The following is a 56,999-nucleotide window of genomic DNA, read 5'->3' as shown; positions in this document are numbered from 1 at the left end:
GCATCGCGAGAGCAGGTTCGAGGCGGCCTCTCACCTCGGCCCCTGTGCTCATCTCGACCCGGTAGCCCCAGCCGGCCAGCAGCTCGGCCCTCTCCAGGAGGTTCGCCTCCGCCGCGGGATCGTCGGTCCAGCGCAGGTGGCCGCCGGGATACCACCACGAGTCCGGCCCGATGGTCCCGGCGAGCTCACGGTGCGCCGCCATGCCCGCGACGTTGAGGTCGAAGTAGGACCTGCGCACGGTCTTGTTGCTGGCGTTGACCCACGAGAAGGACCAGTCGGTGACGCCTTCGCCCGGCCGCTGCGCGTCGATGAGGACCACGTCGGCGCCGTGCCGGGACAGGTTCCAGCCCACGCAGGCTCCGAGAACGCCCACTCCGATGACAGCGACACGTCCAGACCGCTTCTTGGACCCGATCCTCACGAACGCCCCCTTCCCTTCTTCCCGCCGGCCCAATCACCGGCCCTCGACGTCGAGTTCGGCCCAGACGATCTTGCCGCTCGGGGGGTACGGCTCGACACCCCAGCGGTCGGCAAGGGCGGCGACCAGGAGGAGGCCGCGGCCCGACTCGCTGTCCGGGGGAGCTTCGAAGTCCATTGAGAGGCACGGGAGTTGCTCGCCGCGTGCGTCGGTGACGGCGATGTGGAGTGTGCCGGTCGTCGCCACGAGTGCGAGGGCGAGCTTGAAGTCGCGGCCGTCCACGCGGCCGTGCAGGGCCGCGTTGGCAGCCAGTTCGGCGACGATCTGCTCGGCTCGTTCGGTCACGCCGGGTGGCACCGGCCAGGCGCGGAGGTGTTCGGCCGCGAGGAGCCGGGCGAGGCGGGCGCCGCGACGGGTGGAGGACAGGCGCTGCGCGAACGTGTGTGCGGTGGCGGGGAGTTGGGGAGTGGTGGCGTTCATGGGGCCACCGTGGCGGGCGTGCGGGTGCGTGTGCCAGAAGCGCGGCCCGTACGCTGCGTCAGCGTACGGGCACGTTGTGTGGACAGTACGTCGATCTTGCCGTCACTGTGGGTGCTGTTGAGCGCGGGGACGCAGCGCAGTACGTACGCACCTGGAGGTGGCCGCGTATGACGGACAGCACGGACAGTACTGACGTGACGGCTGGGGAGTGGGAGCGTGAGCCGGATCCCTCCGACAGTCTGCGGACCTTCGGGGCCGTCGTCCAGGCCCTCCGCGAGCACGCGGGGTTCAGCCGGGTCGAGTTCGGGGCGCGCGTGCAGTTCTCCAAACACACCGTGGAGTCCGTGGAGTTGGGGCGCCGCATGCCCGACGAGTCGTTCGTCGAGCGGGCGGAGGAAGCGCTCGGGAACACGGGTGCGCTGCGGAAGGCGGCGGCCCATCTGACGCGGGGCGAGCCGGGGCTCGCGGCCTGGTTCCGGCGGTGGGCCCGGCTGGAGAAGGTGGCGGTCAGCCTGTGTACGTACGAGTGCAGGCTGGTGCCGGGGCTGCTGCAGTCGGAGGAGTATGCGCGGGCGGTGTTCGACAACAGCATTCCTCCGTTGTCGGACGGGCAGTTGGAGGCCCAGGTCGCCGCGAGGCTGGAGCGGCAGAGGATGCTCGGCGAGCGGCCGAACGTACCGTTCAGCTTCATCGTCGAGGAGCACCTGCTGCGCCGAGGGCTCGGTGGGCGCGAGGTGACTCGGGGACTGCTCGACCACGTGCTGGAACTGACCGCCCCACGCAATGTGACGCTCCAAGTCATGCCGCTGGACGCCGAGTTCCATGCCTGCCTGGATGGTCCGGTGCGGCTTCTGGAGACGCCGGAGCGGCGGCGGCTCGCGTACTCCGAAGGGCAGCAGAACGGCCGTCTCATCACCGACGCGAAAGAGGTGAGCCTCCTCTATCAGTGCTATGACACACTGCGCTCGCAGGCCCTGAACCCCAAAGATTCGAGGGGTCTGCTGGAGCGACTGCGAGGAGAGCTATGAGCACGACGGAACTCGCCTGGTTCAAGTCCACCTACAGCGGCACCCAGGGCGACGACTGCGTGGAGGTCGCCGTCACCGAACAGGCCGTCCACGTACGGGACTCCAAGGATGTGACACGCCCTCACTTCGCTGTCGGGCGCGAAGGATGGTCGGGGTTCGTGGGGTTCGTGGCCGAGGGCTGAGCGGACGGCGTCCCGGCGGCGGCGCTGTCGCGCGCGCCGCCGGGATACCGGTGTGATGGGGAACGTGCGGCGTCAGGCGGAGTGCCAGCGGTTGCGGCCGTCGGAGCCGGGGCCGCAGACCATGGGGGTTCCCTTCGTGGTGACGCCGGTCGCTCCCTGCGGAGAGCAGAACGAGCCGGGGTGCACGGTGCCGACGCTGCTGCCGCCGGAGGAAGAGCCGCCGGACGAGGACGACGAGCCGCCGGTCGAACTGCCGCCCCCGGTCGTGCTGTTGCTGTCGCCGCTGTCGTAGTCGGGATCGTTGGCCGGGATCTTGTACGTCGTGTCCTTCGACGCCGGGCACTTCTTGACGAGGTCGGCGTCGGTCCACCGGCCCAGGTCGAGCTCGATCGTGGTGCTGGAAGCGACCTCTGCTTCCTTGCCCGGGGACTGGAAGCACACCCGCCACTCGTCGCCGTCCTCGGCGGCCTCCTTGGCGGTGGGAGCATCCAGGTCGAGGTAGACGTCGTCGAGCGTGACGAGGTCGAGGTCGATGCCGGCCCGCTTCAGATCCTTGACGGCCGTGTTGTAGGTGGCTCCCACGACCTTGGGCATCGTCGGCCACGGGAGCGGGCCGCCGTCCTTCTCGGGGCACGGCTCGCCCGTCTTGACGGCCGCGAAGTCGATGGTCTTCGCGGCTCCGTCGGCCTTCTGGAAACACACCGTCCATCCGGAGCGCAGGACGATCGTGCGATCGTCCTCGGCCGCGTCATGGCGAGCCGTGGTGAATCCGGCGGACCGCGCCTGCTTCTCCGACTCGTCCAGCGGCTTGCCGGAGTAGTCGGCGGCCTTGAGGGGCTTGGCGGCGGTCGGGGACGCGGCGACCTTGGCGCTCACATGGCCCTTGTCCTCCGCCCCCGCCTTGGCGTCGGACTTGTCCTTGCCGCTGTCGTCGAGCTGTCCGCCGAGGCCCGCGCCGATCGTCAGGAGCACGAAGGCCCCCACCATCGCGCCGATCTTGGCGAACCGGCGCCACGGCGACAGCATCCACACCGCCACCATGGCGGCGATCATCACGAAGAAACCGAGGGCGAAGCTGAACGCCCCGAGCACGGCGACCAGGGCGAGGAGGCCGAGCACGGCCGGCGTGGTTCTCCACCAGGGTCGGGACGGGGCGGGGGTGGTGTAGGGGTTCACGTGGCGCTCTTGCTCCTCAGTGGGCGTGGGTACATAGAGCGGACAGCGAACGGGTGAAGAAGGTTGCACGATTCTGTGGCGAAAATGTGTGTGACCGAAGCGAAGCGGTACGGGTGCTACCGCTGTGCCGGGTCTGCCCGGGCGGGCGCGCGGCCCCTCGCGTCCCCCGTTCGGAGCCCCCTGAGGGATCGAATTCAAGCCGGGTTACCATATGAGCGCCGCCTAGCTCGAAAGATAAATCTGTGACTGTCAATGACGACTCGTTCACCGACTGGAAGACCCGCGAGGAGATCGCGGAGTCGATGATCCCGATCATCGGGAAGCTGCACCGGGAGGGGGACGTCACGGTCCTGCTGCACAGCCGCTCCCTGGTGAACAAGTCCGTGGTCAGCATCCTCAAGACCCACCGATTCGCCCGGCAGATCGACGGTGAGGAGCTCTCGGTCGTCGAGACACTGCCGTTCCTCAACGCTCTCACCACCCTCGACCTCGGCCCGTCCCAGGTCGACATCGGCATGCTCGCCGCGACCTACAAGGCCGACGACCACGGCCTCTCGGTCGAGGAGTTCACGGCCAGGGCCGTTGCCGGTGCCACGGGTGCCAACAAGATCGAGCGGCGTGAGCCGCGCGACGTGGTCCTCTACGGCTTCGGCCGCATCGGCCGCCTCGTCGCGCGCCTGCTCATCGAGAAGACCGGCTCCGGCAACGGCCTGCGGCTGCGCGCCATCGTCGTCCGCCAGGGCGGCGACCAGGACATCGTGAAGCGCGCCTCGCTGCTGCGCCGCGACTCCATCCACGGCCAGTTCCAGGGCACGATCACCGTCGACGAGGCGAACAGCACGATCGTCGCCAACGGCAACGAGATCAAGGTGATCTACGCGAACGACCCCTCCGAGGTCGACTACACCGCGTACGGCATCAACGACGCCATCCTCATCGACAACACCGGCAAGTGGCGTGACCGCGAGGGTCTTTCGCAGCACCTGCGCCCCGGCATCGACAAGGTCGTGCTGACCGCGCCCGGCAAGGGCGACGTCCCCAACATCGTGCACGGTGTCAACCACGACACCATCAAGCCGGACGAGCAGATCCTGTCCTGCGCGTCCTGCACGACCAACGCGATCGTCCCGCCGCTGAAGGCGATGGCGGACGAGTACGGCGTCCTGCGCGGTCACGTGGAGACGGTGCACTCGTTCACCAACGACCAGAACCTGCTGGACAATTACCACAGCGCCGACCGCCGCGGCCGCTCGGCACCGCTCAACATGGTCATGACGGAGACCGGTGCCGCCTCCGCCGTCGCCAAGGCGCTGCCCGACCTCAAGGCGCCCATCAGCGGCAGCTCGATCCGCGTCCCGGTGCCGGACGTCTCCATCGCGATCCTCAGCCTGCGCCTCGGGCGCGAGACCACCCGCGAGGAGGTCCTCGACCACCTGCGCGAGGTGTCGCTGACCTCGCCGCTGAAGCGTCAGATCGACTTCACCACCGCCCCCGACGCGGTGTCGAGCGACTTCATCGGCTCGCGCCACGCCTCGATCGTCGACGCCGGAGCCACCAAGGTCGACGGCGACAACGCGATCCTCTACCTCTGGTACGACAACGAGTTCGGCTACTCCTGCCAGGTCGTCCGCGTCGTCCAGCACGTCTCCGGGGTGGAGTACCCGACGTACCCGGCGCCGGCGGTCTGATCCCACCGGCCCGTTCCCGGCCTGTTCCGCCGCCCGAGCACCGGCAGCGGGACAGGCCGTACGATTTCGTCGCCGAAGCCCCAGGTGGACCGTGATCGCACAGAAGTAGAGCAATCAATGTCCGTCCTGGACGATCACGGCTAGGGTGAGCCAAATGAAGGCTCTCGTGCTCTCCGGTGGCGCCGGTACGCGCTTGAGGCCGATTACGCATACCTCGGCCAAACAGCTCGTACCCGTGGCGAACAAAGCTGTGCTGTTCTACGGACTCGAATCGATCGCGGCGGCGGGAATCACCGAAGTCGGTGTGATCGTCGGTGACACCGCCGCCGAGATCCAGGAGGCGGTCGGCGACGGATCGAAGTTCGGTCTGGAGGTCACCTACATCCCCCAGGAGCGGCCCCTCGGGCTGGCCCACGCCGTGCTGATCGCCCAGGACTACCTGGGTGACGACGACTTCGTGATGTACCTCGGTGACAACTTCATCATCGGCGGCATAACCTCCATCGTCGACGACTTCCGCCGGCACCGGCCGGATGCGCAGATCCTGCTCACGCACGTCCCCGACCCCCGCGCCTTCGGTGTCGCCGAGCTCGACCCGTCCGGCCAGGTGGTCGGCCTGGAGGAGAAGCCGGAGCACCCCAAGAGCGACCTCGCCCTCGTCGGGGTCTACCTGTTCACGCCGGTCATCCATGACGCCGTACGCGCCATCGAGCCCTCCTGGCGCGGCGAGCTGGAGATCACGCACGCCATCCAGCACCTGATCGACACCCGCGCCGACGTCCGCTCCACGCTCATCAAGGGCTACTGGAAGGACACGGGCAACGTCACCGACATGCTCGAGGTCAACCGCACGGTCCTGGAGACCCTGGAGCCCCGCATCGACGGCGAGGTCGACGAGGCGTCCGAGACCATAGGACGGGTGGTGATCGAGGAGGGCGCCAAGATCACGGACTCGCGGATCGTCGGACCCGTCGTCATCGGCGCCGGGACCGTCGTCAGCCACTCCTACGTCGGGCCCTTCACCTCCATCGCGGAGAACTGCCGGATCACGGACAGTGAGCTGGAGTTCTCCATCGTGCTGCGGGAATCCTCGATCGACGGGGTGGGCAGGATCGAGTCCTCGCTGATCGGCCGGCATGTCGAGGTGACCCCGGCGCCCGGTGTTCCCAGTGCCCACCGACTCGTTCTCGGAGACCACAGCGAGGTGCGCATCCGTTCATGAATCTTCTCGTCACCGGCGCAGCCGGGTTCATCGGCTCCACATACGTCCGCTCGTTGCTCGCCTCGGACGCGCCCGACGCGCCGCGTATCACCGTGCTCGACAAGCTCACCTACGCGGGCACCCTGGACAACCTGCCCGTCGACCACCCCCGCCTGGAGTTCGTCCGCGGCGACATCCGCGACGCCGAACTGGTCGACAAACTCATGGCCGAGGCGGACCAGGTGGTCCACTTCGCGGCCGAGTCCCATGTGGACCGGTCCATCGAGGGCGCGAGCGACTTCGTCCAGACGAACGTCGTGGGCACGCAGACACTGCTGGACGCGGCCCTGCGCTACCGGGTGGGCCCCTTCGTGCACATCTCCACCGACGAGGTCTACGGCTCCATCGAGTCCGGCTCCTGGCCGGAGGAGCACCCGCTGCAGCCCAACTCCCCGTACTCCGCGTCCAAGGCCTCCTCCGACCTGCTCGCCCTCGCCTACCACCGCACCCACGGCCTGGACGTGCGGGTCACCCGCTGCTCCAACAACTACGGCCCGCACCAGTTCCCCGAGAAGGTCATCCCGCTCTTCATCAGCAACCTCCTCGACGGAAAGAAGGTCCCGCTCTACGGCGAGGGCCTGAACGTCCGTGACTGGCTGCACGTCGAGGACCACTGCCAGGGCGTCGACCTGGTGCGCACCGCGGGCCGCCCCGGCGAGGTGTACAACATCGGCGGCGGTACCGAGCTGAGCAACAGGGAACTCACCGGCCTGCTCCTCGACTCCTGCGGGGCGGACTGGGACCGCGTCGAGCACGTCGAGGACCGCAAGGGCCACGACCTGCGCTACTCCGTCGACTGGAGCAAGATCCGCGACGAGCTCGGCTACCGCCCGCGCCACGACTTCACGGCCGGCCTCGCCGAGACCGTCGCCTGGTACCGGGACAACCGGGCCTGGTGGGAGCCGCTGAAGCGGCGCGTCGACCAGGAGAACGGTGGCGCCGCGCGGCAGGGCAAGGAGCGCGCATGAGGTGGCTCGTCACCGGAGCGGGCGGCATGCTCGGCCGGGACGTCGTCGAGGAGCTGGCCGGGCGTGGCGAGGACGTCGTGGGCCTTGACCGCACCGCGCTCGACATCACCCGTTCGGAGGAACTCGACCGGGCATTCACCGAGCACCGTCCCGACCTCGTCGTGAACTGCGCCGCGTACACCGCCGTCGACGACGCCGAGAGCGACGAGGAGCGGGCGCTGCTGATCAACGGCGAGGGGCCGCGGCTCGTCGCCCGCGCCTGTGCCGTACACGGCGCGCGCCTGGTGCATGTCTCCACCGACTACGTCTTCGCGGGCGACGCCCGCAGCACCCCGTACCCGGAGGACCATCCGCCGGCCCCGCGCACGGCGTACGGCCGCACCAAACTGGCGGGGGAGCGGGCCGTGCTCGCGGAACTCCCCGGTGCGAGCGCCGTCGTGCGCACCGCCTGGCTGTACGGCGTCCACGGCGGGAACTTCGTCCGCACGATGATCGACCTCGAAGCCCGCCGTGACACCCTCGACGTCGTCGACGACCAGCGCGGGCAGCCGACCTGGAGCGCCGACGTCGCCACCCGTGTCGCCGACCTCGGTGCGAGGCTCGGCCGGGACGAGGGCGCGCACGGTGTCTTCCATGCCACCAGCTCCGGCGAGGCGACCTGGTGCGAGCTGGCCCGGGAGGTGTTCCGGCTCCTCGACGCGGACCCGGGACGCGTGCACCCCACCACCAGCGGGGCCTTCCCTCGCCCCGCGCCCCGACCCGCGTACAGCGTCCTCGGGCACGACAGGTGGTCGGAGATCGGTCTGCGGCCGCTGCGTGACTGGCGTACCGCCCTGCAGGAGGCAATGCCCCATATCCGCAAGGCGATTGCTTCGTGAAATCCGCGCCCGTTCGTTCGCCCTCTCCCGGCTGATCTCACGTGATCTGCCGGGAGACGGACGGATCGGGTGTCGGCCGTGGAGTTCGCTGTCCACGGACCCGACTTCGTCACTACGATGCTGCGCATGGCAGGTGAACGCGGCATGACGGTTTTCGTCAAGGGCCCGACGGGACGGCCCACTTGGGCGCACGAGGCCTTCCCGTTCGCCCGGCGCAGGCCCCGGCTGCCTGCGGCCTGCCGACCGTAAGTCGCTATGAAAGGAACCGTGCCCGCGATGTCGATGCGAGCAACCGTGAAGTCCGTGTTGGGCGAGAAGAACATGCGGGTACTGCGCCGGCTGAAAAGGCGCCTCTCCGGCAAGCCGGTCCAGGTGGCCAAGCCGACCGGACTCGATGCGATCTCCAACGATCTCAATAAACTTGCCGTGCATTTCAAGACGGACAAGTGGGGAACGCACCGATACACCCAGCACTACCAGCGCCATCTCCAGCACTTGAAGAACGACTCGTTCAACCTCCTGGAAATCGGGATCGGCGGATACAACCGGCCCGGCCAGGGTGGGGCATCGCTGCGTATGTGGAAGCAGTTCTTCCCGAAGGCGCAGATCTTCGGAATGGACATCCAGGACAAGTCATTCGTCGACGAGGAACGCGTCACGACGTTCATCGGCGACCAGTCCGACCCCTCGTCCCTGAACGCTGTCGCCGACAAGATCGGCGACCTCGACGTCATCATCGACGACGGCAGCCACCGCAGCCCGCACGTGCTCACGACGTTTGCCACGCTCTTCCCCCGGCTCAAGGACGGTGGCATCTACGCCGTGGAGGACACGCAGTCGTCGTACTGGCCCGAATGGATGGGCAGCGAGGACCGTGAGTCCCCGAACACCAGCATGGGAATGCTGAAGCGGCTGACGGACGGCCTGAATTACGAGGAATTCGTGGACGAGAACTACCAGCCGAGCTACACGGACCTCAACATCGTGGCCGTGCACTTTTACCACAACCTGGTGATTATCGAAAAGGGCCGGAACGCCGAAGGCACCAACAAGCGGAGCGCGTTGAAGAAGCGATACGCCAAGTCCTGACCCAGGATGCCGTGGTGGGGCGCGGGATGCCGCTCTCAGCGGTCGGACGCCGCCCGGCCGGTACCCGGTCGGACGGCGCCCCTTCCGTGCGGTGTCAGTCGCCGAGCCGTCCGGAGCGCAGCTTCTCGTAGTAGGCGGAGCACTCGTCGTACGAGGGCAGCAGTCCGGACCGCTCCGCCTCGGCCAGCGTCGGCGCCTGCGCGTCCTTCTCCGACAGCACCGGTTCGATGCCCTCCGGCCAGGCGATCGCCAGCTCCGGGTCGAGCGGGTGCACCCCGTGCTCGCGGCCCGGCGCGTAGCCCGTCGAGCACAGGTACGCCACGGTCGCGTCGTCGGTGAGCGCCATGAACGCGTGCCCGAGCCCCTCCGCGAGGAACACGGCGTGCCGGGTGTCGTCGTCCAGCCGCACCGCCTCCCAGCGCCCGAAGGTGGGCGAGCCGACGCGGATGTCGACCACCACGTCGAGGACCGCGCCGCGCACGCACGTCACGTACTTGGCCTGCCCGGGCGGCACGTCGGAGAAGTGCACCCCGCGCAGGACGCCCCGGCGGGAGACCGAGCAGTTGGCCTGGGCCAGCGACAGGTCGTAGCCGGTGGCCTCACGGAACTCCTCGCCGCGGTACCACTCGTGGAAGGTGCCCCGGTCGTCCGGGAACACCTTGGGCTCCAGTACCCAGGCGCCTTCGATGTCCAGTGATCGCACGCTGTCATGCCTTCCTTCGCAGTCGTGCCTTGAGTGTGGGGGCCACCTTCCCGAGCGCCGCGCCGACCATGCGCCGCAGGGTCCGGCGCGTCTTGCGGGCCAGCAGCCGTACGACACCGGGGCGGGGCGGCAGCACCAGGTGCACGCCGTCCGGCTCGCCTCGCAGGGCGACCGGCAGGGTGAGGAAGCGCGGCTCGCCGGCGTCCGGCGTGAGGCTCAGCGCGGGCCGCCAGGTGGTGCCCTTGAGCACGTCCATGGGCAGGGCTGCCTCCAGGAGTGCCCCGGGCCCGTCGGCGGCGGACAGCGTGCCGGTCGCCTCCACGGAGGTCCCGGACGCGGGGGCGGTCAGCCGCACCAGCGCCTTGGTGTCACCGGGGACGTACAGCGGCAGCGAAGCGCTGAAGCGGTCGCCGTGAGCCGTGATCTCCGCGGCTCCCAGGGTGCCGAGGCCGAGGCGCTTGCCCGCCCGGTCGACGTCCAGGGAGAAGTTGCCGTGCGCGGTCCAGTACGGCAGGACCACGCGGCCCGCGACGACTCCGGCGTGCCCGAGGGTGCGGCCCGGCCGCGAGCCAGGGCCCAGCCGGCATTCCTTGGTCCAGCCGCCGAGCTTCACGCGGACGTAGGCGTCCCAGAGGCCGCCGCCGAGCGGTGCGCCGCCCGACGCGACGGCCGGGTCGACGGTGGCGGTGGCGTGCAGCACCAGCCTTACGCGCCCTTCGGGCCCGTCCTGCGTCTTGACCGTCTCGTGGGTGATCTCCACCGGCTGGAAGAACTGGGCGGAGCTGGAGCGCTCGCGCATCACCAGGTCGGCGGTGGCCTTGCCGAAGCGGGCGACGGCGTCCGCACCGACCAGGGCGATGGCTTGAGCGACGTCCTCCGGCGGGCCGTCCAAGGCGGTGGGAGCACCGGAGGCGGGGAACGTCATCGGCGCCCCGCCGGAGGTGTACTCGGCGGTGAAGCCGACCCGGAGCGCGCCGTCGGCCCACTCCACGGTGCCCGGCACGGCCTTGGGTACGACGGCGGTCTCCCACTCGGCGTAGGCCACGACGTCGTCGAACCGGTCGGCGGCGATCAGGGCGGCGACGATCCGCTGCGTCGCCTGGAGCCCGGCCGTGACGCCGGGGCCGAAGCGCTCGACGACGACCCCGCGGATCTCGTCGAACAGCTCCTTGCGGTAGTCCTCGGGCAGGGCGAGCAGGCGGCGGCCGCGCATGCGCTGGACCATCTCCTCGCGCAGCCAGCGCCGGTAGAGGCGGTCGCGGACCGGGCCCGGTTCGGTGTAGCGCTCGACGACGTCGAGGGCCTCGCGGAGGTTCTTGAAGTAGCCCACGGGGTCGAAGCGCTGGAAGCCCGCGTTCGAGGCGTCGTCCCGCTTGAGGTGGTAGTAGCAGACGTAGTCGCTGAGCACGGAGACGTTGTCCGCGCGCAGGTACGCCTCGGTGACGAAGACGTGATCCTCCAGGCGCCGCCGGCCCTCGGGGAAGCGCAGGCCGATGCGGTCGAGGAAGGCGCGGCGGAGCATCTTGTGCGGGGTGAGGCTGTCGATCAGTGGCGTGTTCGCGACGGTGGCGCGCGGATGGTTGCGCCGGAAGAGCTCCACCGGAACCGGGCGGCCCTTGCCGGCCATCTTGCCCACGACGACGTCGGCGCCGTTGGCCACGCCGTAGTCGTACATCCGTTCAAGGGCTTCGTCGCCGAGGTAGTCGTCGTTGTCGACGAACATGACGAACTCACCCGTGCTGGCGGCGATGCCCACGTTGCGGGGCTTGCCCGACCAGCCGGAGTTCTCCTGGTGGATGACCCGGAAGTGGGAGTGCTCGGCGGCGAGTGCGTCCAGCCGGGCCGGCGTCCCGTCGGTCGAGCCGTCGTCCACGAAGACCGCCTCGAACTCGTCAGGAGGCAGTGACTGCCGCAGCAGCGAGTCGACGCAGTCCTCGATGTACGGACCCGGGTTGTAGACGGGAACAATCACGCTGACCTTGACCGGCATCCGGTTCCAAGACCCCCTTGAGTCGCTATCCGTTTCCGTAGTGGCACGGCGCGTATGTCCCGATACTAACTACGCCCGGGGCACAGGCGCTTGGTCAGCCCGCCGTGCGTACTCCGTCGAGGGCAACGGCCAGGACGCGGTCGCGCTGGGCGTCGGTGGGGAAGTTCGTCGCGGTGATGCCGGCGACCATCCGCAGGAGATCGTCGAACTCCATGTCCGCGCGCGCCCGGCCGGCCTGCTGCGCCCGCTCGAACAGCGGGCCACCCGCCTGGTACATCGAGTCCCGGCAGGCCTGGAAGATCTCCGACTCGTCGCTCAGCGCGTCGCGTACGGCCCGCTTGGTCACCATGTAGTCGGTGAAGCGGCGCAGCCAGGTGGTCAGTGCCTCCCACGGCTCCTTTACGGCGACCTCCTGCGCGAACCGGCACAGCGCGTTCACCTCGTCCGCGTACACGCTTTCGAAGAGGTGGCGGCGGGTCGGAAAATTCCGGTAAAGGGTGCCGATGCCGACTCCCGCGCGGCGGGCGACGTCCTCCAAGGACGCCTCTGATCCGTTCTCCGCGAACGCCTCGCGCGCCGCGGCCAGCAGGGCGTCGTAGTTGCGGGCGGCGTCCTTCCGGTGCGGGCGCTGGGACGCGACGATCTCACTGACGGGGAACGGCTGAGCCGTCACTGCTGCCTCCCGGGGCCGGAACGAGGTTGAAGTGGAGGTATGCCTCCGCTACAGTGGAGGGGTACCTCCACTTTACCAGTCGGGAGTGCGTCCCTCCGTGGATGCGTGCGGCCGCACGCATCGTCGACGCGCCCGTACCCCCGCTTCGAGCCCACCGGGCCGGGTGCCCTGCGGCCGTCCGTGCCGCCCGCTCCGCCCAGCCCGTACGACCGCGGCCCGCACGACCACGGCCGCACCCCGTTCGTATCCGGAGAGGCTTTTCCATGCCCCGCACCTCCACCCGCCTCACCTTCGCGGTCCTCGCGACCGGTGCAGGCGTGTTCTCCATGCTCCAGTCGCTGATCGCGCCCGCCCTGCCCACCGTGCAGCACGCGCTGCACACCTCGCAGTCCACCGCGACCTGGGTGATGACGGCCTACCTGCTGTCCGCCTCCGTCTTCACGCCCATCCTCGGCCGGGTCGGCGACCTGATCGGCAAGAAGCGCACGCTCGTCGCCGTACTGGTGACCGTGATGCTCGGCTGCCTGCTCGCCGCGCTCGCACCGACCATCGGCGTACTGATCGTCGCCCGCGTCGTCCAGGGCATCGGCGGCGCCCTCTTCCCGCTGTCCTTCGGCATCATCCGCGACGAGTTCTCCCCGTCCCGGGTGAGCCACAGCATCAGCAACCTGTCCGCCGTGATCGCCGCCGGAGGCGGTGTGGGAATCGTCGCGGCCGGCCCCATCGTGTCCGCGCTGGACTACCGATGGCTGTTCTGGCTCCCCGTGGGCGTCGTCGCAGCGACCACGCTGATCGCCCTGCGCTACGTCCCCGAGTCGCCCAACAGGGCCCAGGGGCACGTCAATTGGTCCGGCGCCGTCCTGCTGTCCGCCTGGCTGGTCGCACTGCTGCTGCCGCTCAGCCAGGCGAGCCGCTGGGGCTGGGGCTCCGGACGGGTGATCGGCCTGTTCGCCGCTGCCGTGGCGCTCTTCGCGCTGTGGCTGCTCGCCGAGGCCCGCTCCCGCACCCCGCTGATCGACCTGCGCATCATGCGGCTGCCCGCCGTGTGGACCACCAACACCGCCGCGCTGCTCTTCGGCGCCGGCATGTACGCGATCTGGTCCTTCCTCCCGGGCTTCGTACAGACGCCCAGCGCCGCCGGGTACGGCTTCGGCGCCAGCGTCACCGCGTCGGGGCTGCTCATGCTGCCGATGCTCGTCGCGATGTTCTTCTCGGGTGTCCTCAGCGGCCGCCTGGAGCCCGTCCTCGGCGCCAAGAAGCTGCTCACCAGCGGTGCCGCGCTCGGCGCGTTCGCCTGCGGCTTCCTGGCCGTGTGGCACGACGAGCAGTGGCAAGTGGCCTTCGCCGCAGGCGTGTTCGGCCTCGGCATCGGACTGGCCTTCGCCTCGATGGCCAACCTGATCGTGGGCAGTGTCCCGCCCGAGCAGACCGGGGCCGCCACCGGGATGAACGCCAACATCCGTACCATCGGCGGGTCCATCGGAGCCGCGGTGACCAGCGTCCTGGTGACCGGCCGGCTCCAGCCCTCCGGCCTGCCCCACGCCTCCGGCTACACCCACGGGTTCGCCCTGATGGCGGTGCTCTGCCTCGCCGCGGCGCTGGCGTCCCTGCTCGTACCGGCGCGCCGCTCGGGACGTATCACCGGTGCACCGCAGGCTTTTGACGACACATCACATGCGGCGCAGGCGAAGCCCGCGGCCTCGGCCGCGCAGAGCTGAGTGTGCCGCCGTGCGGGCCGCTGCATCTGTTGACGCAGCGCGGTCCACTGGCTAGCTTGCGGCGAGTTCTTGTCAGGGGGGACACATGAACCGATCGAGCTGGACCGCGGCGGGACTGGCCTGCGCCGGAGTGCTGTTGCTGGGGGCCTGCGGTGACGGCGACAGCGGGGACAAGGCCGCCGGGACGGCGACGCCGACGCCGACGCCGACGCCGTCCTCCACGGTGAAGGACTTCGGGTGTCTGGCCGGCAAGCAGCTCAAGGGCTCGGTGACCTTCAAGGACACCGAGGGCAACGATGTCGACGGCTACGAGACGGGCACCGGCAGCACCGCGGTCGTCCTGTCGCACATGCGGGGCACCGACGTCTGCTCCTGGGTCCCGGCCGCCGACGAACTCGCCGGTGACGGCTACCGCGTGCTCGCCGTCGACAGCAGCGGATCCGAGGTGCCGGAGATCGAGGGCGCCACCGCACGGCTGCGGGCCCACGGCGCGAAGAAGGTCATTCTGATGGGGGCCAGCAAGGGAGGCACCTCCTCGCTGGTCGCGGCCTCGACGATCAAGCCCAAGGTCGCGGCGGTCGTGTCGATCTCGGGTCCGGGTCTCTACAACAGCATGGACGCCACCGAGGCCGTACCGAAGCTGACCATGCCCGTCCTCTTCGTGGCGGCGAACGGCGACGGCCAGTTCGCCGACGACGCCAAGGAGATGGACAAACTGGCGAAGAAGTCCCGGGGCGAGAAGCTGGAGATGGTCTCCGGTGCCGCCCATGGCAACGACATCCTCAATTCGCAGCCGACTGTCTGGGCGGACGTCAAGGCGTTCCTCGCGAAGTACCGCTGACAGCCGTCGGCCCCTCTTGGCCCATCGGGATGAACAACGCCGGGTGCCCGGACGCGGATCATCCCAAAATCGGATCGGCCCGCCGACGATGATCGCCGGCGGGCCATGCCGGTCTCCGCCCTCGCGCCCTCACGTACCGAGGTGGAGATGTCGTTCCGTACGGCCAGCCCGCGCAGACCGGTGAACGACGGACCCCGCGCCAAGCGCCGACCGTCCGTCTCCGTGGCCGCGCTGCTGACGGGCTGTCTGCTGCTCGGCACGGGCGGCACGCTGCCGCTGCTCACGGCGGCCCCCGCCCGCGCGGCGGACGAGACGACCGTCTCCGTCGACTCCCTGCGCACCGGCTGGGACGCGAACGAACCCGGTCTCGCGCCCGCGCAGGTGTCGAGCTCCGACTTCGGGCAGCAGTTCTCCACCGCCGTCGACGGTCAGGTGTACGCGCAGCCGCTCGTCGCCGACGGGACCGTCGTCGCGGCCACCGAGAACGCCAAGGCGTACGGCCTCGATCCGGCGACCGGAAAGATCAACTGGACGAGGAACCTCGGCGCGCCCTGGCCGGCCTCGGCGATCGGCTGCGGCGACCTGGTGCCGAACTTCGGCGTGACCTCGACCCCCGTGTACGACCCGGCCACCAAGACCGTCTACCTCACCGCGAAGATCAACGACGGAGTGGATGCGAAGCACCCCAACTGGTACATCCACGCGCTCGACGCGGCCACCGGCGTCGAACGCAGCGGCTGGCCGGTGAAGGTGCAGGGCGCCCCGGTCAACGACCCCGGCCGCCCGTTCAACGCGTTCACCGCCGCCCAGCGCCCCGGCCTGCTGCTGATGGGCGGATCGGTCTACGCCGCCTTCGCCTCGCACTGCGACATCGGCCCCTACGTCGGCTATGTGCTCGGCGTCAGCACCTCGACCCGCAAGACCACCCTGTGGGCCACCGAGAACTCCTCCGCCAACGGCATGGCCGGCGTATGGATGAGCGGCGGCGGCCTGGTCTCCGACGGACCGGGCCGGATGTTCCTGTCCACGGGCAACGGCATCTCCCCGGCGCCCGGCCCCGGTGCGCAGCCCCCGGGGCAGCTCGCCGAGTCGGTGGTCCGCCTCGGCGTCAACAGCGACGGCACGATGTCCGCCCAGGACTTCTTCAGCCCCGCCAACGCCCCGACCCTCGACCAGAACGACACCGACCTCGGCTCCGGCGGACCGGTGGCCCTGCCCGGCCCGGTCTTCGGCACGGCCCAGCACCCGCGGCTGCTGGCCCAGATCGGCAAGGACGGCCGCCTCTTCCTCCTCGACCGCGACCACCTCGGCGGCCGCGGCCAGGGGCCCGGCGGCACCGACGGGGTGCTCGGCACCTTCGGACCGACCGAGGGCGTCTGGGGCCACCCCGCCGCGTACGGCGCGGAGGGCGGCTACGTCTACACGATCGGCAGCCGGGGCCCGCTGCGGGCCTTCGCATACGGCGTGAGCGGCTCGGGTCAGCCGTCCCTGACCAACACCGGTACCAGCACCGGGACCTTCGGCTACACCTCGGGCTCGCCCGTGGTCACCTCCACCGGCAGCACACCGGGCTCCGCCCTCGTCTGGGCGGTCTACGCGGACGGATCCAACGGCGCGGGCGCCCAGCTCCGCGCCTACGACGCCGTACCGGTCAAGGGAATCCTGAACCTGCGGTTCTCCGCCCCGATCGGCACCGCGTCCAAGTTCGCCGTGCCCGCGACCGACGGCGGACGCGTCTACGTCGGCACCCGGGACGGCCACATCCTCGCCTTCGGGCGCCCGTCCACCACCGCGCTCGGCGGCAGCCCGGTGGACCTCGGCAAGGTCGCCGTGGGCGGCACCGGGCAGGCCACCGCGACGGTGACGGCCACCAAGGACGTGACGATCACCGCGGTGAGCGCGCCCGCGGACAGCGCGTTCTCGGCGGCGCCCACGGGTCTGCCGGTCACGCTGCACGCGGGGGACACCTACGCGGTACCCGTGTCGTACGCGCCGACCGCGCCGGGGGCGGACAGCTCGGTCCTGACCTTCACCACCGACGCGGGCTCGGTCGGCCTCGGCCTCACTGGCTACGGAACCCGCCCCGGCCTCACTCCCTTCCCCTCCGCACTGGCCTTCGGCACGGTCGCCACCGGCACCGTGAAGACGCTGGGCGTCAGCTTCACCAACACCGGCACCGAGGCCGAGACGATCTCGGCGAGCAGTCCGCCGAACGCGCCCTTCGCCGCCGTGGGAACGCCCGCCGACGGCACGGTCGTCGAACCCCAGCAGTCCGTCACTGTTCAGGTGAGGTACGCGCCGACGGCCGCGGGCGACCACACCGGGACCCTCTCGGTCACCGGGCAGAACGGCACCGCGTCCGTGAGCATGACCGGCACGGCGGTGGTCGGCGAGGCGAGGCTGACGGTCACGCCGACGTCCACCGGCTTCGGGAGCGTGGCGGTCGGGAAGTCCCTCACCAAGACGTTCGACATCAGCAACACCGGCAACATCCCGCTCACCGTCACCAAGGCGGCACCGCCTGCGGCCCCCTTCCATGTGACCAACCCGCTCAGCGAGGGCCAGGTGATCGGCCCCGAGGACGTGGTGCACCAATCCGTCACCTTCTCCCCGACCGCCGTCGGTACGGCCACCGGCACCTACCAGCTCACCTCCGACGACGGCAGGGGCCCGCAGAACGAGACGCTCACCGGTACGGGCACCGCACCCGGCCGCGTCACCGCCCCCGCACCCGGAGCGGGCGGCTGGAAGCTCAACGGCTCCGCCCAACTCTCGGGCAACGACCTTCAGTTGACCCAGACGAGCGCCTCCCAGGCGGGCTCGGGAGTCTTCCCCGTCCCGGTGGCCACCGACGGTCTCAAGGCGGCGTTCACCACCGTCATCGGCGGCGGCAGCGGAGCCGACGGCCTCACCTTCGCCCTGCTGGACCCGGCCAAGGCCACGCCGAGCGCGCTCGGCGTCAACGGGGGCGGCCTCGGCTGGTCGGGCACGCCGGGCGTGGCGGTCACCTTCGACACCTTCCGCAACGGAACCGACCCGTCGTCGAACTTCGTCGGCATCGCCACCTCGGGAAGCGGCTCCACCCTCTCGTACGCGGCGACCACCACCGCCGTACCGCCGCTGCGCTCGGGCCCGCACGCCGTCGCCGTCTCCGTCTCCGGGAAGACCGTCACCGTCTCCATGGACGGCACACGCCTGCTCAGCACATCGGTGGCCGCACTGCCGCCGACGGCCCTGCTCGCCTTCACCGGCGCCAACGGCGGCAGGACCGACATCCACACCGTCCGCGACACCGTCATCACCGCGACGTCGTACGCGGTGGCGCCACCCGGACCCAACGGCTGGACCTACAACGGCTCCGCCGCCCTGTCCGGCACCGGCCTGTCGCTCACCAAGGCCGTCACGAACACCAGGGGGTCCGCCGTCCAGGGCACCGCTGTCCCCTCGGCCCGTCTGAAGGCCACGTTCACCGCCGCGATCGGCGGCGGCACCGGCGCCGACGGCCTGGCCCTGCTCCTGCTCGACGCCTCCAAGGCCACCCCCAAGTCACTCGGTTCGGGCGGCGGCGGCCTCGGCTACTCGGGTCTGCCCGGCCTCGCCGTCACGCTGGACACCCACCGCAACACCGGCGACCCGTCGTCGAACTTCGTCGCCGTCGCCACCGGCGGCACCGGCGCGAGCCTGCGCTACGCCGCCACCTCGACCGCCGTCCCCGCCCTGCGCACCGGCACCCACACCGTCGACGTGACCGCGACGACCACCGGGCACCTGCTGGTCGCCATCGACGGCACCCAGGTCATCGACACGGCGGTCACCCTGCCCCCGAACCTGCTGGTCGGCTTCGGCGGAGCCACCGGGGGCGCGACGGACAACCACACCGTGAGCGCCGTGAAGATCACTTACTGAGGTCCGCCGGACGGACCAGACGGAGGAGAACACCATGATCAAGCGTCGGCTGTCCGCATTCCTGCTGACGGTCGTCGCCGCGTCCGGCAGCGGACCCGCGGCGACGGCGGCTCCCGCACCCCCACCGCCGACCGTCATGGTCGCCGACACCGACACCATGGGCCGCGTCCTCACCGACCCGGACGGCCACACCCTCTACCGCTACGACGCGGAGACCAACGCGACCGTGGCCTGCCTCGGCTACTGCACGATCACCCGCAAGCCGCTCCTCGTCCCACTCGGCACGGAGCTGCGACTGCCGGACGGCATCGCCGGCACCCTGGGCGAAGTCACCCGCCCGGACGGCGGCGACCAGGTCACCTACGACGGCTCCCCGCTGTACCGGTTCACGGGGGACCGGGGGACGGCCGACACCAGCGGCGTGGACCTGGAGTGGCATGTGATCAGTCCCCGCACGGCAGGCACCGGGCAACTGCCCTGACGGGTGTTCAGCGGGCGTTCGCCATATGCCTGATCTGCTCCCTCGGCCTGTCCTCGGAGGGCACCGGCTGCTCGCTGCCGCGTACCGTCCACAGCCACCGCACGTCCCGGCCGAACGACCACGCGAGCGAACCCAGCGCCAGGGTCACCGCCCCGAGCGTCACCGCGTACGGGAAGAGCCCGGACGCCGCCACCAGCAGCAGGATCCCCTGGAACGCGGCCACCGTCTTGCGGGCCATGCTCGGCGGCAACTCGCCGTTCAGCCACGGCAGCACACGGGCCGCGGCCACGAAGGCATAGCGCATCAGGCCGATGGCGAGGACCCAGGGGCCCAGCGACATCGAGACGTAGACGCTGAGGACCAGGATCAGGAAGGCGTCGACCTCCATGTCGAAGCGCGCGCCGAGGGCCGAGGCGGTGCCGGTGCGGCGGGCCACCTTGCCGTCGACGCCGTCGAGGATGAGGGCGACGGCGGTCAGACCGACGAAGAGCGTGATGGGCGGTGAGCTCTCGAAGGAGTCCGCCACCAGGGCGGTGACGGCCCCGACGAGGATCGAGCGGCCGAGGGTGACACGGTTGGCGGGGCCGAAGGCGCGCGGCTGCGAGCGGCGCAGGGCGCGGTTCAGGACCGCCCAGGTGGCCAGGGCGAAGGCCACGCCCGTGAGCCAGCCCGCGGGTCCCATCCCGATCGCCGTGCCCAGCAGGGCGAGGAGCAGAAGCTGCGCGCCCGCGCCCGCTGCCGTTTCCTGGTGGAAGAGCCGCGCGTCGTACGTGTTGTGCAGGGCCACCGAACATCCTCCGGCCGTATGACAAATTCGATCATCGCCGCGTACCGTGTGCGCGGCTCGTCAAAGCTTCATAGCTCCGTACGTGCAGAAATCCCCGATCGTTCAGGAGGACGCCCATGGAGCGCACCGCCCGAGCCTTCTGGCTCCGGTCGCCCGGCCACGGTGAGATCCGGGACGTCGTGATTCCGCGGCCCGCCGACGGAGAGGTGCTCGTGCGCGCGCTCTGCTCCGGGGTGAGCCGCGGCACGGAGACCCTGGTCTTCCGCGGCGGCGTACCGGAGAGCCAGCATGCTGTGATGCGTGCACCGTTCCAGGACGGCGATTTCCCGGCGCCCGTGAAATACGGCTATCTCAGCGTCGGCCGAGTGGAGGAAGGACCCGCCGAACTCGTCGGACGGACCGTCTTCTGCCTCTACCCGCATCAGACGCGTTACGTCGTCCCGGTCAGCGCCGTGACCGTGGTGCCCGACAGCGTGCCCGCCGCGCGTGCCGTGCTCGCCGGGACAGTGGAGACCGCCGTCAATGCCCTGTGGGACGCGGCGCCGCTCATCGGCGACCGCATCGCCGTGGTGGGGGGCGGAATGGTCGGATGCTCCGTCGCCGCCCTGCTCGGGCGGTTCCCCGGGGTGCGCGTCCAGCTCGTCGACGCGGACCCCTCGCGACGCGACATCGCGCGGGCGCTCGGCATCGACTTCGCCCTGCCCGAGGAGGCCCTCGGCGACTGCGACCTCGTCGTGCACGCCAGCGCCACCGAGGCCGGGCTCGCCCGGTCGCTGGAGCTGCTGCGCCCCGAGGGCACCGTCCTGGAACTGAGCTGGTACGGCGACCGGCGCGTCAGCCTGCCGCTCGGCGAGGCCTTCCACTCCCGGCGCCTGGTCGTCCGCAGCAGCCAGGTGGGCGCCGTCTCCCCGGCCCGGCGCGACAGCCGCACCTACGCCGACCGGCTCGCCCTCGCCCTCGAACTGCTCGCCGAACCCGCGTTCGACGCACTGGTCACCGGCGAGTGCCGCTTCGAGGAGCTCCCGGAGGCGATGGCGCGGCTCACCGCGGGCGAGATACCCGGCTTGTGTCACCGCGTGCTGTACGCCCCCGCCTGACCTCCCGCACCACCCTGCCTGACCTCCGAAATTAGGAGAACCGGCAGCTGAACAAGGAGAAGCTGGGAGCCGTACTACACGACACGGCATGCCCCGGCAGGGGATCTGACGTACCGCACCTGGAGGGTCGTCCGTTGTTCAGCATCACTGTCCGCGATCACCTGATGATCGCCCACAGCTTCCGCGGAGAGGTCTTCGGGCCCGCGCAACGCCTGCACGGGGCCACGTTTCTCGTGGACGCCACCTTCCGGCGCGCCGAGCTGGACGACGACAACATCGTCGTCGACATCGGACTGGCCACGCAGGAACTCGGCGCCGTGGTGAGCGACCTGAACTACCGCAACCTCGACGACGAGCCGGTCTTCAAGGGCACGAACACCTCCACGGAGTTCCTGGCCAAGGTCATCGCCGACCGGCTCGCCGACCGCGTCCACGAAGGCAGGCTCGGCGAGGGCGCCCGCGGGCTCACGGGCATCACGGTCACCCTGCACGAGTCGCACATCGCCTGGGCGAGTTACGAGCGTGCGCTGTGACCGACATGACGCACCTGACCCGTAGGGGCGTCGAGCAGCCGTCCCTGTCGTACGTGCCCATTCAGCACGCCGCCCTCAAGAACGCGGACATCATCCCCATGTCCCTGCGCACCGTCCACTTCGTGATGCCCGCCGGCGTCGACGACCTCGCCGCCCCGAGCGGCGGCAACGCCTACGACCGGCGGCTCTGCCTGGACCTGCCCGGCTTCGGCTGGCAGGTCCGCAGGCTCCCCGTCGCGGGCGAATGGCCCCGGCCCGGCGCCGCCGCCCGTACGGAACTCGCCCGTACGCTGCGGGATCTGCCCGACGGCACGGTCGTCCTGCTGGACGGGCTCGTCGCCTGCGGCGTCCCCGAGGTCATCGTCCCCGAGGCCGAACGGCTCAGCCTGGCCGTGCTGGTGCACCTCCCGCTCGGCGACGAGAGAGGGCTCGCGCCCGCCGTCGCGGCCGAGTTGGACGCCCTGGAACGCACGACCCTGCGCGCAGTGCCGGCGGTCGTCGCCACCAGCGACTGGGCGGTCCGCAGACTCGTGGCGCACCACGGGCTCGCTCCGGAGCGGGTCCATGTCGCCGCCCCCGGCGCCGACATCGCGCCGCTCGCTCCCGGCACCGACGGTGTCTCGCGGCTGTTGTGCGTGGCCGCGGTGACCCCGCGCAAGGGGCAGCACCGGCTGGTCGAGGCCCTGGCCGCCGTCACCGACCTGCCCTGGAGCTGCGTCTGCGTCGGCGCACTGACCCAGGATCCGGCGTACGTCGCCGAACTGCGGGCCCTGATCGAGAAGTTCGGCCTCGGCGACCGGCTGCACCTCGTCGGAGCGCAGGCCGGTGCCGCACTCGACGCGAGCTACGCCGCGGCCGACCTGATGGTCCTCACCTCGTACGCCGAGACATACGGCATGGCGGTGACCGAGGCCCTCGCGCGCGGCATCCCCGTCCTCGCCACCGACGTCGGCGGTCTGCCCGAAGCGGTCGGGCGCGCTCCCGACGGCGGGGTGCCCGGCATCCTCGTGCCGCCGGAGGACCCGGCCGCGCTTGCCGCGGAACTGCGCGGCTGGTTCGGTGAGGCCGACGTACGGCGCCGCCTGAAGGCCGCCGCGCGTGGCCGCCGGGCCGCCCTCGACGGCTGGGCGACCACGGCCCGCAGCCTGGCCGGCGTGCTGGCCCGGCTGTCCCAGAAGCCCCGGAGGGCGGCATGACCACGAGGACGACCGCACAAGGTGCCCTGGACGACACGTCCTCGGCCGCGAACCCGCAGCCCGGCCCGGACGAGTCCGACGTGCCCCGCTTCGCACCCCAGTGGCTCGAACTGCGCGAGGGCGCCGACGCCTCGGCGCGGGCGTCCGCGCTGCTCGACCCGCTCCGGATCCGGCTGGCGAACCGGCCGGGGCGGCCCACCGAGTCGGTGATCCACGACCTCGGCTGTGGAACCGGGTCGATGGGGCGCTGGCTCGCCGCCCGGCTCGACGGAGCGCAGCACTGGATTCTGCACGACCGCGACCCCTACCTGCTCCACTTCGCCAGCGCCGGGGCGCCCCGGGTGGCCGCCGACGGCAGCCGGGTGACGGTCACGACGCACCGTGGCGACATAGGGCGGCTCACCGCGGACGTCCTGGACGGGGCCGCGCTCGTGACCGCGTCCGCCTTGCTGGACGTGCTCACCGCCGAGGAGATCGAGCAGCTCGCGGCCGCCTGCGCGGGCGCCGGCTGCCCGGCCCTGCTGACCCTCTCGGTGGTGGGCCGGGTCGAGCTCAGCCCGGCCCATCCGCTGGACGCCGAGATCGGCGAGGCGTTCAACACCCACCAGCGGCGCGGTGAACTGCTCGGCCCCGACGCGATCACGGAGGCCTGCGCGGCCTTCGCCCGGCACGGGGCGACGGTCCAGGTGCATCCGAGTCCCTGGCGGCTGGGCCCCGACGACGCCGACCTCACGGCGGAGTGGCTGCGCGGCTGGGTCGGCGCGGCCGTCGAGCAGCGGCCGGAGCTGTCGGCCCGGGCCGACGCCTATCTACGGGACCGGCTGGCGGCGGCCGCCGCGGGCACACTGCGCGTGGTGGTGCACCACAGCGACGTACTGGCACTGCCGCGGCCGAAGGGCGGTGCCAGGTGAGCGCGCCGGCGGGCGGCGCCGCCCTGAGCGTCTCCGCGGCCGATGCCGGTGTGCATGTGCGGCCGCCGGCCGCCGCCCCGCGCGAGAAGGCCGCGAAGGCACGGGCGCCCCGCTCCCGCGTCGGCGCGAGCGCCCTGCGCACCCACCTCGGCACGGCCGCCGGCGCCCTCATCCTCGGCGTACTGCTGTGGCGGCTCGGCACCGGCGTCTTCCTGGACGGGCTGCGGCGCATCGACGGGCCGACGCTGCTGGCCGCCCTCGGGCTGGGCCTGCTCACCACCGCCCTGAGCGCCTGGCGCTGGCGCGTGGTGGCCCGCGCACTGGGCCTGCGGCTGCCGCTCGGCGCGGCCGTCGCCGACTACTACCGGGCGCTCTTCCTCAACGCGGCACTGCCCGGCGGCGTCCTCGGCGATGTGCACCGGGCGGTACGGCACGGACAGAGCGCCGGCGACATCGGACGCGGCGTCCGGGCGGTGGTCCTGGAACGGACCGCCGGACAGGTGGTGCTGGTCGCAGTTGGCGTAACGGTCCTGCTGACGCAGCCGTCCCCGGTCCTCTCCGAGACCCGCCGCCTGTCCGGACTGCTCGCCCTCGCCGTGCTCGGCGGACTCGCGGTCGTGGCCGCCGTCCGGATGGGCCGGGCACGCGGCACCTCCCGGCGGGGCCGGGCCGTGCGCGCAGCGCTCACCGAAGCACGGCAGGCGCTGCTCTCCCGGGCCGGCTGGCCCGCCGTGCTCCTCTCGTCCACCCTGGTGCTGGCCGGACACCTCGCGATGTTCCTGCTCGCCGCCCGCGTCGCCGAATCCACCGCGTCGGCCCTGCAGTTGCTGCCTCTCGCCCTGCTCGCCCTGCTGGCGATGGGGCTGCCGCTGAACATCGGCGGCTGGGGCCCCCGGGAAGGCGTCACCGCTTGGGCCTTCGGCGCGGCGGGCCTCGGCGCGACCACGGGCCTGACGGTGGCCGTCGTCTACGGGGTGCTCAGTTTCGTGGCGAGCCTGCCGGGCGTCTTCGTGCTTGTCGCACGCTGGTACGCGGGGGTTCGCAACCCGCGCCCCGCCGTGGAGGAGAGCAAGGAGACGGACGCGTCGGACGACGTACACCCGCACGCTGCCCGTGAACCGCACGAGTCGCGCGAGCCGGCGGGCGCTGCGCACGCCCACCGGGCCGGCACCCCCGGCCCCACCCGCACCCACACGCCCCCCGCTCCCTACCCCCGTTCACCCCCGGCGGGGCGCACCTCTCGTCGTCACTCGGCGCGGCGGCGCGGGGGCTCCCCGGGCAGTTCCGTGTCCGAGGTGACCAAAGAGAAGTACGCGCCGAAGGATTCGGTCAGTCCCGCCAGCAGTTCCTTGCCCTTGGTGGCGGAGGCGAGTGACGGGCGGCCGATGACTCCCGATTCCGTATAGGCCGACATGCCGAGCGTGAGCAGATGCCTGCGGTCGTCCGCGATGAAATCGGAGGTCTCGTATCCGGGCCGGACGAATTCCGGATGGGCGTGCAACAGAATGGAGGTCTCGATTTCTCCCGCGTGCATATCACTGAGCAACGAGGTCTGTACACCGGCCCGTTCACGCGCGGCCTCCCAGTCCTCCGGAGCCGGGAAAAGCGCCATACGCGTCCCGGTGCCGAAGGATTCCTGAACGACATTGCCGAGTACGTAGTTCCCGCCGTGGCCGTTGACCAGAACGAGGGTGTCGACGCCGGAGCGGCGGAGCGACTCGGCGACGTCCCGTACCACCGCATGGAGGGTGACGGAGGAGATGCTGACCGTACCGGGCCAGGCGGCGTGCTCGTGCGAGCAGGCGAGCGTCACCGGCGGAAGGAGATGCACCGGATACGCGGCGGCGACCTCCCGCGCGATGGCGCAGGCGACAAGCGTGTCGGTCGCGAGCGGCAGATACGGACCGTGCTGTTCGAAGCTGCCCACGGGAAGCACGGCGACCTCGCGGGCGACACCTGACGCCCGCTCTCGTACGTCCTGTGTGGTGTCCGTCGGCAACAGACCGGATACCGTCGGGTGCGTTCCCGAACTACTCATGTTTTCACGGCCTTTCGACTCTGCTTAGGAACCAGATCATGACAGAAAACTATGGCGTACTCGGCGGGACTGCCCAGCTCTCAGGTGTCGAACGCGTCGTGATTGCCCCTTTGCCCACCGTGTACGGCGATTTCCAGGCCGTCGGCTACCTCGACCACGATCGCGGGGAGGAGCAGGTCGCACTGGTCCACGGCGAGGTCGGTGATCAAGTCCCCGACGGGGGCGGCGAAGAGGGCGTCCTCACCCGGCTGCATTCGGAATGCCTGACGGGAGACGCCTTCGGGTCCACACACTGCGAATGCGGACCCCAACTCTCCACCGCCCTGCGGGAGATCGCGGCCGAAGGGCGCGGAATTCTTGTCTATCTCCGCGGCCACGAGGGCCGCGGCATCGGTCTGCTGGCCAAGCTGCGCGCGATGAAGCTCCAGGCGGAGGGCCTCGACACCGTGGAGGCGAACCTCGCCCAAGGACTCCCGGTGGACGCCCGCGACTACCGGGTGGCGGCGGAGATCCTGCACGACCTCGGCGTACGTTCGGTGCGGCTGCTCTCGAACAACCCGCGCAAGCGCGAGGCACTGCAGCAGGGCGGCATCAAGGTCGCCGAACAGGTGCCGCTGCTGATACCGCCGTGCGAGGAGAACCTCACGTACCTGCTGACCAAGCGGGAGCGTCTCGACCACTACCTCCCGCACCTGGACGCCGCCCTGCTCAACAGCCCCCGGCCGACGGTGACCCGTCTGGACGGCGGCCACCTGGACGGAGGCGATCTTTTGCGGATCGTCGAAGACGGCTATCACTGAGTGCATGAGCGAAGAAGACGACCCCGGTCCGCTGTACCTCTCCCGCGGCCGGGTCCGGGAGCTGCTGACCACCGACGAGGCGATCGCCTCGCAGCGCGCCGCGTTCACCGCGCTCGGTGACGGCACCGCGGAGCTGCCCGGGAAGATCATGCATCCCAGTCGTTTCGACGACAGCGTCTTCTTCTCCTACGTCTCGCGGCTCTCCGCGGACACCGGTGCCGTCGCCAAGTTCGGCAGCGTCAACCCGGGCAACGCGGCGGCGGGCCTGCCGACCGTCCACGCGGTGATCACCGCGCTCGACCCGGTCACCGGGCAGCTCGCCGCCGTCATGGACGGTACGGCGGTCACGACGCTGCGCACCGCCGCGGCGAGCGCCGTCGCCTTCGACGCGCTGGCCACCGCCGACAGTGCGGAACTGGGGCTCCTCGGTTCCGGCACGCAGGCGCTGGCGCACGCCCGGGCCGTGGCCCGCGTACGGGAGCTGCGGTCCGTGCGGGTCTGGAGTCCGCACGCCGGGCGCCGTGCCCTCGCGGCCCAGCAGCTCGCGGCCGAACTCGGTGTCGCCACCAAGGCCGTCGACTCCGCCGAGGAAGCGGTGGCCGGGCTGCCGATGGTCGCGGCGTGCACGCTCAGCAGCACTCCGGTCGTACGGGGCGAGTGGCTGGCGCCCGGCTGCACGGTCGTCAGCGTCGGCTCCTTCGAACCCACCCGCAGCGAGGTCGACGCCGAGGTCGTACGGCGGGCCGCGGCCGTCGTCGTCGACGATCCGGCGACCGCGGCGGAGCACGCCGGGCCCGTGGTCGAGGCGTTGCGGGCCGGACGGCTCAGCCCTGAGCAGCTGATCCCGCTCGGCGAGGTGCTCACCGGGCGGCGCAGCGCGCGCACGCACCCCGAGGACATCGTCTTCTACAACAGCGTCGGGCTGGGCGTCCAGGACGCCGCCGCGGCCTGGGCCGTGATCGACGCCGCCCGGCGAGGGGAGGCCCGCCGTTGATCACCCGGGCCGGCGTCGTCGTCATCGGCGGCGGCGTCATGGGCACGAGCATCGCCTACCACCTGGCCCGCGCGGGCGTGCCCGACGTGGTGCTCGTCGAGCGCGACGAACTCGCCGCCGGGTCGACCTCCCGGGCCGCGGGCGGTGTCCGGGCGCAGTTCTCCGACGAGCTCAACATCCAGCTCGGCGCCCGCAGCCTGGAGGCGTTCGCCCGTTTCGGTGACGAGCCGGGCCACGACATCGGACTGCACCGGGTCGGCTATCTGTTCCTGCTCTCCACCGCGCAGGAGGTCGCCGCGTTCGAGGCGGGCGTACGGCTGCAGAACGCGCTCGGCGTGCCCAGCCGGATCATCGACCCGGCCGAGGCGCACCGTCTGTCACCGCTGATCAGCACCGACGGGCTGCTGGCCGCGGCCTTCTCCCCGGACGACGGGTACTGCACGCCCGAGTCGGTCGTGCACGGCTACGCGGCCGGGGCCCGGCGGCACGGCGCGACCGTGCTGCGGCACTGCGAGGTCACCGGCATCGAGCGCGACGGCGACGACATCACGGCCGTGGTCACACGCCAGGGCCGGATCGCCACCGACACCGTCGTGTGTGCGGCGGGCGCCTGGTCGCGGGCCGTCGGCGCCATGGCGGGGGTGGACCTCCCGGTGTCCCCGCTGCGCCGCCAGATCGCGGTCACCGAACCCGTCCCGGGACTGCCGCCGGACCTCCCCATGACCATCGACTTCACCAGCAGCCTGTACTTCCACACGGAGGGCCCCGGGCTCCTTCTCGGCATGTCGGACCCCGACGAGAGCCCCGGTTTCTCCACCGAGACGCACGACCGCTGGATACCGCGGCTGTGCGAGGCGATGCAGCGGCGCGCCCCGGCCCTGCTCGACCTGCGCCGGACGGGCGGCTGGGCGGGCCTGTACGAGATCACGCCGGACCACAACGCACTGATCGGCGAGGCCGGTTCGTGCTCCCGCTTCCTGTACGCCACCGGGTTCTCAGGTCATGGATTCCTGCAGGGACCCGCCGTGGGCGAGGTCGTCCGCGACCTCTACCTGGGCAACGAGCCCTTCGTCGACATCAGCCCCCTGAGCGCCGAGCGCTTCGCCGCCGACGCCCTGCGCCCGGAGGTCAACACCGTATGAGCGAACTCCACTTGTGGCTGCGCCACGAGACCCGCACGACCGAGCGGCGCACGCCGATCGTGCCGTCCGACGCCCGGCGGCTAGTCGAGAGCGGGGTGGCGCTCACGGTCGAGCGGTCGCCGCAGCGGGTGTTCCCGATCGAGGCGTACGAGGAGGCCGGGTGCCGTGTCGCCGGGACGGGCTCGTGGGTCTCGGCGCCGCCGGACGCGGTCGTCGTAGGTCTCAAGGAACTCCCGGACGAGCCGGGCGAGTTGCGGCACCGGCACATCTTCTTCGGGCACGCCTACAAGGGGCAGCCAGGCGCCGCGGCGCTGCTGCGCAGGTTCCTCGCCGGGGGCGGCGCCCTGCTGGACCTGGAGTACCTGGTGGACGAAGACGGGCGCCGGCTCGCCGCCTTCGGCTACTGGGCCGGGTACCTGGGCGCGGCCCTGGCCGTGCTGCAGCACCGGGGCGCGCTGCGGGCTCCGCTGCGGCCGACGTCGAAGCGGGAGCTGGACGCGGAACTCGCCGGTGGGGGAGCGGAGTTGAAGGCCCTGGTCGTCGGCGCACTGGGGCGCAGCGGCCGGGGTGCGCGGGACGCCCTGGCTGTCGCCGGGACCGAGCCCACGTGCTGGGATCTCGCCGAGACCCGCGACCTGGACCGAAAGGCCCTGCTGGAGCACGAGTTGATGGTCAACACGGTGCTCACCACCCGGCCCATCCCGCCGTTCCTCACGGACAAGGACCTCGACGAGCCCGGTCGGCGGCTGCGCACGCTGTGCGACGTGACCTGCGACGTCGGGTCGCCGTGGAACGTGCTGCCGATCTACGACGCGACGACGCGGTGGGAGCAACCGGCCCGCCGACTGCGCGAGGACCCCGTCCTCGACCTCATCGCCATCGACAACCTGCCCTCGCTCCTTCCCCGGGAGGCGAGTACCGACTTCTCGGCGGCTCTGGTGGCGCTGTTGCCGGACTTCGGGGCGGGCGGTGCGTGGGGCCGCTGTCTGGAACGGTTCCGTGAGGCGAGCCGTGAACTCGGCTCCGAGGAAGGGGAGTTGCGTGATGTCTGAGACCACCGTTCCCACTGCTTTTGCGGTTCCCGCGAGCGGGACCGTCCACTGGGTCGGTGCGGGGCTGTCCACGGGCAGCGGGCTCGCCGCGCTGTGCGACGCCGCCGACCGCGTACGGCTGTGGCATCGCACCGAGGAACGCGCCGGACAGAGCCTGGCGGCGCTGGGCCTGACCGGTCGCGCAGAGCCCCGCGCGTTCACCCTCGCGACCCTCACCGCCGAACTCGCCCCCGGCGACGTCGTCGTGTCGATGCTCCCGGCGCCCGAGCACGCCCCGCTGCTCGCCGCCTGCATCGGGCGCGGCGCCCACTTCGCCTGCTCCAGTTATGTGTCGGACGCGGTCCTGGACCAGGTGCCCGCGGCGGCTGCGGCCGGGGTGGTGGTGCTGACCGAGGCCGGGCTCGACCCGGGCATCGACCACCTCTTCGCGCTGGACCTGATCGCCCGCGCACGCGACGCGATCGGCGACGGGTCGGCGGCTTCGTACAGCCTCACCTCTTACTGCGGCGGCATCCCCGCGGTGCCGAACGAGTTCAGGTACCGCTTCAGCTGGGCGCCCGCCGGAGTCCTGGGCGCCCTGCGCTCGCCCGCCCGCTACATCGAGGACGGCGCGGAGACCATCGCGGCCCGCCCCTGGGAGGCCACCCGGCCCCAGGTGATCGACGGCGAGACCTTCGAGGTCTATCCCAACCGCGACAGCGTGCCCTTCGTCGACCAGTACGGCCTTGCGTCCACATGGAAACCGCGGACGTTCGTGCGCGGCACCCTCCGTCTCGACGGCTGGCTCCGCGCCTGGTCCGCCGTCTTCGAGGAGCTGAAGGCCGGCGACGACCGGCGTATCGGCGCCCTGGCAGGGGAGTTGGCGGCGCGGTACCCCACGACCGACGCCGACCGCGACCGCGTCGTCCTCGCCGTCTCCCTCGACGTGCACGGCGGTTCGGGCGAGACCTGGGCGGGCCGCTACCTCCTGGACCTCGAAGGAACCGCCGACGAGAGCGCCATGGCCCGCTGCGTCTCACGCACGCTCGCCCTCGGCGTACGCCATGTCCTGGACGGTTCGCTGCCGCCGGGCCTCAGCCGTGCCGCAGAGACGGCGCAGCGCGCGAGGGAGTGGCTGGCCGAACTCGGGCGGGACGGCGTCGACTTCACGCTGCGGGTGGAGCCGTAGCCGCGCTCACCTGCTCGGCAGGCTCCGCGCCTCCCGGTTCTCCCGCGCCGGGCGGCGCACCCGGAAGGCGCCGCATGGTGCGCAGAGGGGAGAAGAACACCGGGAGTACGGCGAGCAGTTCGCCGAGGACGCCGACCCACATGGCCTGGCGGACGCCGACGGTCCCGCCGAGCGTGCTGCCGAGGAGCGCGCCGATCGGCATGGAGCCCCACACCACGAACCGGTTCGTGGCCGTCATCCGGCCCAGCAGCGGCTTCGGGCACAGCTGCTGCCGCACGGACACCGAGTTGATCTTGAAGGTCATGAAGCAGACCCAGCCCAGGCCCTGGAGGGCGACGGCCACCGCGAACCGCCCGTCCGCCTGGTACATCGGCAGCGCCAGCATCCACAGGACGCCGCTGGTGACCACCGAGGCGCACATTGCGGGACCCTGGCCGATCCGGTCGGCGATCCGCACCGTGAGCAGGCTGCCGAGCAGTCCGCCCGCCGCCTCCGCGGTGAAGACCAGCCCGCAGAGGAAGGGCGAGAGCCCGAGCTGACCGTTGAGCAGCACCAGCAGCATGGAGGCGCCGATCGTCCCGCACATGTTGGAGATCGCGCCGGTGAGCGTGAGTGCACGCAGCAGCGGGTTGCCGAAGACGAAGCGCAGCCCTTCGCCGATCTCGGCCCGCAGACTCGCGTCCGGACGGGCCGGGGGCTTGGCCTCCGTCCGGCGGATGCGGGACAGGAGGAGCGCCGAGCCCACGAAGCCGACGGCGTCGACGACCACCGCGACGGGCGCCGACAGGGCCCCCACCAGCGCTCCGCCCGCACCCGGCCCGCCCACCTGCGCGATGCTGCGGGTGGCTTCCAGCTTGACGTTCGCCTCCACCAGCTCGGCGTCGTCCACGAGTTGGGGCAGGTAGCTCTGATGGGCCACGTCGAAGAAGACCGTGCACACGGACACGCCGAAGGCCACGCCGTACAACTGAGGGAGCGTCAGTGCGTCGAGCCCGTACGCCACCGGGACCGATCCGAGGAGCGCGGTGCGGCACAGCGAACCCGTGATCATCACAGGGCGACGGCGCATCCGGTCCACCCAGGCGCCGGCGGGCAGCCCGATCACCAGGAACGCCAGGTACTCGAAGACGACGAGCAGTCCGGCCTCGAAGGGGGTGGCGTGCAGCGGGCCGATGGCGATGAGCGGGAGTGCCACGAGTGTCACGGCGGCACCGGTCTGGCTCGTCGCGTCGGCCGCCCAGAACCTGCGGAAGTCGGCATGCCGGAACAGGCCGGAAGAGAGGAGGGACATGGCGGGCAGCATCATCACCGGTGGGCCGGGCCGCCATTGATTTAGGCTGGGCGAAATCCTCAGGGGGCGGGGGCCGGTATGGGCGCGGTGCGGTTCGGTGTGCACGACGTGGTGAACATCAGGTTCGCGGTGTCGCCGTTGGGCGAGACCGTGGCCTCCTTCCGGGCCGCTCTCGACCCTGGCCGCCACGCCGTCCACCTGCCCTGGCTCCGGGCGGCCGTACCCTTGCTCGGAGACCGTGAGCTCGCACAACGCACGGCGCCGCTCGCCGACTTGGTGCGCCGCACGCCCGTCGCCGACGCCCTGACCCCGCCGCCGCGCTGCCCGCTGTCCGAGATCGAGGAGGAACTCGCCCTGGCGGCGATCGGAGCCGAGCCGGCCGATGCCGTACGTGCCTGGTGGCGGGCGGCGGTCGAGCCGCACTGGCCGTGCATGCGGGCCCTGTTGGAGGCGGACATCGCACACCGGACACGGCAGCTCGCCGAGGACGGCATCCAGGAGGTGTTCGCCCATCTCCACTCGACGCTGAGCTGGGAGGGCGACCGGCTGGTCTCGCCGTGTCTGCCGTCGCCGAGGCCCGGCCGCGACGACGTCGTGCTCGACCTGGGCGGCGCGGGGATCACGCTGGCGCCGACCGTGTTCGCACCCGAGTGCCGCCTCCTCGCCGCCGGGGGCACGACGCCACCGGCCCTCGTCTACCCCGCGCGGGCCCTCGGCACCCTGTGGGAGCGGCGCGACCGCGCCGGTGACGGGCTCGCCCGGCTGATGGGCCGCAGTCGGGCCATGCTGCTCGCGCACACCAGCTCACCCAGCACCACGACCCAGCTGGCCGCGCGGACGGGGCTGAGCACGGGCGCGGTCTCCCAGCACCTCGCCGTGCTGCGGGACGCCGGGCTGGTGACGAGCCACCGCTACCGGCGCGAGGTGCACTACACGGCGAGCGACCTCGGCACGGCGCTGCTGGGCACCGCCTGAGCGCGGCGGGTGCGGGGGCTCACTCCACGATCGCCTCGTGCACGAGCCGCCTGAGGTCGGGCCCGACCGTGTGCGTTCCCGTCGGCCGTACCTGGGTGAGGAACTGCACGGTCAGGTCATGACGCGGGTCGACCCAGAACGTCGTGGTCGCGACGCCGCTCCAGCTGAACGTGCCCAGACTGGAGGGGGACTGGGTGACGTCGGGGTCGATCACGACGGACACGCCGAGGCCGAAGCCGAGGCCCGCCTTGCCGGGTTCGCGCTGGACCGGGCTGCCGAAGGCGCGGATGTCGGCGCCGCCGGGGAGGTGGTTGGAGGTCATCAGGTCGACGGCGGCGGGGCTCAGCAGCCGGGTTCCGTCGAGTTCGCCGCGGCGGCGCAGCATCTCCATGAAGCGGTGGTAGTCGTGGGCACTGGCCACCATTCCGCCGCTCCCGGACAGGAAACGGGGCCGTCCGCGCAGCGGCAGCCCGGCGATCGGGGCGATCCCGCCCTCCTCGGTCTCGCCGTACAGCTCGGCGAGCCGGCCCGTCTGCTCGGCCGTGACGCAGAACCCGGCGTCGTCCATCCCGAGCGGGCGGAAGATCCGTTCGGCGAGGAACTCGTCGAGATCACGCCCCGAGACCACCTCCACGAGACGGCCGAGGACGTTGGTGGCGACCGAGTAGTTCCACTCGGTGCCCGGCTCGAACTGCAACGGCAGCGACGCGTACACCTCGCAGGTCTCGGCGAGGTTCGCGCCCTCCGGCACCGACGACTCCAGGCCGGCGTCCCGGTAGAGGGCGTCCACCGGGTGGGAGTGGTAGAAGCCGAAGGTCAGGCCCGCCGTATGGGTCAACAGGTGCTGTATCAGAAGGGGTTGGGCGGCCGGCCGGGTCCTCGTGCCCCGGCCCGACCCGCTGACGTAGACCCGCGGGTCGGCGAACGCGGGGAGGAAGCGTGCGACGGGGTCCGTCAGGCGGAAGTGGCCCTCTTCGAGGAGCATCAGCGCGGCGACCGACGTCACCGGCTTGGTCATCGAGTACATCCGCCACAACGTGTCGATCTCGACGGGGAGTCCCGCCTCGCGGTCGCGCCGGCCGTACGTGGTGAGGTGGGCGACGCGGCCGTGACGGGAGAGAGCCACGAGGTAGCCGGGCAGCCGGCCGTCGTCGACCAGATGCGCGAAGTGCGCGTCGAGGCGGGCGAGCGCCTTTGGATCAAGACCTGCCTCGCCCGGCTCGACCTCTTGTCGCAGATGTCCCATGGCTCTCCTCCGGACTGCGGCTCCTGGACAGGACCGTCGCGGCGATCTCGGATCTCGCCGTCCCGGTCGTGACGATCTTGCCCCTCATGCTCTCGTACGCACGCCTGATTCGGCCCCGCTCGGAAGGTGAGGAGCGGGTACGACCTCGGAGCGCCCCGGCAGCCGCCGGGTGAACGCCGCGCCGATCGCGGACACCCCCGCGAGCACCGTCAGCGCGGGGCCCATGGTGACGCTCGTGAACGTCATCAAGGTGGTCGCCACTGCCACGCCCAGCGTCGGTCCGACATTCATCGCGGTCTGCTGGAGCCCACCCGCCACCCCGGCCGATGCCGCCGACGCCTGTCGTACGACGACGGCTGTCGCGGTGACCATGGCGGTGCCGAAACCGGCGCCCAGGAGCAGGAATCCGCCGCCGACCGCCGCGTCCGAGGACGCCCGGTCCAGTCGGGACAGCAGCAGCATGCCGACGACGAGGAGCGACATCGCCGCCCCGGTCGTACGGCGCGGCCCGAAGCGGCGCATCAGCACGGCGGCGAGCGGAGCGGCCGCGACCATCGCGACGGCCAGCGGCAGCGCCCGCAGGCTGCTGCCGAAGGGATCCAGCCCACGGACGTCCTGGAGGTAGTACACGCCGACGAACAGGGCGCCGGACAAGGACGCCGAGGCGGTCACCAGGACGGCGAGCGCCGCGCCGACGGCCCGCGATCCGAGCACGTCGGGCGGCACGAGCGGCTGGGCGGTACGCCGTTCGTGGCGGACGAAGACCGCTCCCGCGGCGGCGAAACCGGCCAGACCCCACGCGGTCGCCGCCGTCCAGCCCGTCCGCGGCGCCTCGACCAGCGTGTGCACCAGGCAGACGAGGGCCAGCGCGAGCAGACAGGCCCCGGGCACATCGAGCCGGCTCCCGGCTCCCGAGGACGTGCCGGGTGGCGGGGTGCGCACGGCGAGCGCCAGGACGCCCATGACGAGCGCGGGCACGACGTTGAGGAAGAACACGGCCCGCCAGCCGAGTTGGGTGACCAGGACCCCGCCGACGACGGGCCCGGTGGCCGCCGCGAGACCGATGGCGCTGGTGCGCAGTGCGATGGGCATGCCCAGCCTGTCGGGCGGGAACGCGGCGCGCAGCATGCCGAGGGTGGCCGGTTGCAGCAGCGCCCCGAACGCACCCTGGGCGACCCGCAGTCCGATCACCCAGCCGATGCCGGGCGCCACCCCGATGCCTGCCGACGTGGCGCCGAAGCCCAGCATGCCCACGGCGAAGAGCTGATGATGACCGTACCGGTCACCGAGTCGGCCCGCGAACACCAACAGGCTTGCCACCGCGATGAGATAGGCGGTGCTCGTCCACTGGACCTGTGCGAACGAGGCGTGCAGATCCCGTTGCAGCGTGGGCTGCGCGACGGTCAGCACGGTCCCGTCCAGTGCGACGACCATGGCGCCGACGACGCTGCTCGCGAGGGTCACGCGGCGATGTGTCCGTGCTTTCACCGTTCCTCCGGTCCGAGGTGCGCGTCCAGCACGGAACGCAGCAGGGGTACGAAGTCGTCGACTCCGGTGGCGAGTTGCAGGCTGCCCCAGCCCCACAGCTGGGCGATCCCGTGCAGGTTCGCCCACAGGGCGCCCGCCACGAGCGGGGCGTCGGCCCGGGGCCGGGCCCGGCCGACCAGGTCCACCAATACCCCGAAGAGCGGCAGACTCGTCTCCCGCAGGCCCAACTGGCCGCTCTCCAGCAGATCATGACGGAACATCAGCTCGTACATTCCGCTCTGGGTGCGTGCGAAGTCCAGGTAGGCCCCGGCCAGCGCGGTGAGCTGGGTGCGGGGGCTTGCCGCGCCGTCGCCGATCGCCTGCGCTGCTCGGGCGCCCAGGTCGGCGAAGCCCCTGCGTGCGATGGCGGACAGCAACTCCAGGTGCGTGGGGAAGTAGCGGCGCGGCGCCCCGTGGGACACCCCGGCCCGCCGGGCGATCTCCCGCAGGGACAGCGCCTGCGCGCCCTCCTGGGCCACCAGGTCCACACCGGCCTCGATCAGACGGGACCGCAGTCCCGCCTCCTCTTCAGTCATAGACACTGTCTACCAGGTGGCAGTAGACACTGTCTACGTGCCGTCTTCGGAATGCCTCGCCACCCCCGCGCGTTGCCATGGCATGGCTGATGACGTGACACAGGACGCACTGCTCAAGCTGCTCTCCGAGTACGGCGGCGGAGTGCTCGTCACCCTCAAGCAGGACGGACGGCCTCAGCTGTCGAATGTCAACCACGCCTACTACCCCGACGAGCGGATCATCCGGGTCTCGCTCACGGACGACCGCGCCAAGACCCGCAATCTGCGCCGGGACACGCGGGCGTCGTACCACGTGACCAGCGAGGACCGGTGGGCCTACACGGTCGTGGAGGGCACCGCCGAGCTCACGCCGGTCGCCGCGGACCCCTACGACGCGACCGTCGAGGAGCTGATCCGGCTCTACCGTGACGCCAAGGGTGAGCACCCCGACTGGGACGACTACCGGGCCGCGATGGTCCGCGACAAGCGCCTCGTGCTGCGCCTCCACGTGGAGCGCGCGTACGGCCTCGCCCGGCGCTGATCGCCCGGATCGGGGAGTGCTCCGCGCACGTCGGCCGCCCCTGACCCGGCCGGTGTGCGCGAAGCGTGGCCCGATGACGTCGTACCACCAACCGGCCGTGAGGTGAATGTCGCGCGCGGCCGAAGAGTCCGACCCTCTTGCCCCGGACAGGGCGGCGCCGTACGCTCACGGCGTCGTACCGACTGGCCGGTATGCCGGATGTCGCGTCGGTACGCGGCGACGGGCAGCCCGCCGGGCGGTCCCGCCGCCCCGATCCACCGCCGACCGCAGGAGCCGCCGGACATGACCACTGCCAACCGCCAGGTGCGCCTGGCCGCACGTCCCGTGGGCGAGCCGTGCCCCACCGACTGGGAGCACGTCGAGGAGCCGGTCGGTGAGCCGGGTGACGGCGAGTTCCTGGTGCGGGTGCGCTACCTGTCGATCGACCCGGCGATGCGCGGCTGGATGAACGCGGGCAGGTCCTACATCCGCCCGGTGGAGATCGGCGAGGTCATGCGGGCCGGCGCCGTGGGCGAGGTGATCGCCTCCCGGCACCCCGGTTTCGAGGTCGGCGACCAGGTGTCGGGCACGTTCGGAGTGCAGGAGTACTGCGTCTCCGACGGGCGCGGAGTCAGCAAGGTCGACCCGGAGACGGCGCCCCTGCCGACGTATCTCGGCACGCTCGGCATGTCGGGAATGACGGCCTACTTCGGGCTGATCGACATCGGGCGACCCGAGCCCGGCCAGACCGTCGTCGTCTCGGGGGCGGCCGGAGCCGTCGGCAGCATCGTCGGCCAGATCGCCAAGATCCTGGGCTGCCGCGTCATCGGCATCGCCGGCGGCGAGCGCAAGTGCCGCATGGTGGTCGAGGAGTTCGGGTTCGACGCCGCGATCGACTACCGGAGCGAGGACATCCGCAAGGCGCTGCGCGAGCACGCCCCCGACGGGGTCGACGTGTACTTCGACAACGTGGGTGGCGACGTCCTGGACGCGGTGCTGGGCCGACTGGCGCGCGGCGCCCGCGTCGTGATCTGCGGGGCCATCTCCCAGTACAACAGCACCGAGCCGAAGGGCCCCGCCAACTACCTGTCGCTGCTGGTCAACCGCGCCACCATGACGGGCATGGTGGTCTTCGACTACGCCGACCGCTACCCCGAGGGCGTCGCGCAGCTGGCCGCGTGGCGGGCGGAGGGCCGGCTGACGTCACTGGAGGACGTGGTGTCCGGTTCGGTGACGGATTTCCCCGACACCCTGATGCGGCTGTTCCGCGGCGAGAACCACGGCAAGCTCGTGCTCCGGATCGCGGACGCGTAGAGCAGCGGGGAGGAGAGAAATCCAGTGAAGGCGCTGACTTACCACGGCCGTCACGACGTCCGCTACGGCGACGTCCCCGACCCGGCCGTCACCCACCCGACGGACGCGGTCATCCAGGTCACCACCGCCGGTATCTGCGGCAGTGACCTGCACATCTACGGTGGCAATCCGTTCAGCCCCGAGGTGGGCTACACCCCGGGGCACGAATGCGTCGGCGTGGTCGTCGAGACCGGCGGCCAGGTCGCCCGCTTCAAGCCCGGCGACCGGGTGCTCGTGCCCGCCTCGGCGGGCTGCACCCTGTGCCGGTCCTGCGCGGCCGGGTACACCGCCCGGTGCGAGCGCGCCAAGTCCAGCACGGACCTCTGCTACGGCGTGAGCCCCGGGCTCCCGGGCAGCCAGGCCCAGGCCCTCGCGGTGCCCTACGCCGACATCAACCTGGTGCACCTGCCCGAGGGCATCTCCGACGAGGCGGCCGTGGTCCTCACGGACAACGCGCCCACGGCCTGGTACGGCTGCCGCCGCGCCCGTATCCAGCCCGGCGAGACCGTCCTGGTCATCGGCCTCGGCCCGGTCGGACTCATGGCCGCCCAGTCCGCGTTCGCGATGGGCGCCGCCCGGGTGCTGGGCACGGACCTGGTCGCGGAGCGCCGGGCCTTCGCCGCGGGTCTGGGCGTCGAGCCGGTCGAGGGCGAGGACGCGCGTACGGCCATCCGCGAGATGACCGGCGGCCGGGGGCCGGACGCCGTGGTCGAGGCCGTGGGGGCGGACGCCACCATCCAACTCGCCCTCAAGTCCGTCCGGCAGGCCGGGCGGGTCAGTGTCATCGGCGTCAGCCAGACGAAGGACTTCCCCTTCCACATGGGACTGGCCCAGATCAAGGAGCTGGAGTTCGCCATCGGGCTGTGCTCGGTCCACTATGAACTCCCCGCCCTGATCGCCCTCGCCCAAGCGGGCCGGATCACCCCGGAGTCCGTGGTCTCGCACCGCTTCGGCCTCTCCGAGGGCCCGGCGGCGTACGAGCTCTTCAACAACCGCGCCGACGGCGTCCGCAAGATCCTTCTCGATCCTGCCCGCTGACCCGTCGTATGGCGGTGTGCCGGGCGTGGGTGCGTGCCACGCGGGGCGGTTGGTGCTTGCCGGCCGCCCCGTCCCGCACTAGCCTCCGCGCGTGATCAATGGCGCACACATCGTGATCTACTCCCGCGACACCGAGGCGGACCGCGCCTTCCTCCGGGACGTTCTGGAGTGGCCGCACGTCGATGCCGGACACGGCTGGCTCATCTTCAAGGCGCCGCCGACGGAGGTCGCCTGCCATCCGACAGAGGGCGAGCCGACGCACGAGCTGATGCTGATGTGCGACGACCTCGACGCGACGACCGCCGAACTCACCGGCAAGGGCGTGGAGTTCACCCGTCCCGTCGAGGAGGCCCGGTGGGGCCGGGTGACCGGCTTCCGGCTGCCGGGCGGCGGCGAGGTCGCGCTGTACGAACCGCGCCATCCTCAGCCGTAGACCAGCAGCACCCGCGGACCAGCAGCAGCCGTAGACCCGTAAACCCAAAGGTCTACGGGTCTACGGACCTACGCGATCAGGCCGTCACCGTCTCCGGCTGCGACGTCTCCGGCACGATCCGCTCGCCGAGCTGCTCCGTCGGCACCTTGTGGGTCTCGCGGGCCGAGAGGACGGCGATGACCGGCGGGACGCACAGGGCCGCGGTGAACAGGGCGACCGCCGACCAGCCGGTGCCGTCCGAGCCGGCGATCTGCGCGGCGAAGGTGACCGCGAACCCGGCGACGGCGAAGCCGATCTGCGTGCCGATCGCCATGCCCGAGAGGCGGACGCGGGTGGAGAACATCTCGCCGTAGAAGGAGGGCCAGACACCGTTCGCCGCGCTGTAGACGATGCCGAAGGCGAGGATGCCGAGCGGGAGGGTCAGCGCGTACGAGCCCGTGGAGACGGCCCACAGGTAGAGGAACATCGCGAGCGCGCTGCCCGCGGCGCCGATCAGGTAGACCGGACGGCGGCCGATGCGGTCCGACAGCGAGGCCCACAGCGGGATCGCGGCGAGCGCGACGAGGTTGGCGAGGGCGCCGACCCACAGCATCTGGCTGCGGGACATGCCGACCGAGTCACTGGTGCCGTACGCCAGCGCCCACACGGTGAAGATCGTGCTGACGGAGGCGATGAGGGCGCCCGCGACGACCCGCAGTACGTCCGCCCAGTGGTCGCGCATCAGGGTGGCGAGCGGCAGCCGGGGCACGCCCTCGGTCGCCGCCTGCTGGGTGAAGGCCGGGGTCTCCTGGAGCGTGCGCCGGATGACGAAGCCGACGACGGTGACCGCGACGCTCGCCCAGAACGGGACGCGCCAGCCCCAGGAGAGCAGCTGGTCGTCGGGCAGCTGGGCGACGGCCAGGAAGACCAGGGTCGCCAGGAGCTGGCCGCCCTGGGTGCCGCTGAGGGTGAAGCTGGTGAAGTAGCCGCGCCGGTTCGGCGGTGCGTGCTCCAGCGTCATCGAGTTGGCGCTGGCCTGTTCGCCCGCGGCCGAGATGCCCTGCAGGACGCGGCAGATGACCAGCAGCACCGGGGCGAGGCCGCCGACCTGCGCGCGGGTCGGCAGACAGCCGATGAGGAAGGTCGACAGGCCCATCAGTATCAGCGTGAAGACCATGATCTTCTTGCGGCCGAGCCGGTCGCCGAAGTGGCCGAGGAAGAGCGCGCCGACCGGGCGGGCGGCGTAGGCGACGCCGAACGTGCCGAGCGAGAGGAGGGTCGCGGTGGCCGGGTCGGACTCGTCGAAGAAGACCTTCGGGAAGATCAGGGCGGCGGCGCTGCCGTAGATGAAGAAGTCGTAGTACTCCAGGGCGCTGCCGATCCAGGCCGCCATCGCGGCCTTCCTTGGCTGGCCGGGTGGCGCGTCGAGCGGGGATGCGGGGACAGACACGGCGGTGCTCCTACGGGGGAACTCCAACATAGGTGGAGTGAGCGGCGGGGGAGAAGTGCCGGATCCCTGGGGGTGACGGGACGGCCGCGCCGGGTGGTGCCCGGCTAATTAACCCACTGGATAGTTAGTAGCGCTGGGTACGGATGTTGCGCCCACGTTTCCCGGGTGTCAAGAGGCCGTGCTGAACGATCTCGACCGTGCCGCGCGCGGCTGCGAGACGGCCGTGCGGCGCCCGCCGAGTCCCCCGGCGCGGTCCGCGGTGTGTGCTCAGTCCGTCGCGCGGTCGGCCGTCAGATAGGCGATGACCATGTCGCCGAGCATGTTCCGGTAGTGCTCGCGCTGGTCGGTGGCCGTCAGGTCGCGGCCGAACAGGGCGCCGAAGGTGTGCCGGTTGGAGACCCGGAAGAAGCAGAAGGCGCTGATCATCGCGTGCAGGTCCACGGCGTCGACGTCGGCCGTGAACAGGCCCGAGGCGCGGCCTGTCTCCAGGATCCGGCGGATCACCTCGATCGCCGGCGAGCCGATCCTGCCGAGCTCCTCCGAGGAGGCGATGTGCTCGGCCCCGTGGATGTTCTCGATGCTCACCAGGCGGATGAAGTCGGGGTGCGCCTCGTGGTGGTCGAAGGTGAGTTCGGCGAGCCGGCGGATGGCCGCCACCGGGTCCAGGTGCTCGACGTCAAGCTCCTGCTCGGCCTCCCGGATCACGGAGTACGCGCGCTCCAGGACGGCCGTGAACAGCTGCTCCTTGCCGCCGAAGTAGTAATAGATCATCCGCTTCGTGGTGCTGGTGAGGGCGGCGATCTCGTCGACGCGGGCCCCGGTGTACCCGGCGCGTGCGAACTCCTTGGTGGCCACGTCGAGGATCTCGGCCTTGGTGCGGACGGCGTCACGGATGCGCCCGCCTGGTCGTGCCGGTTCTTCGACGCTGGTCATCGGGTTCCTTTGAGCGGGAGGGGGCAGTGCCGCGATTGTAGAAGCAGGCCCAGCCGGCGGTTCGCCGGGTCGCGGGGAGGCCGGTGGGGGCTTCCCGCGAGGCCAGAGGTGCTGATATAGCTAACGTACTAGTTCGTACATTAGCCAGCCGCTCAGGCCGCCAGGCCGTTCAGGAGGTCCTCCGTGGCCAAGGACTCGTATCTCGTCGGGCTCATCGGCTCCGGCATCGGACCCTCGCTGAGTCCCGCCCTGCACGAGCGGGAGGCGGACCGGCAGGGCGTGCGCTATGTGTACCGGCTGATCGACATCGACACGCTCGGCGTCGGCCCCGAGGCGGTGGGCGATCTTGTGCGCGCCGCCCGTGACCTGGGGTTCGACGGACTGAACATCACGCATCCCTGCAAGCAGCTGGTCATCGGCCACCTGGACGAGCTCGCCCCGGGGGCCGAGGCGCTCGGTGCGGTCAACACCGTCGTCTTCGAGGGCGGCCGCGCCATCGGTCACAACACGGACGTCACCGGGTTCGCGGCCTCCTTCGCGCGCGGCCTGCCCGACGCCCCGCTGGAGCGGGTCGTGCAGTTGGGCGCGGGCGGTGCGGGCGCGGCCGTCGCCCACGCCACTCTCACCCTCGGCGCCGGGCAGGTCACCGTCGTCGACGCGATGCCCGACCGCGCGGCCGACCTCGCCGCATCCCTGAACCGGCACTTCGGCGAGGGCCGCGCCGCCGCGGCGACACCGGACGCCCTTCCCGCCCTGCTGGCCCGCGCCGACGGCCTTGTGCACGCCACGCCCACGGGAATGGCCGCCCATCCCGGGCTCCCGTTCCCGGCCGAGCTGCTGCACCCCGGCCTGTGGATCGCCGAGGTGGTCTACCGCCCGCTGGAGACCGCACTGCTGAGCACCGCCCGCGCGCTCGGTTGCGCGACCCTCGACGGCGGCGGCATGGCCGTCTTCCAGGCCGCCGACGCGTTCCGGCTCTTCACCGGCCGGGAACCCGACAGCGCGTGGATGCTCAGGGACATCGCCGAGCTGGCCGGTGCCGTAGCGGCCAAGTAGCCCTTGAAGAACTCATCGAAGCAGGCCTCGAAGCAGCCCTTGAGTCAGCTTTCGCAGCAGCCTTCGGGGCAGGCCTCGAATCGGCTTTCGCAGCAGAGAGAGGTACCGACGTGCGTACGTCCATCGCCACCGTCTCGCTCAGTGGATCCCTGACCGAGAAGCTCACGGCCGCGGCACGGGCCGGCTTCGACGGCGTCGAGATCTTCGAGAACGATCTGCTCGCCGGCCCCCTCACGCCCGAGGACATCCGCGCCCGCACCGCCGACCTCGGTCTGACCATCGACCTCTACCAGCCGATGCGCGACATCGAGGCCGTCCCCGAGGCCACCTTCGCCCGCAACCTGCGGCGCGCGCGGCACAAGTTCGAGCTGATGGGACGCCTCGGCGCCGACACCGTCCTCGTCTGCTCCAGCGTTTCGCCGCTCGCCGTCGACGACGATGCCCTGGCCGCTGGGCAACTGCGCCAACTGGCCGAACTGGCCCAGGACTTCGGCATCCGCATCGCTTACGAGGCGCTCGCCTGGGGGCGTCATGTGAGCACGTACGACCATGCGTGGAGCATCGTCGAGGCAGCGGACCATCCCGCGCTCGGCACCTGTCTGGACAGCTTCCACATCCTCGCGCGCGGCTCGGACCCCAAGGGCATCGAGGACATCCCCGGCGAGAAGATCTTCTTCCTGCAGCTGGCCGACGCCCCCCTGATGGCGATGGACGTCCTCCAGTGGAGCCGCCACCACCGCTGCTTCCCCGGTCAGGGCGGCTTCGACCTCGCCGGGCTCCTCGGGCACGTGGTGCGCGCCGGATATCGGGGACCGCTCTCCCTGGAGGTCTTCAACGACGTCTTCCGGCAGGCCGAGGCCGGCCCGACCGCCGTCGACGCCCGGCGCTCCCTCCTCGTGCTCCAGGAGGAGACAGGGCTCGCCGCGCTGCCCGCTCCCGTCGTGCCCACCGGGGTCGCCTTCGCCGAACTCGTCACCCCCGACGTCGAACCCGTCTCCGCGCTTCTCGGCGCCCTCGGGTTCACCCGCACCGCCCGCCATCGCAGCAAGCCGGTCGACCTGTGGCAGCAGGGCGAGGCGCGCATCCTCCTCAACACCGGGCCCGCCGCCCCGCGCGACGGCACCGCTCTCGCCGCCGTCGGCCTGGAGTCACCCGACCCCGCGGGCGCGGCCCGCCGCGCCGAGTCCCTGCTCGCTCCGGTCCTGCCCCGGCGCCGCGCCCCCGAGGACGCGCCGCTCGACGCGGTGGCCGCGCCCGACGGCACCGAGCTCTTCTTCTGCGCCGCTGAACATCCCGAACTCCCCGGCTGGACAGGCGACTTCGAGTCGGTGACACCCCGGCCGGACCGGCATGCCACCGTGCACCGCATCGACCACCTGGCGCTCACCCAGCCCTGGCACCAGTTCGACGAGGCCGCCCTCTTCCACCACAGCGTGCTCGGGCTGAGCGCCCAGGAGAGCGTGGACGTCGCCGACCCGTACGGCCTGCACCGCAGCCGCGCAGTCACCAACGTCGACGGCAGTGTCCGCATCGCCCTCGGCGTCGGCCCGGCCCCCACCGACGACGGTGCCCGCGCCCAGCACATCGCCCTCGCCACGCACGACGTGGTCGCCGCCGCCCGCAGTTTCCGTGCGTCCGGCGGCCGCCTCCTGCCGGTGCCCGCGAACTACTACGACGACCTCGCCGCCCGTTTCGAGTTCGCCGACGGCGAGTTGGAGACATACCGCGACCTCGGCATCCTCTACGACCGCGACACGGACGGCGAGTTCCGCCACTGCTATACGCAGACCGTGGGCCGGCTCTTCTTCGAACTCGTCCAGCGGGACGGCGGCTACCGCGGCTACGGAGCGCAGAACGCGCCGGTGCGGCTGGCCGCCCAGCACGCGCAACGGCCCCGCCGCTGAGGGGACTTACTGGCGGCTGACGGCGCGGGTGACACCGGCCACGATCGTCGAGGCCAGGACCCAGCCCGTGATGATCAGGACGTACGAGAGTCCCTGGTACCAGCCGTCCGGCGAGAAGGCGTGCTCCTGGCCGAAGTCGATGATCGGCAACAGCAGGTCGAGGGTGTAGAAGACGGGGCTGAAGTCCGGGGCCTCGTCCGCCTTGACCGGGGGCGGGTGGTGCAGTCCGTACGCGATCGACCCGACCGCGAGCAGGGACAGCAGCCAGACGGCCGCACGCAGCGGGCGGAAGCCGTAGCCGACGGTGGCGTCCTGGAGGTGGCCCCAGGCACGGGCGTACCAGGTCAGGGTGGCGCGGTGGCGGCGCTGCTTGGCCAGTTGCACCTTGCGGGCCGCGTCGTCGTCGCCGATCCTGCGGTAGGCGGCGGTCAACTGCTCGTAGGAGTACGGGAGATATCCGTCCCCGTCGCGCTCCAGCATGGGCAGGCGGCGTTCGGCGGGGCCGAGCGGGAGCAGCGAGGTGTAGGTGAGGCTGTTGAGCAGCACCACGCGCGGCAGCATCTCCGGCTCCAGGAACAGGACGTCGATCTGGGAGCGCCGCAGGTTGAGCATGCCGTCCACGGCAGGGCCCATACGCAGCCACAGCTCACCGATCGTGCAACTGCTGGCTCGAAGTGCCGTGTTCCCGGTGTTCGACAGCCGTGTGTAGGACAGGTCGAGGCGTCCGGCGACACGGGCACCGCGCAACTCGACCCTGCCCTGAACGCTCACCTTCCGCAGGAGGACATCGAGCCCCGCGTTGAGTGTCGAAGCATCGAGGGCGGTGCCGCCTGGGTGATGGAACTCCGCTTCCACCAGGTTCACGGAGCCGGTGATCCCGGCTCCGTTGAGCCGCACCTCGCCTTGTGCCCGCAACCCCGGGGCCCACAAGTCGTCGCCGATCACCGCCTGGTTGAGCTGGAGCACGGGTTCCGACGTGCCCGGCGCGGTGAACGTGGCCCGGTCCATGAACAGAGCCCCGGCTATCTGGGTGCCCCCGAGCCGTACGGGGCCCCGCATCAGGCAGTCCGTCATCCGCAGTACGCCGTCGATCCGGGCGCTGCCGAAGTTGAGGGCCGGCAGTACGGAGCCGCTCAGGTTGAGTTGGCGCAGCCGTGAACCGTAGAAATTGGGAGCCTCGTGGAAGAAGCAGTGACTCAGCCGGATGGGGCTGTCGATCACCGCGTACATCAGGTTCAGATCTCCGGAGATCCGGGCGCCCGCGACCTTGAGCCCCGCGATCTCCCCGTCCTCCCGCGGTGTGCCGAGGAGAATGGCCTTCAACACCGCGGCACGCACGGTCCGTTCCGGTCCCCAGCCGTCGCCCGTCGCCACGTCCTCGTCGGGGGACTCGCGGAAGTCCACGGACTCGCTCCGTGGGTAGGCTTCCCACACGCGTCGCTCGGCCGGCGTCAACTCGTTGATCTCCATCACGCCGGACTCTGGCCCGGCGGCGCGCGGGCTGTCAACCAGTGGGGGCGGGCAGCCGAGCGGCCCGCCCCCACCAGGCGCTACCGCATGAGCCGCAGGCTGAACGCCCGGTCGAGACCCAGGCTCGGTGTCCTGACCGTCGTGACCCTGCTGTCCGCGTCGTAGGACCACGCAGAGCTCGGCAGGGGTCGCCCGTCGAGGAGCACTCGACGGGGTGCCGTCGCGCCGTGCACGGTGAAGCCGTACGACCGCTCGGCGGGCTTGCCCTGGTAACTGCCCTTGCTCGCCCCCACGTTCACCTCCGTGGCGGTCGGGGAGGTGTGCACGCTCACCCGCTGGGTCGCCGACGCGCCCGTCGCGAACCGCCGGGTCAGGCCGTCGTCCTCGTACAGGGTGTAGTCGCTGTCGCCCTGCGGGTACAGGTCCCAGTCCAGCTCGTGGCGGTCACGTGTCTGCCAACTGGTCGTCCCCTTGGGCCACATGGGGACGATCGCTCCGGACCTCACGAAGAGGGGGAGGGTGTCTAGCGGGGCGTGGTAGCCGTTGACCGTCGTCGGGCCGGTGTAGGTGCGGCCCGTCCAGTAGTCGGTCCAGGTGCCCTTCGGGAGGTAGATGCCGTCACGGGTGTCGGAGTCCTGGTACACGGGGGCGACGAGGAAGTCGGAGCCCGTGAGAAACTCGTACTTCGCTTGCGCACCAAGGGTGTTCGGGTCGTCCGGGTACTCCAGCCACAGCGGGCGCACCGCGCCGACCCCGGTCTTCGCCGCCTCGGCGGACAGGGTGTACATGTACGGCAGCAGCCGTTCCTTGAGCTGGAGGTACTTGCGGTTGATGGCGGTGTACGGCTCGCCGTCCAGCCAGGGCTGCTGGTCGGCGGGCCTGCCCGTGGTGATGTCGGAGGCCCAGCCGTCCATCGTCATGATGGCCGGCAGGAACGCCTTCCACTGGAGGTCACGGGCGTACATCTTGGGGTCGTGGCGGTAGATCGAGCCCACGTCGCCGGTGTTGTAGGCGATGCCGGACATGGTGGCTCCGGCGTACGTCGGGATCTGCCAGCGGATGTAGTCCCACGACAGTTTCTGGTCGCCGCTCCACAGGACGCCGCAGCGCTGGGCGCCCGCCCAGGACACCGGCAGCCAGACGAATCCGCGTGCGTCGCTGTTGTCCTCGATGCCCGCCTTGGCCTTGTCGCAGGCGTCGAGCGCGAACTTGTAGCCGTTGCCGACCCAGGCCACGTCCAGCTTGGCCACGCGCTGGCCGGCCTTCACCTGGTCGGCGAGCTTGTCGATGCCGTCCTGGGTCCACAGGCCGAGCTGGGCGTGGTGGTCCTGGAGGCCCTTGGCGGTCTGTTCCAGGTTCTCGTAGCCGCAGCCGTAGCCGTCGTTGACGAGCATCCAGCCGAGCGGCATGTCGTGCTCGGTGTAGCCGTCGGCGATCTTCAGCGCGTCGAGGGTGTGCCGTTCGCCGCGGTTGGCGTTGTGCAGGTAGCAGTCGGAGTCACCCGGTTCGAGGCCGTACACCGGCGGCATGAACGGCTTGCCCACCAGTGCGGTGTACTTGCCGATCACCTTCTTCGCGTCGCCGGTGAAGTAGTACGCGTCCAGCCGCCGTTCCTGCTGACCGGTCCGCACCGGTGCGCCGAAGTCGTACACGCCGGGCGCGAAGGTGTTGCGGAAGACGCCGTAGCCCGCGCTGGAGAGGTAGAAGGGCTGCGAGTTGTTGTAACCGCCCTCGTTCCAGTTGAAGTTGTTCGCCACGTACATGGTCCGGTCCCGGTGCGAGAAGCTGCCGTTCTGCTCGCCGCCGCCGAAGAACTGCTCGTCCGCGCCGCGCGCCAGGCTCTGCCGCATACCGTTGGTGGACCAGCGCAGGGGCTTGTCCTCCTGCCAGACCGGTGTGCGGTTGTCCGCCCGGTAGAGGCCGAAGCGCAGCGGCTTCTTGTACACGCGCAGCACCGCGCCGGGGGAGCGGATTCCGTAGTAGGCGCCCGCGTCGAAGGACGTCGTGTGCGTCTGCGGCGCGGGCTGCCCGTGGACGATCGCCGTGCCCGCCGGATCGGTGAAGGAGCCGGACGGATCGGCCTGGAGCCGTAGTTGACCATCCGTCAGGAAGTCGGCCCTGGCCTTGAGCTGCCCGGCCGTGATCGTGTAGCTGCCGTCCTTGCCGGCGAAGGACGTCAGGTCGCCCGCGTCGGTGGTCTGCGGCAGATACACCTTCCCCGTGTACGCGTTGTCGTGCACGTCGTACGGCACCACCAGCACGTGGTAGGTCCCCGACGCCCGCGGGATCACCGTGGCCTCCGGGTCGGCGGTTCCCGCGCTGTCGGCGACCTGCTTGCCGGCGGCGTCGTAGACGTACAGGTCGAAGTCGTCGGTGGGGGTCTGCCACTCGATCGAGATCGGTACGCCGCCCTCGGGATTGTCCGCCCAATACCCCTGCGGTACCGAGACGTTCACGTCGAAGCGGTCGCAGACCTTGTTCTCCGGATCGTCGGCCGCCGACGGACAGCTCTCGGTGCCGCCCAGCGTGCCCTTCGCGTACTGGGGGCTCTGCCAGGTGACGCTCTGGTGAGTGTCGTCGAGGACGGCGCTCGGCGGGGTCGCCGCGAGGGCCGGCCGGGCCGGGGCGCTGAGCACGGTCACGGCCAGGGCGGTCGCCAGCCCCGCCATGGCCCAGGAACGGTGTCGGAGTCTTCGCACGGTACGCATCTCCACTCAAACCGGCAGTGTGGTGTTTGCAAGTGCTCGAAATGGCGTCGGATCGTGCACGTTCAATCAGGAAGAGTGGCCGTGCGCGCAGGTTCATGTCAATGGATCTCGACCGGAAAACCCGTCCGGCTGTCCGAAATCCCGGCTGACGCCCCTTCCCGAACCCGTGAGACTGGCAGCCCGAGCGCAGCCGAAGAGCACAGCAACCGAGCGCAGAGGCGGACCGTCATGCCCAACGGAGCGCAGATCCTCGTCGAAGGCCTCGTGGACGCGGGCGTCGACGTGTGCTTCGCCAACCCCGGCACCTCCGAGATGCACTTCGTGTCCGCACTCGACGGCGCGCCACGGCTGCGGCCCGTGCTCTGCCTCTTCGAGGGCGTGGCCACCGGCGCCGCCGACGGCTACGGGCGTATGGCGGAGAAACCCGCCTGTACCCTGCTGCACCTCGGCCCAGGACTCGCGGGCGGCCTGCCCAACCTGCACAACGCGCGCCGCGCACGCACCCCCGTCCTCAACATCGTCGGCGACCACGCCCTGCACCACAAACGCCTCGACGCGCCCCTGGAGTCCGACATCACCGCCCTCGCACGCACGGTCTCCGGCTGGACCCGGCGCACCTGTCGTGCCGGTGACCTGGCGGGCGACCTCGCGGAGGCGGTGGCCGCCGCGTACGGCCTGCCGGGCTGCGTGTCCACGCTGGTGGTTCCCGCCGACGTCTCCTGGTCGGAGGCCGGCAAGGGCGGGGCCGGGCCGATCGCACCGCGCACCGGAGCCGTGTCCCCGGACGCGGTGAGCGGGGCCGCCCAGGCGCTGCGCTCCCGGGAGCCCGCCGCCCTTCTCCTCGGCGGCGCGGCCACCCGCGGCGCCGGGCTGACGGCCGCCGCCCGCGTCGCCGCGGCCACCGGCGCCCGGCTCCTGTGCGAGACCTTCCCGGCCCGCCTGGAGCGCGGCGCCGGACTGCCGCCGGTCGAACGGCTCGCCTATCGCGGATCCGACGCCGTCGCCCAACTCTCCGGCGTACGGCACCTGTTGCTGGCCGGCGCCGCCGAACCGGTCTCCTTCTTCGCCTACCCCGGGCAGCCGAGCCGACTGGTGCCAGACGGCTGCGCGGTGCGGTCGCTGGCAGCCGGATCGGAGGACGTGACGGCCGCGCTGGAGGCGCTGGCGGCGGCGTACGACGCCCTCACCCCGATCCCGCAGGCGCCGATCAGGCCCGGGCTGCCTACCGGTGCGCTCACCGCCGAGTCCGCGGCCGCGCGATCGGCGCGCTGCTTCCCGAAGGAGCAGTGGTCGTCGACGAGGCGAACACCTCCGGGCTGTGGCTGCCCGGCGCCACCGCGGGCGCACCACCGCACGACTGGCTGACCCTCACCGGCGGCGCCATCGGGCAGGGCCTGCCCGCGGCCGTCGGCGCTGCCCTCGCCGCACCGGACAGGCCGGTGCTCGCGCTGGAGGCGGACGGCAGCGCGATGTACACGATCCAGGCGCTGTGGACCATGGCCCGTGAGGAACTCGACGTCACCGTCGTCCTGTTCGACAACCGCGCGTACTCGGTCCTCAACCTGGAGCTGCAGTCCGTCGGCGCCGCATCCGGCGGGACACGCGCCGGCGAACTGCTGGACCTGTCCCAGCCCGACCTGGACTTCGTCGGCATCGCCCGCGGTCTCGGTGTACCGGCCGAACAGGCCACCACAGCCGAGGAGTTCAACCACCTGCTGGGCCGGGCTCTCGCCGAGCCCGGCCCCTACCTCATCGACTGCCTGGTGCCGCCGCTGTTCTGACCGTGCCGGCCCTGTCGATCCCAGAGCTCGGCGCGTGCCTGCGGTGCGCGCCCGTCCGGCCGTTGAGGCTGACCCGGTGCGTACCGCGGCGCCACAGGGTCTCCAGAAGGGGACGCGTCAGCAGGTCGTCAAGACCGGAGCTGCCTGACGGGTCGTCAACTCACGTCATCCGAGCCTCCATTGGTGCTCGGCCGCACCGTCCGCCACGGCGCGAAGGCGCTCGCACCGCGCGGCAGCAGGGCCGCGAGCTCCGGGCAGTGCCGCAGAACGACCGAGTTCATGCCGCCCTTCTCGACCCAGTCGATCCCGAGCGGGGTGTAGACCTCTGGCCGGTAGTCGACGGTCAGGAAGCGGTCGCTCTGCAGCCGGCGGCTGGCCATCAGGATGAAGATGCGGAATGCGGTGTCGCTGAAGCCGAAGCCGGTCGGCGGGTTCTCCGCGAACAGCCCGACCACGGTGTCGATCTCGTCGACCGAGCCGTAGACCTCCTTGAGCCGGGCGACCGTCTCCGCGTTCTCGGTCAACTCCTCGAAGGACCGGATGCGCTGCTTGTGCAGGCCTTCGCGGAAGTCGTTGTAGCGCGGGACACCACGCCGCCTGGTCCGTACGAGGTCAACGACCGACAGGTCGATGATCTCGCCGTCGCGCTCGAAGTGCTGGAGCGAGCGCGGGTAGTTGTGCAGGGTGATCGCTCCAGGGTGGGCGATGCCGAACGAATAGAGCGTGTTGGCGAGGCCCGTCTTGCGGATCTGTGCCTCCGCCGCGCCGCCCTGGATGTCCAGGAAGCCGACGGTCTCGGTGCGCTGCCCGAAGTGGTGCTCGCGCAGTTCGAAGTCGTCCGGGATCAGCGGGTGCATCCGGTAGACGGTGACGAAGTCCTCGGTCAGTGAGTACGGCGCGGCCTGGTGGTCCGGCAGCGTCTTCGGGATGCCGGTCAGCGAGTGGGCGTCGAGGAGCCACAGCCCCAGCTTGTTGATCCAGTTCTGTGGCGGGCCCTGCCAGTTGGTGTGCAGTCCGATGTCGATGGCCTCGGTGGCGAGGATCGCCGGGGTCCACTCCACCGTGTGGATCTTCGCGATGAGGGCGGACACGACCAGCCGGGCCGTGTGGTAGATCCGCTCCTCGCTCATCGACGGGTACTCCTCGCGCAGCGCGCCGCAGACGGCGTTGTGCTCGCGCGCGAACAGCGAGTGCATCGCGCTCAGGCCCATCCACCAGCTGTCGTTGAAGCCGGTGAGCGGAATGCCGTTCTGGCCGCCGGGCAGGAAGCCGTCCTCCAGCCGGAGTCGGGCGCCGCCGTCCGGCTCCCGCAGGAACCGCGCGGTCTGCTCGTCCTCGCCGTACACCTCGGAACCGTCCCACCAGTGCGAGGCGGTGTTGCCGAAGAGGATCGGCGGGCGGTCGCCGGGCAGTTCGATGCCCTCGTTCTCGGCGAAGCGCATCACGTTCTCGGCGGGGCCGCCGGGTGTGTTGTGCCACTGGCCGCTGCCCGGGGGCAGGGGCACCTCGACGCTGCGCTCACCGGGCTTGTGGCGGCGGTGGTTGACCCAGTCGTGCACCTGGAACTGGATCCAGGCGGCCGCCAGAACATTGAGGGAGCTCGCGGGCACGAAGCTCTCGCGGTACAGGAGCTGGCGGCTGACCGTCACCGGGCTGGGTGTGTCGAAGAGGTCGGGACGGTACTGCGGCTTCAGGTTGCGTCCGAAGGCCGCGCCGACGGCGCCCATCCCCGGGTCGGACAGGTCGTTGTACGTCCCGTCGAAGGAGCGTTCCGAGCGCAGCCGCTCCGGGACGGGCTCCGGCACCGGCTGGGCCTTCGGCGGCGCCTCGCGCGGTTCGGTGTCGATCAGGTTCAGCCGGCGCAGCACCTTGCGCAGGAACACCAGGTTCAGCAGGCTCAGCTGCAACGGCAGCCTGTGCCAGGGCACATAGCGGTTCAGCAGCGTGAGAGCGGCGCCCACCGGCGGGCCCAGCAGCCGGTTCTGCACCGGCTCCTGGGTGACGAAGCGCAGCCCGAGCCGGTGCGCGCTGCCCGCCTGGTAGCCGGCCTTGCGCGCCCGGTTGATGTTGCCGAGCGGGCGGAAGTCCTCCGTCGTGTACCAGGGGTTGAAGGTGAGGTCCTCGATCCGCCGGGCGACCGCGCGGGCGTCCGCCGAGTCCAGGTCCTGGACGGGCAGGGTGAGCCGGGCGATCGGCACCGCGGGGGCGACGCCGTCCTGCCACTCCACCGAGGCGTCCTCGACGGGCGTACGCCGTTCGTCCACGAAGCGCTGCACGCACAGGTCGTAGGACACATCCGCCTTGGCCAGCCGCCGGGCCATCTCGTGGTGCAGGAACTCCGGGTCCTTGCGATCCTGCGCGGGCGCCACCGGGGTGCCGGGCGTCGGGCGGAGCAGATAGCGCACGGGGCCGGCCTCGCCCCACAGGATCGCGCCGCGGCTCCAGAAGGTCTCGTTGGCAAGGGAGTTGACGGTGTGCCGGGTCGCGGCCTGCACATTGCGGCGCATCCGGGTCGCGGTGCCGAGGCCCACGGCCAGCGGCAGTTTCACCAGGAGCCCGAAGGCCTTCTGGAGCGGGCTGCTCGCGCCCGCCATCGCCTTGGCGAAGGCGACGAACTCCCGCGCGTTGCGGGCGTGCGAGACCGGATAGCTGGTTGCGAGGAGGTCGTGGCTCTCGCCGTCCGACACCTGCACGCGCACCGCCGCACCACGCAGATCGGGCGAGCCGTCGCCCTGCCGGATGCCGCTCGCGTTGGACAGCCGTACCGTCGCCGGATACTCCGCGCCCGGCTGCGCGAACCCCACCCGCAGGGCCGCGGGCAGATCGTCGTGGAAGCGCAGCCGCGCGTTCTCCACGCCCACCGGCGCCTTGGCGTGGAAGGCTCGGCTGACCCCGCCGCCCCCGGCCCGCCGGTTCTTGACCTGCACCTCCATCAGTTCGCGGGCGAGCCGATCGAAGACCAGCCGCTCCGCCTCGGGGCTGCCGCCTTCATACCGCTCGTACTGCTGTTCGTGCTGCCCGGTCTCGGCCATCGGTCGTTTCCTTCGTACGGATGCGTACGGGACAGGGGGCAGCACGCTAGTCGGCGCCCCGGAACGCGGACAGCGGTGGTTCCCGCCGATGTGCGCACCCTCCGCGCGTTCCACGGACAACCCTGCGCACAGCGGCATGCGGGCACGTCAACGCGGGGTTGGAACATCCGTTGCGATCCGGCGTGCGCCCCGCGAGCGACCCCGCTCCACAGGAGCCCCATCCGGCTGCCGGCGGACTGGCCGGGGAGCGCCGGGTGCGGGCCGCGACGCCGGTTGACGGTGGCATCAGGTGGTGGTGTGCTCACCACCCGCCGCCGCGTGCCGCCGGCGGCGTCCGCGATGATCCGGGGGAGGACGATCATGCGGGACGACCAGTCCGCCAAGGGGCCGAGCTTCGCCGAGCTGCGCCCGTACAAGCACGACACCGATGCCGAGCCGGACCGGAGCGGCTTCCCGGTCCATCCCGACCTGGTGGAACGGCTGCTCCAGGACAAGGACCAGCCCGACCCCGACGGCATCGTGCCGCACACCCTCGCGACCTGCGCCGCCTACTCGTACGCGGGATTCGCGCAGCGCGGAGACCCGGGCACCATGGCCATGATCATGTCGCGGCTGGGCCTGGAGGAGAACCACTGCCAGGTGTTCGAGCAGCGCGTGGACGCCATGTACATCGCCTCGGCCGCCTACCTCGTCCAGGACAGGGACCGCCGGGTGGCGATCCTCTGCTACCGCGGCACCCAGCCCGAAGACATCATCAGCATCCTGACCGACGCCGACGTACGGCCGGAGATGCTCTCCGTGGAACTGAACAACCGGCGCTACGACGTCCACGCCGGCTTCTACCGCAACATCCGCGCCACCCGCCATCTGGTCGTCGAGGCGCTGCGCCGGGCGCTGCGCGGCGAGTCGGTCGTCCCCGGCGTGGAGGGCACACGCGGGGACGGCCTGGAGGCGCTCTACATCACCGGACACAGCCTGGGCGGCGCGATGGCCGCGCTGATGGGCGTGGTCCTCACCCACGAACCGCGCTACCGGCCCATCGCCGAGAAGCTCAGGGCCGTCTACACCTTCGGACAACCCATGGTGGGCGGACCGGAGTTCGCCCAGGCCTGCGAGGAGGCGGTCGTCCCGCACGGCGGGCATCTGCTCCGGGACCGGATGCTCCGCTACATCTTCGACCGTGACGTCGTCCCGGCGCTGCCCCCGCGGCCGGTCGGCCCCTACGCGCCGTTCGGCCGGGAGTTCCACTACCGCAGGCCGCGCGGCCCGATGGACGCCTCCTTGACCTTCGCCGCCGACCTGGCGATCGAGGCGGTCTCGCTCCCCGGCGATCTGCTGCGCACCCTGATGAACAACCCGATACGCCAACCCGGCGCCCGTCTGGGCGAGTTGACACTGCGTACGGCCGAGGGGGTACGGCGGTCGGTGGGCCCGCTGCTGCGGACCCGGCAGCACGGCTGGAGCGAGAACACCGAACCGGGCCTGCACTACCCCCAGATGGACAGCCTCGCGGGGCTCGCCGTGGTGGCCCCGCTGGCCTTCTTCGCCACCCGGCTCGCGCTCACCCGCACCATCCCGTTCAAGTACTCCTTCGACGACCACGGCCCGGGCCACTACGTCAACGCACTTGCTCCACCAGGGGTGTTGAGCGAGTTCGGTGACGTGCTGTAGCCCGGGCCGAAGGCCGCGGTGCCCGCTGCGGACCGGGGAACCTACACGGAGGTCCCCGAGGCGTTCCACTGGGCGATCACCGGGCGGCCGTGCTCGGTGGAGAGCCGGCTGACCGTGCCCGTCGCGAGCTGGAACAGGCGTCCGTCGCCCGCGGGGAGCCCGAGACGGCGGGCCGCCAGCACCCGCAGGAAGTGGGCGTGGGCCACCAGGACCACGTCACCGCTGCGGTTGCCGAGCGCCGCGTCCACGCACGACAGCACGCGGTCGGCGCGCAGCCCCACCTCCTCGGGCGACTCACCCGGGTGGCCCTCCGGGCCCGGCGGCACGCCGTCGGTCCACAGGTACCAGTCGGGGCGGGTGCGATGGATCTCGCGCGTCGTCACGCCCTCGTAGCCGCCGTAGTCCCATTCGTGCAGGTCGGGGTGGATCACGGAGTCGGCCAGACCGGCGAGTTCCGCGGTGCGCACGGCCCGTTCGAGGGGGCTGGTCAGCACACGGGCGAAGGTCTGCCCGGCGAGCAGCGGGGCCAGGGACTTGGCCTGCTGCTCGCCGTGATGGGTGAGGGGCAGGTCGGTCCAGCTGGTGTGCTGTCCCGACACGCTCCACTCCGTCTCACCGTGGCGGACCAGGAGGAGGTCGCCCATGGCCGTTACTTCGCCGACTCGACGGCGTGGCCGCCGAACTGGTTGCGCAGTGCCGCGATCATCTTCATCTGCGGCGAGTCGTCCTGGCGGGATGCGAAGCGCGCGAACAGCGACGCGGTGATCGCGGGCAGCGGCACGGCGTTGTCGATGGCCGCCTCCACGGTCCAGCGGCCCTCACCGGAGTCCTCGGCGAAGCCGCGCAGCTTGTCGAGGTGCTCGTCGTCGTCCAGGGCGTTGACCGCGAGGTCGAGCAGCCAGGAACGGATGACGGTGCC

Annotated in this window: 47 protein-coding genes and 3 pseudogenes (1 of these 50 running past the window's edge); 31 read left to right on the top strand and 19 right to left on the bottom strand. The window is 71.2% G+C overall.

The window, feature by feature from the left end:
- Both ABZS97_RS17625 and ABZS97_RS17620 read right to left on the bottom strand, forming a co-directional pair.
- Positions 1-421: the 5' portion of an FAD-dependent oxidoreductase gene (locus tag ABZS97_RS17625; RefSeq protein ID WP_356138695.1), read on the bottom strand. 704 nt of this gene lie to the left of the window's left edge; the window shows 421 of its 1,125 coding nt (coding positions 1-421); the start codon lies at positions 419-421; the stop codon falls past the left edge of the window.
- Between the two features lie 33 nt (positions 422-454).
- Positions 455-898, bottom strand: a complete 444-nt coding sequence (locus tag ABZS97_RS17620; protein ID WP_356138693.1) for an ATP-binding protein — start codon at positions 896-898, stop codon at positions 455-457.
- Positions 899-1,065: 167 nt separating this feature from the next.
- On the opposite strand from ABZS97_RS17620, the gene ABZS97_RS17615 reads away from it, so the two are divergent.
- Both ABZS97_RS17615 and ABZS97_RS17610 read left to right on the top strand, forming a co-directional pair.
- Complete coding sequence (locus tag ABZS97_RS17615; protein ID WP_356138688.1) at positions 1,066-1,926, top strand: helix-turn-helix transcriptional regulator; 861 nt, start codon at positions 1,066-1,068, stop codon at positions 1,924-1,926.
- Positions 1,923-2,108 (top strand): DUF397 domain-containing protein, encoded by a 186-nt coding sequence (locus tag ABZS97_RS17610; protein ID WP_356138685.1) that lies wholly within the window; start codon positions 1,923-1,925, stop codon positions 2,106-2,108. Before ABZS97_RS17615 ends, ABZS97_RS17610 begins: the two co-directional genes overlap by 4 nt.
- A 72-nt stretch (positions 2,109-2,180) precedes the next feature.
- Here ABZS97_RS17610 and ABZS97_RS17605 read toward each other — a convergent pair whose 3' ends face one another.
- Positions 2,181-3,284: a hypothetical protein gene (locus tag ABZS97_RS17605; RefSeq protein ID WP_356138683.1), complete on the bottom strand. Its 1,104-nt coding sequence runs from the start codon at positions 3,282-3,284 to the stop codon at positions 2,181-2,183.
- 242 nt (positions 3,285-3,526) lie between these two features.
- On the opposite strand from ABZS97_RS17605, the gene ABZS97_RS17600 reads away from it, so the two are divergent.
- The 5 genes from ABZS97_RS17600 to ABZS97_RS17580 all read left to right on the top strand — a co-directional run bounded on the left by ABZS97_RS17600 (position 3,527) and on the right by ABZS97_RS17580 (position 9,168).
- Entirely contained in the window at positions 3,527-4,972 is a 1,446-nt protein-coding gene (locus ABZS97_RS17600) for a glyceraldehyde-3-phosphate dehydrogenase (RefSeq protein WP_356138681.1), read from the top strand.
- A gap of 154 nt (positions 4,973-5,126) precedes the next feature.
- The gene (locus ABZS97_RS17595) at positions 5,127-6,194 is read left to right on the top strand and encodes a glucose-1-phosphate thymidylyltransferase (protein WP_356138679.1); all 1,068 of its coding nucleotides are present in this window, start codon (positions 5,127-5,129) and stop codon (positions 6,192-6,194) included.
- The gene (rfbB, locus tag ABZS97_RS17590; protein WP_356138677.1) at positions 6,191-7,201 is read left to right on the top strand and encodes a dTDP-glucose 4,6-dehydratase; all 1,011 of its coding nucleotides are present in this window, start codon (positions 6,191-6,193) and stop codon (positions 7,199-7,201) included. Before ABZS97_RS17595 ends, rfbB begins: the two co-directional genes overlap by 4 nt.
- The gene (gene rfbD, locus ABZS97_RS17585; RefSeq protein WP_356138674.1) at positions 7,198-8,079 is read left to right on the top strand and encodes a dTDP-4-dehydrorhamnose reductase; all 882 of its coding nucleotides are present in this window, start codon (positions 7,198-7,200) and stop codon (positions 8,077-8,079) included. The genes rfbB and rfbD overlap by 4 nt, the downstream gene beginning before the upstream one ends.
- Positions 8,080-8,355: 276 nt before the next feature.
- A complete protein-coding gene (locus ABZS97_RS17580; protein ID WP_356138672.1) occupies positions 8,356-9,168 on the top strand; it encodes a class I SAM-dependent methyltransferase in 813 nt (270 codons plus the stop codon).
- A gap of 94 nt (positions 9,169-9,262) precedes the next feature.
- Here ABZS97_RS17580 and rfbC read toward each other — a convergent pair whose 3' ends face one another.
- The 3 genes from rfbC to ABZS97_RS17565 all read right to left on the bottom strand — a co-directional run bounded on the left by rfbC (position 9,263) and on the right by ABZS97_RS17565 (position 12,534).
- A complete protein-coding gene (gene rfbC / locus ABZS97_RS17575) occupies positions 9,263-9,871 on the bottom strand; it encodes a dTDP-4-dehydrorhamnose 3,5-epimerase (protein ID WP_356138670.1) in 609 nt (202 codons plus the stop codon).
- Positions 9,872-9,875: 4 nt separating this feature from the next.
- Complete coding sequence (locus ABZS97_RS17570; RefSeq protein WP_356138668.1) at positions 9,876-11,861, bottom strand: glycosyltransferase family 2 protein; 1,986 nt, start codon at positions 11,859-11,861, stop codon at positions 9,876-9,878.
- Positions 11,862-11,955: 94 nt separating this feature from the next.
- Positions 11,956-12,534 (bottom strand): helix-turn-helix domain-containing protein, encoded by a 579-nt coding sequence (locus tag ABZS97_RS17565; RefSeq protein WP_356138665.1) that lies wholly within the window; start codon positions 12,532-12,534, stop codon positions 11,956-11,958.
- Positions 12,535-12,797: 263 nt separating this feature from the next.
- On the opposite strand from ABZS97_RS17565, the gene ABZS97_RS17560 reads away from it, so the two are divergent.
- The 4 genes from ABZS97_RS17560 (at position 12,798) to ABZS97_RS17545 (ending at position 19,480) form a co-directional block, all read left to right on the top strand.
- Positions 12,798-14,252 carry an MFS transporter gene (locus tag ABZS97_RS17560; RefSeq protein ID WP_356138663.1) on the top strand — a complete coding sequence of 485 codons (1,455 nt, stop codon included), beginning with the start codon at positions 12,798-12,800 and terminating at the stop codon, positions 14,250-14,252.
- Between the two features lie 85 nt (positions 14,253-14,337).
- A complete protein-coding gene (locus ABZS97_RS17555; protein ID WP_356138661.1) occupies positions 14,338-15,093 on the top strand; it encodes a hypothetical protein in 756 nt (251 codons plus the stop codon).
- 105 nt (positions 15,094-15,198) lie between these two features.
- Complete coding sequence (locus tag ABZS97_RS17550; protein ID WP_356138659.1) at positions 15,199-18,999, top strand: choice-of-anchor D domain-containing protein; 3,801 nt, start codon at positions 15,199-15,201, stop codon at positions 18,997-18,999.
- 34 nt (positions 19,000-19,033) lie between these two features.
- Positions 19,034-19,480, top strand: a complete 447-nt coding sequence (locus tag ABZS97_RS17545; protein WP_356138657.1) for a hypothetical protein — start codon at positions 19,034-19,036, stop codon at positions 19,478-19,480.
- 7 nt (positions 19,481-19,487) lie between these two features.
- Here ABZS97_RS17545 and ABZS97_RS17540 read toward each other — a convergent pair whose 3' ends face one another.
- Positions 19,488-20,267, bottom strand: coding sequence for a CDP-alcohol phosphatidyltransferase family protein (locus ABZS97_RS17540; protein ID WP_356138655.1), 780 nt, complete (start codon positions 20,265-20,267; stop codon positions 19,488-19,490).
- Between the two features lie 116 nt (positions 20,268-20,383).
- Here ABZS97_RS17540 and ABZS97_RS17535 point away from each other — a divergent pair, with 116 nt between their 5' ends.
- The 5 genes and pseudogenes from ABZS97_RS17535 to ABZS97_RS17515 form a co-directional block, all read left to right on the top strand.
- Complete coding sequence (locus tag ABZS97_RS17535) at positions 20,384-21,364, top strand: zinc-binding alcohol dehydrogenase (protein WP_356138653.1); 981 nt, start codon at positions 20,384-20,386, stop codon at positions 21,362-21,364.
- Positions 21,365-21,498: 134 nt separating this feature from the next.
- A complete protein-coding gene (locus tag ABZS97_RS17530; RefSeq protein WP_356138651.1) occupies positions 21,499-21,897 on the top strand; it encodes a 6-carboxytetrahydropterin synthase in 399 nt (132 codons plus the stop codon).
- 5 nt (positions 21,898-21,902) lie between these two features.
- A complete protein-coding gene (locus tag ABZS97_RS17525; RefSeq protein WP_356138702.1) occupies positions 21,903-23,093 on the top strand; it encodes a glycosyltransferase family 4 protein in 1,191 nt (396 codons plus the stop codon).
- Positions 23,090-24,004: a class I SAM-dependent methyltransferase gene (locus ABZS97_RS17520; protein WP_356138649.1), complete on the top strand. Its 915-nt coding sequence runs from the start codon at positions 23,090-23,092 to the stop codon at positions 24,002-24,004. Before ABZS97_RS17525 ends, ABZS97_RS17520 begins: the two co-directional genes overlap by 4 nt.
- A gap of 134 nt (positions 24,005-24,138) precedes the next feature.
- Positions 24,139-25,047 (top strand): annotated as a pseudogene (locus tag ABZS97_RS17515) (lysylphosphatidylglycerol synthase transmembrane domain-containing protein); the annotation flags it as partial.
- Positions 25,048-25,250: 203 nt separating this feature from the next.
- Here ABZS97_RS17515 and ABZS97_RS17510 read toward each other — a convergent pair.
- Entirely contained in the window at positions 25,251-26,042 is a 792-nt protein-coding gene (locus ABZS97_RS17510) for a creatininase family protein (RefSeq protein ID WP_356138647.1), read from the bottom strand.
- A gap of 38 nt (positions 26,043-26,080) precedes the next feature.
- Here ABZS97_RS17510 and ribA point away from each other — a divergent pair, with 38 nt between their 5' ends.
- Genes ribA through ABZS97_RS17485 form a run of 5 tightly spaced genes read left to right on the top strand, consistent with a single transcriptional unit; the run spans position 26,081 to position 31,198 of the window.
- Entirely contained in the window at positions 26,081-26,842 is a 762-nt protein-coding gene (gene ribA, locus ABZS97_RS17505; protein ID WP_356138645.1) for a GTP cyclohydrolase II, read from the top strand.
- A gap of 4 nt (positions 26,843-26,846) precedes the next feature.
- Positions 26,847-27,836, top strand: coding sequence for an ornithine cyclodeaminase family protein (locus ABZS97_RS17500; RefSeq protein ID WP_356138643.1), 990 nt, complete (start codon positions 26,847-26,849; stop codon positions 27,834-27,836).
- Complete coding sequence (locus ABZS97_RS17495; RefSeq protein ID WP_356138641.1) at positions 27,833-28,978, top strand: FAD-binding oxidoreductase; 1,146 nt, start codon at positions 27,833-27,835, stop codon at positions 28,976-28,978. The genes ABZS97_RS17500 and ABZS97_RS17495 overlap by 4 nt, the downstream gene beginning before the upstream one ends.
- Complete coding sequence (locus ABZS97_RS17490; RefSeq protein ID WP_356138639.1) at positions 28,975-30,030, top strand: saccharopine dehydrogenase; 1,056 nt, start codon at positions 28,975-28,977, stop codon at positions 30,028-30,030. The genes ABZS97_RS17495 and ABZS97_RS17490 overlap by 4 nt, the downstream gene beginning before the upstream one ends.
- The gene (locus ABZS97_RS17485; protein WP_356138637.1) at positions 30,023-31,198 is read left to right on the top strand and encodes a saccharopine dehydrogenase family protein; all 1,176 of its coding nucleotides are present in this window, start codon (positions 30,023-30,025) and stop codon (positions 31,196-31,198) included. The genes ABZS97_RS17490 and ABZS97_RS17485 overlap by 8 nt, the downstream gene beginning before the upstream one ends.
- Here the strand turns inward: ABZS97_RS17485 and ABZS97_RS17480 are convergent.
- Complete coding sequence (locus tag ABZS97_RS17480; protein WP_356138635.1) at positions 31,176-32,489, bottom strand: MFS transporter; 1,314 nt, start codon at positions 32,487-32,489, stop codon at positions 31,176-31,178. The two genes, ABZS97_RS17485 and ABZS97_RS17480, sit on opposite strands and share 23 nt — an antisense overlap.
- Before the next feature lie 78 nt (positions 32,490-32,567).
- Here ABZS97_RS17480 and ABZS97_RS17475 point away from each other — a divergent pair, with 78 nt between their 5' ends.
- Positions 32,568-33,464: an ArsR family transcriptional regulator gene (locus tag ABZS97_RS17475; RefSeq protein WP_356138633.1), complete on the top strand. Its 897-nt coding sequence runs from the start codon at positions 32,568-32,570 to the stop codon at positions 33,462-33,464.
- A gap of 19 nt (positions 33,465-33,483) precedes the next feature.
- Here the strand turns inward: ABZS97_RS17475 and ABZS97_RS17470 are convergent, their stop codons facing one another.
- The 3 genes from ABZS97_RS17470 to ABZS97_RS17460 form a co-directional block, all read right to left on the bottom strand.
- Entirely contained in the window at positions 33,484-34,710 is a 1,227-nt protein-coding gene (locus tag ABZS97_RS17470) for a serine hydrolase domain-containing protein (protein WP_356138631.1), read from the bottom strand.
- Positions 34,711-34,794: 84 nt separating this feature from the next.
- On the bottom strand, positions 34,795-36,144 hold the full coding sequence (locus ABZS97_RS17465) for an MFS transporter (RefSeq protein WP_356138699.1): 1,350 nt from the start codon (positions 36,142-36,144) through the stop codon (positions 34,795-34,797).
- A 50-nt stretch (positions 36,145-36,194) separates the two neighbouring features.
- A complete protein-coding gene (locus tag ABZS97_RS17460) occupies positions 36,195-36,773 on the bottom strand; it encodes a TetR/AcrR family transcriptional regulator (protein ID WP_356138628.1) in 579 nt (192 codons plus the stop codon).
- Positions 36,774-36,855: 82 nt separating this feature from the next.
- On the opposite strand from ABZS97_RS17460, the gene ABZS97_RS17455 reads away from it, so the two are divergent.
- From ABZS97_RS17455 to ABZS97_RS17440, 4 genes are all read left to right on the top strand, one after another.
- Positions 36,856-37,293, top strand: coding sequence for a PPOX class F420-dependent oxidoreductase (locus tag ABZS97_RS17455; RefSeq protein WP_356138624.1), 438 nt, complete (start codon positions 36,856-36,858; stop codon positions 37,291-37,293).
- 282 nt (positions 37,294-37,575) lie between these two features.
- Positions 37,576-38,586 (top strand): NADP-dependent oxidoreductase, encoded by a 1,011-nt coding sequence (locus ABZS97_RS17450; protein WP_356138621.1) that lies wholly within the window; start codon positions 37,576-37,578, stop codon positions 38,584-38,586.
- A gap of 24 nt (positions 38,587-38,610) precedes the next feature.
- Positions 38,611-39,663: an alcohol dehydrogenase catalytic domain-containing protein gene (locus tag ABZS97_RS17445; RefSeq protein WP_356138616.1), complete on the top strand. Its 1,053-nt coding sequence runs from the start codon at positions 38,611-38,613 to the stop codon at positions 39,661-39,663.
- 91 nt (positions 39,664-39,754) lie between these two features.
- Complete coding sequence (locus ABZS97_RS17440; RefSeq protein WP_356138613.1) at positions 39,755-40,096, top strand: VOC family protein; 342 nt, start codon at positions 39,755-39,757, stop codon at positions 40,094-40,096.
- Between the two features lie 76 nt (positions 40,097-40,172).
- On the opposite strand, the gene ABZS97_RS17435 is transcribed toward ABZS97_RS17440, so the two are convergent.
- Complete coding sequence (locus tag ABZS97_RS17435) at positions 40,173-41,525, bottom strand: MFS transporter (protein WP_356138611.1); 1,353 nt, start codon at positions 41,523-41,525, stop codon at positions 40,173-40,175.
- 267 nt (positions 41,526-41,792) lie between these two features.
- Positions 41,793-42,458 (bottom strand): TetR family transcriptional regulator, encoded by a 666-nt coding sequence (locus tag ABZS97_RS17430; RefSeq protein ID WP_356138609.1) that lies wholly within the window; start codon positions 42,456-42,458, stop codon positions 41,793-41,795.
- 183 nt (positions 42,459-42,641) lie between these two features.
- Here ABZS97_RS17430 and ABZS97_RS17425 point away from each other — a divergent pair, with 183 nt between their 5' ends.
- Both ABZS97_RS17425 and ABZS97_RS17420 read left to right on the top strand, forming a co-directional pair.
- Positions 42,642-43,514: a shikimate dehydrogenase gene (locus ABZS97_RS17425; protein WP_356138607.1), complete on the top strand. Its 873-nt coding sequence runs from the start codon at positions 42,642-42,644 to the stop codon at positions 43,512-43,514.
- A gap of 110 nt (positions 43,515-43,624) precedes the next feature.
- On the top strand, positions 43,625-45,418 hold the full coding sequence (locus tag ABZS97_RS17420; protein WP_356138605.1) for a TIM barrel protein: 1,794 nt from the start codon (positions 43,625-43,627) through the stop codon (positions 45,416-45,418).
- Between the two features lie 6 nt (positions 45,419-45,424).
- On the opposite strand, the gene ABZS97_RS17415 is transcribed toward ABZS97_RS17420, so the two are convergent.
- Both ABZS97_RS17415 and ABZS97_RS17410 read right to left on the bottom strand, forming a co-directional pair.
- Positions 45,425-46,888, bottom strand: coding sequence for a membrane-associated oxidoreductase (locus ABZS97_RS17415; protein WP_356138603.1), 1,464 nt, complete (start codon positions 46,886-46,888; stop codon positions 45,425-45,427).
- An 83-nt stretch (positions 46,889-46,971) separates the two neighbouring features.
- Positions 46,972-49,095 (bottom strand): annotated as a pseudogene (locus ABZS97_RS17410) (TIM-barrel domain-containing protein); the annotation flags it as partial.
- A 729-nt stretch (positions 49,096-49,824) separates the two neighbouring features.
- Between ABZS97_RS17410 and ABZS97_RS17405 the strand changes: the two are divergent.
- Together ABZS97_RS17405 and ABZS97_RS17400 are read left to right on the top strand one after the other, a co-directional pair.
- Positions 49,825-50,961, top strand: a complete 1,137-nt coding sequence (locus tag ABZS97_RS17405; protein ID WP_356138601.1) for an acetolactate synthase large subunit — start codon at positions 49,825-49,827, stop codon at positions 50,959-50,961.
- Positions 50,883-51,377 (top strand): thiamine pyrophosphate-dependent enzyme, encoded by a 495-nt coding sequence (locus ABZS97_RS17400; RefSeq protein WP_356138599.1) that lies wholly within the window; start codon positions 50,883-50,885, stop codon positions 51,375-51,377. The genes ABZS97_RS17405 and ABZS97_RS17400 overlap by 79 nt, the downstream gene beginning before the upstream one ends.
- A 155-nt stretch (positions 51,378-51,532) precedes the next feature.
- On the opposite strand, the gene ABZS97_RS17395 is transcribed toward ABZS97_RS17400, so the two are convergent.
- Positions 51,533-54,409: a peroxidase family protein gene (locus ABZS97_RS17395; protein ID WP_356138597.1), complete on the bottom strand. Its 2,877-nt coding sequence runs from the start codon at positions 54,407-54,409 to the stop codon at positions 51,533-51,535.
- A 297-nt stretch (positions 54,410-54,706) separates the two neighbouring features.
- Here ABZS97_RS17395 and ABZS97_RS17390 point away from each other — a divergent pair, with 297 nt between their 5' ends.
- Positions 54,707-56,080 (top strand): lipase family protein, encoded by a 1,374-nt coding sequence (locus tag ABZS97_RS17390; RefSeq protein WP_356138595.1) that lies wholly within the window; start codon positions 54,707-54,709, stop codon positions 56,078-56,080.
- A gap of 41 nt (positions 56,081-56,121) precedes the next feature.
- Here ABZS97_RS17390 and ABZS97_RS17385 read toward each other — a convergent pair whose 3' ends face one another.
- Entirely contained in the window at positions 56,122-56,724 is a 603-nt protein-coding gene (locus ABZS97_RS17385; protein WP_356138593.1) for a histidine phosphatase family protein, read from the bottom strand.
- A gap of 5 nt (positions 56,725-56,729) precedes the next feature.
- Positions 56,730-56,999 (bottom strand): annotated as a pseudogene (locus ABZS97_RS17380) (6-phosphogluconate dehydrogenase); the annotation flags it as partial.

The organism is Streptomyces sp. NPDC005485, from assembly GCF_040606085.1.
Lineage (GTDB): Bacteria > Actinomycetota > Actinomycetes > Streptomycetales > Streptomycetaceae > Streptomyces.
The sequence above is the reverse complement of the archived record's forward strand: the minus strand, read 5'-3'. Positions and strand labels throughout refer to the sequence as shown.

What these genes read in the sequence shown, in the direction of transcription:
- ABZS97_RS17500 (WP_356138643.1), top strand. Translation starts at nt 26,847, where the DNA reads ATGAGCGAAGAAGACGACCCCGGTCCGCTGTACCTCTCCCGCGGCCGG.
- ABZS97_RS17460 (WP_356138628.1), bottom strand. Translation starts at nt 36,773, where the DNA reads ATGACTGAAGAGGAGGCGGGACTGCGGTCCCGTCTGATCGAGGCCGGT.
- ABZS97_RS17595 (WP_356138679.1), top strand. Translation starts at nt 5,127, where the DNA reads ATGAAGGCTCTCGTGCTCTCCGGTGGCGCCGGTACGCGCTTGAGGCCG.
- ABZS97_RS17535 (WP_356138653.1), top strand. Translation starts at nt 20,384, where the DNA reads ATGGAGCGCACCGCCCGAGCCTTCTGGCTCCGGTCGCCCGGCCACGGT.
- ABZS97_RS17475 (WP_356138633.1), top strand. Translation starts at nt 32,568, where the DNA reads ATGGGCGCGGTGCGGTTCGGTGTGCACGACGTGGTGAACATCAGGTTC.
- ABZS97_RS17405 (WP_356138601.1), top strand. Translation starts at nt 49,825, where the DNA reads ATGCCCAACGGAGCGCAGATCCTCGTCGAAGGCCTCGTGGACGCGGGC.
- ABZS97_RS17415 (WP_356138603.1), bottom strand. Translation starts at nt 46,888, where the DNA reads ATGGAGATCAACGAGTTGACGCCGGCCGAGCGACGCGTGTGGGAAGCC.
- ABZS97_RS17615 (WP_356138688.1), top strand. Translation starts at nt 1,066, where the DNA reads ATGACGGACAGCACGGACAGTACTGACGTGACGGCTGGGGAGTGGGAG.
- ABZS97_RS17490 (WP_356138639.1), top strand. Translation starts at nt 28,975, where the DNA reads ATGAGCGAACTCCACTTGTGGCTGCGCCACGAGACCCGCACGACCGAG.
- ABZS97_RS17550 (WP_356138659.1), top strand. Translation starts at nt 15,199, where the DNA reads ATGCCGGTCTCCGCCCTCGCGCCCTCACGTACCGAGGTGGAGATGTCG.
- ABZS97_RS17620 (WP_356138693.1), bottom strand. Translation starts at nt 898, where the DNA reads ATGAACGCCACCACTCCCCAACTCCCCGCCACCGCACACACGTTCGCG.
- ABZS97_RS17450 (WP_356138621.1), top strand. Translation starts at nt 37,576, where the DNA reads ATGACCACTGCCAACCGCCAGGTGCGCCTGGCCGCACGTCCCGTGGGC.
- ABZS97_RS17570 (WP_356138668.1), bottom strand. Translation starts at nt 11,861, where the DNA reads ATGCCGGTCAAGGTCAGCGTGATTGTTCCCGTCTACAACCCGGGTCCG.
- ABZS97_RS17560 (WP_356138663.1), top strand. Translation starts at nt 12,798, where the DNA reads ATGCCCCGCACCTCCACCCGCCTCACCTTCGCGGTCCTCGCGACCGGT.
- ABZS97_RS17545 (WP_356138657.1), top strand. Translation starts at nt 19,034, where the DNA reads ATGATCAAGCGTCGGCTGTCCGCATTCCTGCTGACGGTCGTCGCCGCG.
- ABZS97_RS17465 (WP_356138699.1), bottom strand. Translation starts at nt 36,144, where the DNA reads ATGGTCGTCGCACTGGACGGGACCGTGCTGACCGTCGCGCAGCCCACG.
- ribA (WP_356138645.1), top strand. Translation starts at nt 26,081, where the DNA reads ATGACAGAAAACTATGGCGTACTCGGCGGGACTGCCCAGCTCTCAGGT.
- ABZS97_RS17520 (WP_356138649.1), top strand. Translation starts at nt 23,090, where the DNA reads ATGACCACGAGGACGACCGCACAAGGTGCCCTGGACGACACGTCCTCG.
- rfbB (WP_356138677.1), top strand. Translation starts at nt 6,191, where the DNA reads ATGAATCTTCTCGTCACCGGCGCAGCCGGGTTCATCGGCTCCACATAC.
- ABZS97_RS17485 (WP_356138637.1), top strand. Translation starts at nt 30,023, where the DNA reads ATGTCTGAGACCACCGTTCCCACTGCTTTTGCGGTTCCCGCGAGCGGG.
- ABZS97_RS17385 (WP_356138593.1), bottom strand. Translation starts at nt 56,724, where the DNA reads ATGGGCGACCTCCTCCTGGTCCGCCACGGTGAGACGGAGTGGAGCGTG.
- ABZS97_RS17580 (WP_356138672.1), top strand. Translation starts at nt 8,356, where the DNA reads ATGTCGATGCGAGCAACCGTGAAGTCCGTGTTGGGCGAGAAGAACATG.
- ABZS97_RS17470 (WP_356138631.1), bottom strand. Translation starts at nt 34,710, where the DNA reads ATGGGACATCTGCGACAAGAGGTCGAGCCGGGCGAGGCAGGTCTTGAT.
- ABZS97_RS17525 (WP_356138702.1), top strand. Translation starts at nt 21,903, where the DNA reads ATGACGCACCTGACCCGTAGGGGCGTCGAGCAGCCGTCCCTGTCGTAC.
- ABZS97_RS17555 (WP_356138661.1), top strand. Translation starts at nt 14,338, where the DNA reads ATGAACCGATCGAGCTGGACCGCGGCGGGACTGGCCTGCGCCGGAGTG.
- rfbD (WP_356138674.1), top strand. Translation starts at nt 7,198, where the DNA reads ATGAGGTGGCTCGTCACCGGAGCGGGCGGCATGCTCGGCCGGGACGTC.
- ABZS97_RS17455 (WP_356138624.1), top strand. Translation starts at nt 36,856, where the DNA reads ATGGCTGATGACGTGACACAGGACGCACTGCTCAAGCTGCTCTCCGAG.
- ABZS97_RS17610 (WP_356138685.1), top strand. Translation starts at nt 1,923, where the DNA reads ATGAGCACGACGGAACTCGCCTGGTTCAAGTCCACCTACAGCGGCACC.
- ABZS97_RS17395 (WP_356138597.1), bottom strand. Translation starts at nt 54,409, where the DNA reads ATGGCCGAGACCGGGCAGCACGAACAGCAGTACGAGCGGTATGAAGGC.
- ABZS97_RS17430 (WP_356138609.1), bottom strand. Translation starts at nt 42,458, where the DNA reads ATGACCAGCGTCGAAGAACCGGCACGACCAGGCGGGCGCATCCGTGAC.
- ABZS97_RS17510 (WP_356138647.1), bottom strand. Translation starts at nt 26,042, where the DNA reads ATGAGTAGTTCGGGAACGCACCCGACGGTATCCGGTCTGTTGCCGACG.
- ABZS97_RS17480 (WP_356138635.1), bottom strand. Translation starts at nt 32,489, where the DNA reads ATGTCCCTCCTCTCTTCCGGCCTGTTCCGGCATGCCGACTTCCGCAGG.